Annotated in this window: 45 protein-coding genes, 1 pseudogene and 1 other annotated feature (1 of these 47 running past the window's edge); of the genes and pseudogenes, 25 read left to right on the plus strand and 21 right to left on the minus strand. The window is 70.6% G+C overall.

Translation table 11 applies throughout. The annotated features are described in order from the left end of the window. A partial coding sequence (locus CIK81_RS07835) for an antibiotic biosynthesis monooxygenase (RefSeq protein WP_199586324.1) occupies positions 1-166 on the minus strand: 166 nt, incomplete at its 3' end. A 23-nt stretch (positions 167-189) separates the two neighbouring features. Here CIK81_RS07835 and CIK81_RS07840 point away from each other — a divergent pair. Beyond that, positions 190-408, plus strand: a complete 219-nt coding sequence (locus CIK81_RS07840; protein ID WP_241964071.1) for an antibiotic biosynthesis monooxygenase — start codon at positions 190-192, stop codon at positions 406-408. A gap of 145 nt (positions 409-553) precedes the next feature. Here CIK81_RS07840 and CIK81_RS07845 read toward each other — a convergent pair. From CIK81_RS07845 to CIK81_RS07860, 4 genes and pseudogenes are all read right to left on the minus strand, one after another. Continuing rightward, positions 554-1,033, minus strand: a pseudogene (locus CIK81_RS07845) (ABC transporter ATP-binding protein); the annotation flags it as partial. Then, positions 1,030-1,245 carry an MbtH family protein gene (locus tag CIK81_RS07850; RefSeq protein ID WP_096166273.1) on the minus strand — a complete coding sequence of 72 codons (216 nt, stop codon included), beginning with the start codon at positions 1,243-1,245 and terminating at the stop codon, positions 1,030-1,032. The gene CIK81_RS07850 and the pseudogene CIK81_RS07845, both read right to left, overlap by 4 nt. Positions 1,246-1,301: 56 nt before the next feature. After that, entirely contained in the window at positions 1,302-11,762 is a 10,461-nt protein-coding gene (locus CIK81_RS07855) for a non-ribosomal peptide synthetase (protein WP_114355600.1), read from the minus strand. A gap of 57 nt (positions 11,763-11,819) precedes the next feature. Beyond that, positions 11,820-12,029, minus strand: a complete 210-nt coding sequence (locus tag CIK81_RS07860) for a hypothetical protein (RefSeq protein ID WP_114306441.1) — start codon at positions 12,027-12,029, stop codon at positions 11,820-11,822. Between the two features lie 345 nt (positions 12,030-12,374). Here CIK81_RS07860 and CIK81_RS07865 point away from each other — a divergent pair, with 345 nt between their 5' ends. Continuing rightward, on the plus strand, positions 12,375-13,697 hold the full coding sequence (locus CIK81_RS07865) for a CoA transferase (RefSeq protein WP_114306442.1): 1,323 nt from the start codon (positions 12,375-12,377) through the stop codon (positions 13,695-13,697). A 79-nt stretch (positions 13,698-13,776) separates the two neighbouring features. Here the strand turns inward: CIK81_RS07865 and CIK81_RS07870 are convergent, their stop codons facing one another. Beyond that, positions 13,777-17,151, minus strand: a complete 3,375-nt coding sequence (locus CIK81_RS07870) for a DEAD/DEAH box helicase (protein WP_114307707.1) — start codon at positions 17,149-17,151, stop codon at positions 13,777-13,779. A 147-nt stretch (positions 17,152-17,298) separates the two neighbouring features. Here CIK81_RS07870 and glmM point away from each other — a divergent pair, with 147 nt between their 5' ends. Then, positions 17,299-18,645 carry a phosphoglucosamine mutase gene (glmM, locus tag CIK81_RS07875; RefSeq protein WP_114355601.1) on the plus strand — a complete coding sequence of 449 codons (1,347 nt, stop codon included), beginning with the start codon at positions 17,299-17,301 and terminating at the stop codon, positions 18,643-18,645. Between the two features lie 550 nt (positions 18,646-19,195). Here glmM and coaA read toward each other — a convergent pair. Beyond that, the gene (gene coaA, locus CIK81_RS07880) at positions 19,196-20,152 is read right to left on the minus strand and encodes a type I pantothenate kinase (RefSeq protein WP_096166267.1); all 957 of its coding nucleotides are present in this window, start codon (positions 20,150-20,152) and stop codon (positions 19,196-19,198) included. A gap of 119 nt (positions 20,153-20,271) precedes the next feature. On the opposite strand from coaA, the gene CIK81_RS18340 reads away from it, so the two are divergent. From CIK81_RS18340 to CIK81_RS07920, 8 genes are all read left to right on the plus strand, one after another. Further along, entirely contained in the window at positions 20,272-20,565 is a 294-nt protein-coding gene (locus CIK81_RS18340; RefSeq protein ID WP_176485655.1) for a hypothetical protein, read from the plus strand. Between the two features lie 124 nt (positions 20,566-20,689). Beyond that, a complete protein-coding gene (glmS, locus tag CIK81_RS07890) occupies positions 20,690-22,567 on the plus strand; it encodes a glutamine--fructose-6-phosphate transaminase (isomerizing) (RefSeq protein WP_096166266.1) in 1,878 nt (625 codons plus the stop codon). A gap of 218 nt (positions 22,568-22,785) precedes the next feature. Continuing rightward, the gene (locus tag CIK81_RS07895; RefSeq protein WP_096166265.1) at positions 22,786-23,391 is read left to right on the plus strand and encodes a holo-ACP synthase; all 606 of its coding nucleotides are present in this window, start codon (positions 22,786-22,788) and stop codon (positions 23,389-23,391) included. Further along, a complete protein-coding gene (locus CIK81_RS07900) occupies positions 23,388-24,872 on the plus strand; it encodes a bifunctional ADP-dependent NAD(P)H-hydrate dehydratase/NAD(P)H-hydrate epimerase (protein WP_241964072.1) in 1,485 nt (494 codons plus the stop codon). Before CIK81_RS07895 ends, CIK81_RS07900 begins: the two co-directional genes overlap by 4 nt. A 13-nt stretch (positions 24,873-24,885) precedes the next feature. Continuing rightward, a complete protein-coding gene (gene alr / locus CIK81_RS07905; protein ID WP_096166263.1) occupies positions 24,886-26,058 on the plus strand; it encodes an alanine racemase in 1,173 nt (390 codons plus the stop codon). Beyond that, positions 26,055-26,621: a tRNA (adenosine(37)-N6)-threonylcarbamoyltransferase complex ATPase subunit type 1 TsaE gene (gene tsaE, locus CIK81_RS07910; protein WP_096197717.1), complete on the plus strand. Its 567-nt coding sequence runs from the start codon at positions 26,055-26,057 to the stop codon at positions 26,619-26,621. The genes alr and tsaE overlap by 4 nt, the downstream gene beginning before the upstream one ends. Next, positions 26,621-27,313: a tRNA (adenosine(37)-N6)-threonylcarbamoyltransferase complex dimerization subunit type 1 TsaB gene (tsaB, locus tag CIK81_RS07915; protein WP_096197718.1), complete on the plus strand. Its 693-nt coding sequence runs from the start codon at positions 26,621-26,623 to the stop codon at positions 27,311-27,313. The genes tsaE and tsaB overlap by 1 nt, the downstream gene beginning before the upstream one ends. A 1-nt stretch (position 27,314) precedes the next feature. Beyond that, on the plus strand, positions 27,315-27,866 hold the full coding sequence (locus CIK81_RS07920) for a GNAT family N-acetyltransferase (RefSeq protein ID WP_096197719.1): 552 nt from the start codon (positions 27,315-27,317) through the stop codon (positions 27,864-27,866). A gap of 205 nt (positions 27,867-28,071) precedes the next feature. Here the strand turns inward: CIK81_RS07920 and CIK81_RS07925 are convergent, their stop codons facing one another. Continuing rightward, entirely contained in the window at positions 28,072-29,784 is a 1,713-nt protein-coding gene (locus CIK81_RS07925; protein ID WP_096197720.1) for a hypothetical protein, read from the minus strand. Next, positions 29,769-30,665 carry an ABC transporter ATP-binding protein gene (locus CIK81_RS07930; RefSeq protein WP_096197721.1) on the minus strand — a complete coding sequence of 299 codons (897 nt, stop codon included), beginning with the start codon at positions 30,663-30,665 and terminating at the stop codon, positions 29,769-29,771. The genes CIK81_RS07925 and CIK81_RS07930 overlap by 16 nt, the downstream gene beginning before the upstream one ends. Before the next feature lie 146 nt (positions 30,666-30,811). Here CIK81_RS07930 and CIK81_RS07935 point away from each other — a divergent pair, with 146 nt between their 5' ends. After that, complete coding sequence (locus CIK81_RS07935) at positions 30,812-32,344, plus strand: AI-2E family transporter (protein ID WP_114355602.1); 1,533 nt, start codon at positions 30,812-30,814, stop codon at positions 32,342-32,344. Between the two features lie 228 nt (positions 32,345-32,572). Here the strand turns inward: CIK81_RS07935 and greA are convergent, their stop codons facing one another. Then, positions 32,573-33,061 carry a transcription elongation factor GreA gene (gene greA / locus CIK81_RS07940; protein WP_096166256.1) on the minus strand — a complete coding sequence of 163 codons (489 nt, stop codon included), beginning with the start codon at positions 33,059-33,061 and terminating at the stop codon, positions 32,573-32,575. 330 nt (positions 33,062-33,391) lie between these two features. After that, the gene (locus CIK81_RS07945; protein WP_096166255.1) at positions 33,392-33,784 is read right to left on the minus strand and encodes a DUF4307 domain-containing protein; all 393 of its coding nucleotides are present in this window, start codon (positions 33,782-33,784) and stop codon (positions 33,392-33,394) included. Positions 33,785-33,990: 206 nt separating this feature from the next. On the opposite strand from CIK81_RS07945, the gene mca reads away from it, so the two are divergent. Together mca and CIK81_RS07955 are read left to right on the plus strand one after the other, a co-directional pair. Next, the gene (gene mca, locus CIK81_RS07950; RefSeq protein WP_096166254.1) at positions 33,991-34,902 is read left to right on the plus strand and encodes a mycothiol conjugate amidase Mca; all 912 of its coding nucleotides are present in this window, start codon (positions 33,991-33,993) and stop codon (positions 34,900-34,902) included. Further along, positions 34,899-35,441, plus strand: a complete 543-nt coding sequence (locus tag CIK81_RS07955; RefSeq protein ID WP_096166253.1) for a hypothetical protein — start codon at positions 34,899-34,901, stop codon at positions 35,439-35,441. Before mca ends, CIK81_RS07955 begins: the two co-directional genes overlap by 4 nt. A gap of 210 nt (positions 35,442-35,651) precedes the next feature. Here CIK81_RS07955 and CIK81_RS07960 read toward each other — a convergent pair whose 3' ends face one another. Further along, positions 35,652-36,650: a hemolysin III family protein gene (locus tag CIK81_RS07960; RefSeq protein WP_338022885.1), complete on the minus strand. Its 999-nt coding sequence runs from the start codon at positions 36,648-36,650 to the stop codon at positions 35,652-35,654. Between the two features lie 216 nt (positions 36,651-36,866). On the opposite strand from CIK81_RS07960, the gene CIK81_RS07965 reads away from it, so the two are divergent. From CIK81_RS07965 to CIK81_RS07975, 3 genes are all read left to right on the plus strand, one after another. Continuing rightward, positions 36,867-37,625, plus strand: coding sequence for an isoprenyl transferase (locus CIK81_RS07965; protein WP_096166252.1), 759 nt, complete (start codon positions 36,867-36,869; stop codon positions 37,623-37,625). A gap of 231 nt (positions 37,626-37,856) precedes the next feature. Beyond that, the gene (locus CIK81_RS07970; RefSeq protein WP_158541967.1) at positions 37,857-39,332 is read left to right on the plus strand and encodes a PhoH family protein; all 1,476 of its coding nucleotides are present in this window, start codon (positions 37,857-37,859) and stop codon (positions 39,330-39,332) included. Positions 39,333-39,888: 556 nt separating this feature from the next. Next, on the plus strand, positions 39,889-40,809 hold the full coding sequence (locus tag CIK81_RS07975) for an endonuclease domain-containing protein (RefSeq protein WP_241964073.1): 921 nt from the start codon (positions 39,889-39,891) through the stop codon (positions 40,807-40,809). 523 nt (positions 40,810-41,332) lie between these two features. On the opposite strand, the gene CIK81_RS07980 is transcribed toward CIK81_RS07975, so the two are convergent. Next, positions 41,333-42,745: an aspartate ammonia-lyase gene (locus tag CIK81_RS07980; protein ID WP_096166251.1), complete on the minus strand. Its 1,413-nt coding sequence runs from the start codon at positions 42,743-42,745 to the stop codon at positions 41,333-41,335. Positions 42,746-42,857: 112 nt separating this feature from the next. Further along, positions 42,858-43,763, minus strand: coding sequence for a carbohydrate kinase (locus CIK81_RS07985; RefSeq protein WP_338065794.1), 906 nt, complete (start codon positions 43,761-43,763; stop codon positions 42,858-42,860). A gap of 156 nt (positions 43,764-43,919) precedes the next feature. Here CIK81_RS07985 and CIK81_RS07990 point away from each other — a divergent pair, with 156 nt between their 5' ends. After that, on the plus strand, positions 43,920-44,666 hold the full coding sequence (locus CIK81_RS07990; RefSeq protein ID WP_114312395.1) for a DUF4245 family protein: 747 nt from the start codon (positions 43,920-43,922) through the stop codon (positions 44,664-44,666). Between the two features lie 114 nt (positions 44,667-44,780). Here the strand turns inward: CIK81_RS07990 and CIK81_RS07995 are convergent, their stop codons facing one another. Together CIK81_RS07995 and xseA are read right to left on the minus strand one after the other, a co-directional pair. Then, positions 44,781-45,110: an exodeoxyribonuclease VII small subunit gene (locus CIK81_RS07995; protein WP_338065795.1), complete on the minus strand. Its 330-nt coding sequence runs from the start codon at positions 45,108-45,110 to the stop codon at positions 44,781-44,783. Between the two features lie 164 nt (positions 45,111-45,274). Further along, a complete protein-coding gene (gene xseA / locus CIK81_RS08000) occupies positions 45,275-46,576 on the minus strand; it encodes an exodeoxyribonuclease VII large subunit (RefSeq protein ID WP_096197727.1) in 1,302 nt (433 codons plus the stop codon). Positions 46,577-46,869: 293 nt separating this feature from the next. On the opposite strand from xseA, the gene CIK81_RS08005 reads away from it, so the two are divergent. Further along, on the plus strand, positions 46,870-47,874 hold the full coding sequence (locus CIK81_RS08005) for a 4-hydroxy-3-methylbut-2-enyl diphosphate reductase (RefSeq protein WP_158541968.1): 1,005 nt from the start codon (positions 46,870-46,872) through the stop codon (positions 47,872-47,874). A gap of 4 nt (positions 47,875-47,878) precedes the next feature. Here CIK81_RS08005 and CIK81_RS08010 read toward each other — a convergent pair whose 3' ends face one another. Both CIK81_RS08010 and CIK81_RS08015 read right to left on the minus strand, forming a co-directional pair. Further along, positions 47,879-49,093 carry a DNA recombination protein RmuC gene (locus CIK81_RS08010; RefSeq protein ID WP_241964074.1) on the minus strand — a complete coding sequence of 405 codons (1,215 nt, stop codon included), beginning with the start codon at positions 49,091-49,093 and terminating at the stop codon, positions 47,879-47,881. Between the two features lie 250 nt (positions 49,094-49,343). Continuing rightward, entirely contained in the window at positions 49,344-49,706 is a 363-nt protein-coding gene (locus CIK81_RS08015; protein WP_096166797.1) for a helix-turn-helix domain-containing protein, read from the minus strand. 279 nt (positions 49,707-49,985) lie between these two features. On the opposite strand from CIK81_RS08015, the gene CIK81_RS08020 reads away from it, so the two are divergent. From CIK81_RS08020 to CIK81_RS08035, 4 genes are all read left to right on the plus strand, one after another. Beyond that, a complete protein-coding gene (locus CIK81_RS08020; RefSeq protein ID WP_096166798.1) occupies positions 49,986-50,636 on the plus strand; it encodes an NAD(P)-dependent oxidoreductase in 651 nt (216 codons plus the stop codon). A 132-nt stretch (positions 50,637-50,768) separates the two neighbouring features. After that, on the plus strand, positions 50,769-51,854 hold the full coding sequence (gene ychF, locus CIK81_RS08025; RefSeq protein ID WP_114307716.1) for a redox-regulated ATPase YchF: 1,086 nt from the start codon (positions 50,769-50,771) through the stop codon (positions 51,852-51,854). 182 nt (positions 51,855-52,036) lie between these two features. Then, on the plus strand, positions 52,037-52,348 hold the full coding sequence (locus CIK81_RS08030) for a HigA family addiction module antitoxin (RefSeq protein ID WP_096197738.1): 312 nt from the start codon (positions 52,037-52,039) through the stop codon (positions 52,346-52,348). Continuing rightward, positions 52,345-52,932 carry a GNAT family N-acetyltransferase gene (locus tag CIK81_RS08035; RefSeq protein WP_241964075.1) on the plus strand — a complete coding sequence of 196 codons (588 nt, stop codon included), beginning with the start codon at positions 52,345-52,347 and terminating at the stop codon, positions 52,930-52,932. The genes CIK81_RS08030 and CIK81_RS08035 overlap by 4 nt, the downstream gene beginning before the upstream one ends. Before the next feature lie 192 nt (positions 52,933-53,124). On the opposite strand, the gene CIK81_RS08040 is transcribed toward CIK81_RS08035, so the two are convergent. Next, a complete protein-coding gene (locus CIK81_RS08040; protein ID WP_096197739.1) occupies positions 53,125-53,979 on the minus strand; it encodes an NAD(P)H-binding protein in 855 nt (284 codons plus the stop codon). A gap of 165 nt (positions 53,980-54,144) precedes the next feature. Here CIK81_RS08040 and CIK81_RS08045 point away from each other — a divergent pair, with 165 nt between their 5' ends. Then, positions 54,145-54,738 (plus strand): TetR/AcrR family transcriptional regulator, encoded by a 594-nt coding sequence (locus CIK81_RS08045; RefSeq protein ID WP_096166868.1) that lies wholly within the window; start codon positions 54,145-54,147, stop codon positions 54,736-54,738. 366 nt (positions 54,739-55,104) lie between these two features. Here CIK81_RS08045 and CIK81_RS08050 read toward each other — a convergent pair whose 3' ends face one another. Both CIK81_RS08050 and CIK81_RS08055 read right to left on the minus strand, forming a co-directional pair. After that, positions 55,105-56,073 (minus strand): DMT family transporter, encoded by a 969-nt coding sequence (locus tag CIK81_RS08050; protein WP_114355603.1) that lies wholly within the window; start codon positions 56,071-56,073, stop codon positions 55,105-55,107. After that, complete coding sequence (locus tag CIK81_RS08055) at positions 56,070-56,384, minus strand: hypothetical protein (RefSeq protein WP_147272349.1); 315 nt, start codon at positions 56,382-56,384, stop codon at positions 56,070-56,072. The genes CIK81_RS08050 and CIK81_RS08055 overlap by 4 nt, the downstream gene beginning before the upstream one ends. Positions 56,385-56,524: 140 nt before the next feature. Between CIK81_RS08055 and CIK81_RS08060 the strand changes: the two genes are divergently transcribed. Next, positions 56,525-57,671 (plus strand): IS3 family transposase gene (locus CIK81_RS08060; RefSeq protein ID WP_241963872.1). Its coding sequence is split into 2 segments (ribosomal slippage): positions 56,525-56,810 and positions 56,810-57,671, totalling 1,248 coding nucleotides; it runs 100 nt beyond the window's last position; the frame shifts between segments, so codons are not numbered across the junction. Beyond that, positions 56,803-56,931: a sequence feature (AL1L pseudoknot), on the plus strand. Its footprint overlaps the gene before it by 129 nt.

Here is a 57,671-nt window from a genome sequence, read left to right on the forward strand (position 1 = left end):
CGGTCTTCTTCGCGTACTCAGCCGCCTCCGGGTCGGACTGGGTCGCCTTGACATCATCGGCAGACTCCCACTGGGCCACGTTGAGCACGCGCGTCTTGTCGGCGCTGGCGAGCAGGGTGACAGAGATGAAACCGGGCCGGGCGATGTCAAGGCGTCGAAGCAACATGGGGCTCGCCGGCGAGCCCCATGTTGCTTCGACGCCTTGACATCGCCCGGCCCGGTTTCATCTCTGTCACCCTGCTCGCCAGCGCCGACAAGACGCGCGTGCTCAACGTGGCCCAGTGGGAGTCTGCCGATGATGTCAAGGCGACCCAGTCCGACCCGGAGGCGGCTGAGTACGCGAAGAAGACCGCGGGCATCGCGAAGGCGAGCCCTGGTCTTTACCAGGTTGTGGGTGAGTACAAGTAACCCAGCCACCGTCGAACCCGGGGTGTGAGCGACACATCGCTCACACCCCGGGCTTCGCACAGCTCAACTGTCTTCGTCATGCCGCCAGCTTGAAGTCGGTACACTGGAGATACGAAGTACGATACGTATCACCCTTGAGCATGTTCGGCTCGTCGAGGATCACGACCGGGGGCCGGGCGATGATGGCGCCCGCGAGGTCGAGGCGTCGGCGCATCCCGCCGGAGTACTGACCTGCCAGGAGCGTGGCCGGCACGTCCTCGAGGCGGAAGTCGCGCAGCAGCTCGCGGGCTCGGGCTGCGGCGGTCCGCCGCGGCATGCCGTACAGCCGGGCGACCATGCGGAGGTTCTCGAAGCCGGTCAGCTTCTCATCGACGGCCGCGTACTGGCCGGACACCCCGATGCTGCGACGCACGCCGTCAGGATCCGTCCGCACGGAGCGGCCCGCGACCAGGGCGTCCCCGGCATCCGGCTCGAGGAGCGTGGTGAGCACCCGCACGATCGTCGTCTTGCCGGCGCCGTTGGGACCCAGCAGGCCCTGCACGGTGCCCGCGGGCACCTCGAGGTCGATCCCGGCCAGGGCTGTGCGGTCGCCGTAGTGCTTGACGACGCCGCGCAGGGAGATCACGAAGCGGCCCGTGCTCCGTCGTCCAGACGACGGGGAGTGATGTCGGACCACGAGGCGTCGACGTAGCGGAGGCAAGCGGCGTGGTCATCGGGTCCGAAGACGACGACCCACCCGCGCGGCAGGTCCGCGGAGTCCGGCCACAGAGAGTGCTGTCCGCGCTCGTTCACGAGGACGCGGAAGGTGGCGTCGGTGTCGTCGAAGGGGTTCATCATGGTGCGTTCCCGTTTCCGTCGTGGATGCGTTGCTGCCAGTGGTTCGGAACGGACGGTCATTCGGTTTGGTCGGATCTGCGCAGGATCGCAGAGGAGTCCAGCTCGGCGGCGACGGTTCCTGCCGCCGGCTCGTCGAGCAGGTCCGCATGACGGGCGTCGACCCGGTGGACGGTGAGCTCGCCGGTGAGATGCGGGATCCACGCCGCCGGATCCGGACGGTCCGTCGGAGCATCCCTGGTGGCCTCCATAACGATGAGGTCGCCCTCGACGACGGGGGTCTGTGCGGCGTCCAGGAGTGTGCCGAGATGGGCGAAGCGCGAGGCCATGCGCTCGGCGGTCGTCGCAGGGAGCTGGCCGAGCGAATTCCCGGCGGTGCGCAGGGCGGAGACCACCGTCGCGGCGTCGAGGGGGCCAGCGGGCACCGGGATGTCCTGGGCCTCCAGCAGGGACCGCCACCGGGAGCCGTCGTCCTCGGCTCCCTGCAGCGACCCGCTGAGGCGCGGGTAGGAGTCGAGCACGGCGAGGAAGGCGACCACCTCGCCCGCGGCCTGCAGGCGCGCAGCGAGATGGTGAGCGATCCTGCCGCCGAGCGAGTAGCCGAGCAGGTGGTACGGGCCGTGCGGCTGGACGGTGCGCATCGCCTCCAGGTACTGGTCCAGCATCTCGTCGAGCGTCTGCTCCGGGGCGCGGGACGATTCGGAGGTGGAGAGTGTGGAGAGCCCCGGCATCTGCAGGCCGATCAGGGGTCGTCGACTGCGCAGATGGGGGAGCAGGCTCGAGAAGCCCCAGGCGAGGCCGCTCGCGGGGTGAACGGCGAACAGGGGCTCGCCGTGCCCCTCGGGGCGCAGGGGCAGGACGGGGGCGAGAGATTCCTCGAGGTCCCCGTCCGCGGAGCGACTGCCTGCACCTCCGCTCGGTGCTGCACCGGAGGGTCCACGGTCGATCACCGCGGCCAGACCCGCCACCGTCGGCGTTCGGAACAGGAGGTGGATCGGCACCTCCCGGCCGAGGAGCTCGCCGATCTCCGCGACGACGGGGCGGGCCACGAAGGAGTGCCCGCCGAGGGCGAAGAAGGAGTCGTCCGCCCGGACCTCCTCGATGTCGAGCACTGTCGAGAACGCCGCCGCGACGATCGCCTCGGTCCCGTCCCGGGGCGCGCGGCCGGACCCGCCGACGAAGGCGGGGTCGGGCAGCGCTCGGGTGTCGACCTTCCCGTGGGAGGTCAGCGGGATGTCGTCGACGAGGGTGAACGCGGCTGGTCGCATGTACTCCGGCAGGCGGGCAGCAGTCGTCCGCTCGAGCAGCTCCGGGAGCGCCGCGGCGTCGACGCCCTCGGCGGGCACCACCCAGGCGGCGAGGACCATGCCCCGCGGGCTGTCGATCGCACGGACCACGGACCGCGCGACCTCGTCGCGCTCCTCGAGCACCGCCGAGACCTCGCCGGGCTCGATGCGGTGCCCGCGGATCTTCACCTGCTCGTCGCCGCGGCCGAGCGCGACGACGGGCGGCCGGTGGCCGGCGGGCGCATCGCGCACCGCGACGAGGTCGCCGGTGCGATACATCCGTGAGCCATCCCCTGCGAAGGGGTCGGCGACGAACCGGGACGCCGTCGCAGCCGCGTCACCGAGGTAGCCGTCGGCCAGCTGCGGCCCGGCGAGCCAGAGCTCGCCGATGCTGCCCACGGGAACCGGTCGCAGGTTCGCGTCCAGCACGCGTGCGACGGTGGAGCTGGTCGGGGAGCCGAGCACGGGAGACGGGTTCGCGAGAACCGGAGCGACCAGGGTGTCGACGCCGGCCTCGGTCGGGCCGTAGAGGTTCCACCCCCTCACGGCGGGACGCTCATGCATCCACGCCCACAGGGCAGGATCGACGGGCTCCCCGCCGAGCAGGAGCACGAAGGGATCCTCGGGGTCCCGTGCATCGAGGAGGTCGGCGAGCCCTGTCTGCCCGCGCAGCGCGTCGACGTACCCGGGGGTGGTCTCCCAGACGTCGATATCGCGTCGGGCGAGCAGGTCGACCAGGGCCTCCGGGTCGCGGCGCACGTCGTCGCCGACCACATGCACCTCGTGACCTGCCGCCAGCCACAGCACCGGGTCCAGGGAGGCGTCGAAGCCGACGCCCGTGGTGTGGGCCAGACGCCGTCTCCGCAGGCCGGGCTCGGGAAGGAGAGTCGAGCGATGGCTCCTCAGGAGCTGGGTCAGCGCGCGGTGGGGGACCTGGACGCCCTTCGGCGTCCCGGTGGTGCCGGAGGTGAAGAGGATGTAGGCCGCCTCGTCCGGACCCGGCAGCAGCTCGGGTGCGGAGCCCTCCGGGAGGTCCTCGAGGCACCGGACGGACTCGGAGGGGATGCCCGCCTCGAGCGCGGCTCGTACCGCGTCCTCCTCGGAGACGTGCCCGGTGCGGAGCACGAGGCGGGGTGCGGCGGCGTGCAGCATCGCCGTGATCCGCTGAGCAGGAAGAGTGATGTCCACCGGGACGGCGACTGCTCCGGCCCGCCAGATCGCGAGCAGTCCCGCGACGGTTCCCGTGCCTCGACGCACGGCCAGGGCGATGCGATCCCCGGCAACGGCGCCTGCGGCGCACAGACCTCCTGCGATGGTGTCGACCCGTTCGGCGAGCTCTCCGGTGGTGAGGGAGGTGTCATCCCCGACGAGGGCGGGCAGGGCCGATCGGGCCGCGGCGGAGGTCGCGAGGGCATCCAGCAGGCTCTGCGGCCCGGCCGTCGCGGGCCACGGCATCAGAGGTGTCGAGGACGGGCCGGCGGGGATCTCCTGCAGCCTCCGACCCGGATCTGCGGCGATCCCCGCCAGGAAGCCGAGCCAGCGCTCGACCAGCCCTTGAGCGGCGTCCTCGCTGAACAGGTTCGCGTCGTGCTCGAGCACACCGTCCACTCCGCCGTCGGAGCGGGGACGGAGGGTGAAGGAGAGATCCACCTTCGCCGCGCCGGTCGAGCGCGGCTCCACCCGGGACACCTCGACCCCGGGCAGCTCGAGCGCCGGATCGCCGAGCTCCTCCACGGAGAGCATGGTCTGGAACAGCGGATGGCGACCGAACTGCCGATCGGGTGCCACGGCCTCGACGATGCGCTCGAACGGCACGTCGTCGTGCTCCATGGCGTGCAGGACGGACCGACGGGCCCGCCCCACCGCATCGCGGAAGGGGCGGGAGCCGTCGACCTGCAGCCGCACCGGGAGTGTGGTCACGAAGAAGCCGATGAGGTCGGCGAGGTCGGGGTCGCCGCGACCGGCGGACGGGGTGCCGATGACGAGGTCGTCCCCGGCGCCGACCCGCTGCAGATAGGCCGCGAGCGCGGCGAACCAGGTGTGGAAGCTGCTGGCTCCGCTCGTCGCTGCGGAGGCCAGGAGCGGTGTGCTGACCTCTTCGGGGACGGTGAAGGCCAGGGTGCGTGCGGGACGGGTGGTCTCCTCGCTGCGGCGTCCGTCGGCGGGGAGGGCCAGCTCCTCGGGCGCGCCGCGCAGCTGCTCCGTCCAGGCGGCGAGGTGCGGATACTCCTCCTGGGGCCGGTCGTGCCCGACCTGCTGGAACCGTGCGTGGTCGGCGAACTGGACCGCGAGGGGGCGGCGGGCGGACCGGGTCCCCCCGGTGCGGGCGCCGTATGCGGAGGCGAGGTCGCGCACCATCGGCGCGAGCGAGGCGCCATCGGTCGCGATGTGGTGCACGGCCAGTGTGAAGCGCCAGCGCTGGGCGCCGGTCCTCACCAGGCCCGCCCGCAGCGGGATCCGGGAGGAGAGATCGAAGCCGGCGGCGGTGTCGACCGCTTCGTGGCGCAGGATGCCGGAAGGCGGGTCCTGGATGCGCTGCACGGGACGTCCCTCGATCTCGGGGAAGGTGGTCCGCAGGACCTCGTGGCGAGCCACGAGGTCGTCGACCGCGCCGGCGAGCGCGGTGGTGTCGAGGTCGCCCTCGAGATCGGCCTCGAGGACCACCGTGTACTCCGCCGAGCCCGGCGCCAGACGGTGGAGGAACCACAGCCGCGCCTGGTCAGGGGAGAGGGGGAGCTCCTCGTGCGGAGAGCGAGGGTTCTGCACGACCCAGTCGCGCAGGCGCATCGGGGCGGGGTGCCCGAGCTCCCCGGGAGCGCTGTGATCGGCCACCGCACCGACGGGGTCCTCGGCGCGCAGGGCGGCGACGAGCAGTGCGGGGGTGGGACGGTCGAAGACGGTGCGGACCGGCACGGCCACGCCGAACTCGTCCCGGATGCGGCCGACGAGCTCCACCGCGAGCAGGGAATGCCCGCCGAGGGCGAAGAAGTCCTCGTCGGGGCCCGGGACGTTGATCGCGAGGATCTCTCCGACCAGGCTGCACATGCGCTCCTCGGCGTCGTCGACCGGGGAGCGCTCGGCGGACGAGCCGTGCTGCGGATCGGGCAGCGCCGACACATCGACCTTGCCGTTCGAGGTCAGCGGGAATTCCGCGATCACGGCGATCGCGCTGGGGACCATGTACGCCGGCAGCTCCCGGCGCGCCGTGTCCCGCACCGAGGCCTCGTCGGCTTCCCCGGACACCCACGCGAGGACGCGCTCGGTGCCTTCTCCACCGGGGGCCACGATCCGGGCGAGGGCGGTGCGCACGCCCGGTGCGCGCTCCAGGGCGCTCTCGATGTCACCGATCTCGATGCGATACCCCCGGAGCTTGACCTGGTCGTCGGCGCGCCGCAGGAAGTGCAGGTCACCCTCGGCCGTCCGGCGCACGACGTCGCCGGTGCGGTACATCCGCGCACCGTCCGCGGCGGGGTCGGCCACGAAGCGCGCTGCGGTCTCGGCGGCACGTCCGCGATAGCCGTCGGCGAGGGTGGCGCCGGAGAGGTACAGCTCGCCCTCGACGCCGGGCGGAACCGGTCGCAGGAAGCGGTCGAGCACGCGTGCCCGGACCCCGAGCACGGGGTCACCGAGGACGACGGGCCCGTGGGTGATGGGGGCGACGAGGGCGTCGACGGTGGCTTCGCTCGGGCCGTACAGATTCCATCCGTCCAGGGCGTCCGAGGCGGCGATGCGGTCCCACAGCGCCTGGGGCACCGCCTCCCCGCCCAGGGCCAGCAGGAGCCTGCCGGGCCCTGTGCGGACGGCGTCCTCGAGGCCGACGGCCTCCAGCTGCGAGGCGTAGGAAGGCGTGGTCTCGACGACGTCGATGCGCTGCTCCTGGACAAGGCGCACGACGGCCTCGGCATCGGCCTGCACGGTCTCGTCGGCGATCAGGAGCGTGCTGCCCGAGGCGAGCCACAGGATCGGGTCCCATGCGGCGTCGAAGGCGAGGCCGGAGAGGTGAAGCATCCGCGGTGGACGCTCCAGTTGCTCGCGCAGGGGGCCGATCAGCGTGCGCTCGTGCTGGGCGAGCACGGTGCCGAGGGCCGCGTGGGAGACCTGGACGCCCTTGGGGGCTCCGGTCGTGCCCGAGGTGTGCACGAGATATGCGGTGTCCTCGGGTCCCGGAGCAGCCGGGGCCGGGCCGCCCGTGGGGAGGTCGTCCGGAGCGAGGACCTCGGTGCGGGATGCATCCCGCGGCGTCGGCAGGAGGGGACGGAAACGGGCGGGATCGGTGGTGACCACCACGCGGGGCCCGGCGGATGCGAGCACCCGCTCGAGCCGCGCGTCGGGATGGGTGGAGTCCACGGGGACCGCGATGGCACCGGCGCGCAGTGCGCCGAGCACGACCGTGACCGCATCGGCGGTGCGGGGCAGGGCGATGACCACCCGATCCCCGCGCCGGACCCCGACCTTTGCGAGGCCCGCAGCGAGTGTGCGGACGCGGGCGAGGAGCTCGGCCGCGGTGAGCTCGCCCTGGGCATCGACGAGTGCGAGGGCTCCCGGATGCTCACGCGCCGTGCGCTCGAGCCGATCCAGCATCGTCCGGGGCGCAGGCGCCTCGGGCCCTCGGGCCCGGTCCTCGAGCTCGCGCAGTGCGTCGGGAGCTGCGGTGGGCAGATCCCCCAGCCGCGCCCCGGGATCAGCGACGACCTGCTCGAGCACGCGATCCAGGGAGTCGCGCAGACGGGCCGCGGTGGCGCCGTCGAACAGGGCACGGTCGTAGCCCAGCACGATGCGGAGACCGCCGTCGTCGCCGTCCTCGGGGGTGACGTCGATCAGCAGATCCGCCTTGACCCCCGAGCTCGCGACGGGAGCGGGGACATGCACCCGCACGCCGGGGAGATCGAGCCGAGCGGGCGGGGCGTTCTGCAGGCTCAGCATCACCTGGATAACCGGTGGCCGGTCCACATGCCGCGGGGGACGCACCGCCTCGACGACGAGGTCGAAGGGGAGATCCTGGTGCGCGTAGGCCTCGGTGTTCGCGAGGCGCACCCGCTCGAGGAGGTCCGCGAGGGTCGGGTCGCGGCTCAGCGACGTGCGCAGGGCGACGGTGTTGACGAAGAAGCCGACGAGGTCGTCCAGCCGCGGATCGGGGCGACCGGCGACCGGGGTGCCGATCACCACGTCGTCGCCGGTCCCGTGCTGGTGCAGGGCGGCGGCGAGCGCTGTGTGCAGCACGATGAACAGGCTGGTGCGGTGCGCGGACGCGACGGAGCGCAGGGCGGCGTGCCCCTGCGGGTCGAGATCGAGCCGGAGCTCGCCGACCCCGTGCTGATCGGCGTCGTCAAGGTCAGCCGTGCCGCGTGGGCGATCACGGGGCAGGGAGATCTCGGCGGGGGCGTCCGCGAGGGTGCGTCGCCAGAACGCGCTCTGGCGCGACAGCTCGCTCTCGGGGTCGTCCGCGGAGCCGAGCAGATCTCGCTGCCACGTCGCCGCGTCCGCGAAGTCCACGGGCAGCGGTGCGGGCTGCGGCGCACGACCGGCGGCACGGGCCGTGTAGGCCTCGCCCAGGTCGCGGGCCAGCGGTGCGAGCGACCAGCCGTCGGTCGCGACATGATGCATGGTGATCACGAGCACGGCGCGCTGCGCACCGGTGCGCAGCAGCACGGCGCGCAGAGGGATCTCCCGGGTGATGTCGAGGGGCCGATGCACCTCCGCGGCGATCACGGCCTCGAGGCGCTCGGCGGGCACGTCGACGGCCAGGAGCGGGGAGGGGACCTCCGCGGCGGGCACGATGTGCTGGACCGGCTCGCCGTCCACCGCGGGAAGGATGGTGCGCAGCGGCTCGTGACGGGCCAGGACGTCGTCGAGCGCGGAACGCAGCGCGGCGGGGTCGAGATCGCCCTCGAGCTCGAGGATCACCGGGACCGCATAGGCGGCGGAATCCGGCTCGAGGCGGTGGAGGAACCACAGGCGGCGCTGGTTCAGCGAGGCGGGGACGGGATCAGGGCGCTCGCCGCGCTCGGGTCGCGCCGAGGCGCTGTCGGCGGGGGCGTCGTCGAGGACGGCGGCCAGGGCGGCGACGCTCGGGTGCTCGAACACGTCGCGCACGGCGACGGCACGTCCGAGGCGGTCCGTCAGCCGCGCGGCGAGGCGGGTGGCCAGCAGCGAGTGGCCGCCCGCTGCGAAGAAGTCCTCGTCGGCCCCGATGCCGTCGCGGTCGAGCACTGCGACGAAGGCGCCCGCCACCGCGCGCTCCATGTCGGTCTCCGGCTGCCGGGCGGTGGCGTCCGCGGCCGTGGTCGCCGGATCGGGCAGCGCGGCGCGATCGAGCTTCCCGTTGGCGGTCGCCGGGAGCCGCTCGAGCGCGACGATCGCCGACGGCACCATGTACTCGGGCAGGTCATCGCGCAGTCCGTCGCGGACAGCGGCGGGGACGTCACCCGCGTCCGTGGCCCCGCTCGCCGTGGCGACGTAGCCGACGAGACGAGCCGTCGCTCCCTCGCCGCGCACGACCACGGCAGCTGAGACGACCCCGTCGAGACGACGCATGGCGGCCTCGACCTCGTCGGTCTCGATGCGGTATCCCCGGATCTTCACCTGATCGTCCAGTCGCCCGAGGAACCTCAGCGTGCCGTCGGGACGCCGGCGCACCCGGTCACCCGAGCGGTACATGCGCGAACCGTCGGCCGCGAAGGGGTCGGCGACGAAGCGCTGCGCGTTCAGACCCGGCTGGCCGATGTACCCGCGGGCCACCCCGTATCCCGCGAGGTACAGCTCTCCGATCCCGCGGTCCGGGACCGGTGCGAGCCCGGCATCGAGCACGTAGTGACGGCTGCCGAGCACGGAGGCACCGAGATGCGGTCGGCGGTCCTCGCGGATGGGGGCGACCAGACTGTCCACGGTCGTCTCGGTCGGCCCGTAGAGGTTCACGGCATGGACCCCCTCCCGCGCGGCGAGCGCGGCCCAGAGGTCGTCGCCCACGGCCTCCCCGCCGAGGGCGATCTCGGTGGGATGGTGCGGGCCGGTCAGGAGTCCCGCCGTGAGCAGGACCTCGGCGAAGGACGGCGTGGTCTCGAGGGCGTCGATGCGCTGCTCGGCGAGATGGGCGACGAGGCGTTCGGGGTCGCGTCGCACCTCGTCGGAGACGATGTGGATCTCGTGCCCCGAGACGAGCCACAGCAGCGGATCCCACGAGGCGTCGAAGGACAGGCCGGCCGTATGGGCGGCGCGCAGCGGGCGCCCGAGCCGGGTCGCGGCGGGGTCATGGAGCGTCCTGCGGTGCTGCTCGAGAAGGGCATGGAGCGAGCCGTGCTCGACAGCGACGCCCTTGGGTCGGCCGGTGCTCCCGGAGGTGAAGATGACGTAGGCGAGGTCGTCGGGACCCACCCGGGGCAGGTGGACCGGAACGCTCTCGGGACGGCGCCAGGCAGCGGTCTCGGTGTCGACCAGCAGGGTCGGCAGGGTCCAGACGGCGCCGTCCTCCCGGTCGGCCTCCTGCTGCTCGACGGTCGTCAGCAGCGCGGCGGGCCCCGCATCCTCCAGCATCTGCGCGACGCGGCCGACGGGGTAGGCAGGGTCCAGCGGCACGTAGGCGGCGCCGGCCCGAAGGATCCCGAGGACCAGTGCAGGGAGGTGGACCGTGCGGCCCACGCGGACGGCGACGCGGTCGCCGGGTCCCACGCCCCCGCGCACGAGGGACTGGGCGAGGCGGGTCGACTCGGCGTCGAGCTCCTCGAAGCTGCGTTCGCCATCGGGCGCGACGACGGCCCGGGCGCTCCCGCGCCGTTCCACGGACGCTGCGACGGCCTCGAGGACGGTCCCCGGAACGTCGTCCGACGGGGCGCCGCGGCCGGTGGCGAGCAGCGCCTCCTGCTCGGCCCTGTGCATCAGCGGAGGCGAGACCGCGCTCGTGCCGGCCGTGGAGTCGAGCAGCGAGTCGAGAAGTCGGAGCAGCCGCTCGCCGTGCTCCTGCAGCGACTGCTCGGAGTGCAGTGCGGCATCGCCCTCGAGCCGCAGCACGGGGTCGACGGCGTGGCTGCGGAGGTCGCCGAGGACGATCGAGAGGTCGCGCACGGGACCCGTGGACAGGATGTGCACCGTCCCCCGGGCAGCACCCAGGCGCAGGTCATCGATGACCGGGAGCAGGTTGACCGAGGGGCCGGGGTGGGAGGAGGCGCCCTCGAGCTCCTCGACGCGGAACCGCTGATGCCCGACAGCGGCGCGGACGGCGTCCCCGGTCCTGCCGATCACGTCGGCGAACGAGTCGGTGGGACCGACCTTCACCCGCAGCGGGAGGACGCTGGAGAGCATGGACGGTGTCGTTTTCGCGACCCGGCCACGGCGGGCGGTGACCGGCAGGCCGATGGGCACGACGTCGGTGCCCGTCATACGGGCCATGTAGACGGCGACCGCTGCGATGAGGGTCTTGGGCAGGTCGCGCTCGAGGGCGGCGAGCCGGGCGGTGCGCTGGGCGCCGAGAGGGACCCGGGCACGGATCACCCGGCTCGCGATGCCGTGGGATCGGCCCTCGAGGCCCTCGGAGGAGACCTCGCCGGCCAGGGCCCGTTGCCAGTGCGCAGCGTCCGCGGCGTGCTGCGGGGAGCTCTCGTAGGCCTCCAGGTCGTGCTGGAGGGCGGTGAGCGAGGGGAGGGGCGAGGGCAGCCGTGCCAGCACATGGGCGACGCCGGGTGCGAGGCGCCGGGGCAGCCGTGAGCCCGGGAGGACGCGGGCCAGGCGGGAGTACGTCTCGGCGATGTAGCGCAGGGCGATGACGGCTGAGTAGCCGTCGATCTGGATGTGGTGGACGCGCAGGAAGAACAGCGAGCGATCCTCACCGACGAGGTAGAGCGTCGCTCCGAGGAGGTCGTCCCCGTGCATGTCCCGCGGCGTGGACATCTCCTGATCCATGTCGAGGTGCGCGGCGTCCTCGGCCGCGTCGGGTCCCAGGTGGCGCAGGTCGCGCACCCGCACCAGATCCGCCGTGGGCCGCGGGCGGTGAATCTCCGCGTAGGGCCCGGCGGCGTCCTCGCCGATGCGCAGGCTCAGCGCGTCCAGATCTGTGGCGGCCTTGGTCAGGGCCAGGTTCAGCAGAGCGGGGTCGATCGGGCCCCGCAGATCCAGGAACTGCCCGATCTGATAGGTCGGGTTGTCCGGATCCAGGTGCTGCGCGTACCAGATGCCGCGTTGAGCCGCGGTCAGCGGGAGGTGGCCGGTGGGTGCTGACGTGGCCGAGGGCATGCGCATCCTCATGAAGGGGAGGTCTCCTCTATGCGGTGGTGACGGGGAACGACGATCCGTGCGCCTCGGTCACTGCTGGAACTGGCCGAGCTGCAGCGTCCCGAGCAGTCCGTCGGCGTCGACGAGCGGACCGTCCACGAGCGGTCCCTGGATGAGCGTGCTGTCCGAGCCGATGTTCGTGGAGGTGTCGCCGGCAGCGCTCGCCGGGGCGACGAGGGCGATGCCCGCGACTCCGAGCACAGCGGTGGTGATGGTGATACGGCGGATGCGATGGGACATGATCGACGACTCCTCGGTCGGTGGAACGGCTGTCGGCGCCCGGGCGGCGGAAGCCGCGCCGGACTGAGGAGGTTCGACGCCGACGCCGCATCGGATTGGTCCGCGGTCGGCATCTGCTCGATCCGTCACACACCGGGCCCCGTCCGAGCCCGCCGACGGGGCCCGGCACCCCTCCCGGAGAGAGGACCGGGAGACGGACCCGGCAGACGGGAGAGCGCGGCGCAGGGCGTCCGGGTGCCCCGGTGTCCGGGCGTCCGGGTGCCCCGGCGTCCGGGTGTCCGGGTGTCCGGCCGTGCGGGCGCGTGGAGGCTTCCGCCGGGGAGGCGGGGTGTCTACGCTCCGGGGATGGACGAACTCACTCCCCGGCGGTGGTGGACCGGGCCCTTCGACGTCGAGCGGCTCGCCGGGGAGGCGGTGGAGGGACTGCGCGAGGCGGCCGACGAACTCGCCACCTCGCGCGGGTTCGAGGTGGCTCTCGGAACCACTCCGGAGCTGATCGCCGCCTCCTTCGCCGCGTACGAGAATCTGCGACGGGACGGCCGTGCCCCCGCCGCATGGGCGGAGCTGTCAGGATTCGTCGCCGCCCGGGACGGCTGGGTGCGCCTGCATGGCAACTATCCGCACCATGCTGCCGTGATCCGTGAGGTGCTCGGTGTCGACGGGCGGCGAGGGCTCGAGCGCGCCGCCTCGCGCTGGGACGCATCGGACTTGGAGGAGGCCATCACCGCGGCCGGCGGCGTCGCTGTGGCGGTTCGCACCCGTACGCAATGGGAGGCGCATCCTCAGGCGCGGGCGGCGTCCGATGCGCCGTGGTCCGAGGTGAGCGATCGCGGAGACCGCCCCGGATCGGGCGGACCTGCGGACCGACGCGCTGGACGCGGAGCGGGGCACGGGGGCTTCGAGGCGGCCGACGGACACGAGCGCGGGGGAAGAAACCTGCTCGAGGGTGTGCGAGTGCTCGACCTGACTCGGGTCATCGCAGGGCCCACCTGTTCGCAGGTGCTCGCCTGCCTGGGGGCGGACGTGCTGCGCATCGATCCGCCGCAGCGACCGGAGATCCTCGAGCAGCACCTCTCCACCAGCATGGGGAAGCGCTCCGCAGAGGTCGATCTGCGCCGTGACGCTGATCGGGTGCGGACTCTCGCTGCAGACGCCGACGTCATCCTGACCGGGTACCGTCCCGGTGCTCTGGAGCGATTCGGCCTGGGGACGGAGGCGCTCGAGGCGATCGCCCCGCAGGCCGTCATCGTCTCGCTCTCCGCCTGGGGCGAGGGCGGGCCCTGGGGGAGACGCATCGGTTTCGACTCCATCGTGCAGGCGGCCACCGGCATCGCCGTCGACTGCGGCACGGCGGACCGTCCCGGCGCGCTGCCGGTGCAAGCGCTGGACCATGCGAGCGGTCATCTCATGGCCGCACGGGTCCTCGAAGCCCTGGCCCGTTCCCGTGCGTGCACGATCCGGATCAGCCTGCTCGGTGCTGCTCACCAGCTGCTTTCCGGGCCTCCTCCGCCCGAGGTGGAACCGGCAGCCCTCGGGATCCCGCGTGTGCGGCTCGACTCCGCCGTCGGGACGCTCGACCTCGTGCCGCCTCCCCTCCTGATCGACGGTCGCACGATCGAACGACCCGTCGGGGACTACGGCGCCGCGGACGCGTCCTGGCGAGGATGATCGCCCGACGATCCCGGGAGAGCAGCCGTCGAGCCCGGCCGAGCATCGAACGGAGAGGGCCGTCCGGCCCGGCGCAGGCTCAGCCGAGCAGCTCGCGGATGTCGTCGGCCGTCATCGCGGAGCGGAAGGCGTCCCCACCGTCGGTGAAGGCGTCGAACAGCTCGGCCTTGCGGCGCTGCAGCGCGAGCACCTTCTCCTCGATCGTGTCCTCGGCGACCATCCGATAGACCATGACCTGGCGCTCCTGACCGATGCGGTGGGCACGGTCCACGGCCTGGTTCTCAGCCGCCGGGTTCCACCACGGGTCCAGCAGGAACACGTAGTCCGCCTCGGTGAGGGTGAGGCCGAAGCCGCCCGCCTTCAGCGAGATGAGGAACACCGGGGCGTCGCCCTCGCGGAAGCCGGCCACGGCGCCGTCGCGGTCCCGGGTGGAGCCGTCGAGGTGCGCATAGCCGATGCCGCGTGCGGAGAGCTCGTCGGCCACGCGGTCCAGGTACGAGGTGAACTGGCTGAACAGCAGCACCCGGTGACCCCCGCCGATGACCTCCTCGAGCCGGTCGAACAGAGCCTCCAGCTTGGAGCTGGGCACATCGGCGTAGGCCTCGGCATCGACCAGGCCGGGATCGATCGCCATCATCCGCAGCAGGGTGAGGGAGCGGAACACGATGAACCGCTGCCGGTCCAGGTCGGTGTCCAGGATGCCTAGCACCTTCTTGCGCTCGCGCTGCAGCACCGAGTCGTACACCGCCCGGTGCTCCTCGCCGAGGGTCACGGTGAGCACCTCCTCGTGCTTCGGAGGCAGCTCGGTGGCCACCAGCTCCTTGGTGCGGCGCAGCAGGAACGGACGCACCCGTCGGCGCAGGAGCTCCATCCGGTCGGGATGCTCGCCGGTCTCGATCGGCAGCGTGTAGCGCTGGCGGAAGCCGTTCGCGCCGCCGAGCAGACCGGGGGTGACCAGGTCGAGGATCGACCAGAGGTCGTCCAGCGAGTTCTCCATCGGGGTGCCGGTGATCGCGAGCCGGAAATCGGCGCGCACGCCCTTGGCGGCACGGTGCGTGCGGGAGCGACGGTTCTTCACGAACTGCGCCTCGTCGAGCACGAAGCCCTGGAACGGGCGGGCGGCGAAGTCCTCCTCATCGATGCGCAGCACGGCGTAGCTGGTGACCACCACGTCGGCGCCGGCGATCTCGGAGGCCAGGTCCGCGCCACGAGCGGCGCGGGTGCGGTCCAGGACGCGCACGTCCAGACCCGGAGTGAAGCGCTCCGCCTCGCGCCGCCAGACGGGCAGCACGGAGGAGGGCGCCACGACGAGGAACGGGGGAGCGGAGGCGGCGCCCGCAGCACCCGCAGCACCCGCAGCGTCTGCTGCGCCCGCGGCACCCGAAGCGCCTGCCCGTTCCCGGGCGTGGGCGATGAGGGCGAGGGTCTGGACGGTCTTGCCCAGGCCCATGTCGTCGGCCAGCACGCCGCCCAGGCCGTGGGCGAACAGGAAGGCCAGCCAGGAGTAGCCCTCGAGTTGGTAGGGGCGCAGCTCGGCATGCAGTGCGTCGGGCAGAGCCGGCGCGGAGGTCTCCGCGAGCTCCTTTGCGCGGCCGACGGTGCGATCCCACTCGGCGCTGGCATCCGTCTCGTCGGCCATCTCCTCGAGGTCGTTCCACATCTCGACCTGGAAGCGGCTGAGGCTCTGGCGCTCGGGCTCCCACTCCGCGAGCGCCTCGCCCTCACGGATCAGCTCGCGCAGCGTGTCGAAGGCCGGATGGTCCAGCGAGAAGTAGGTCTTGTCCGGGAGCAGGAGCTTGCTGCGGCCGCGGGCGAGCGCGACGAACAGCGAGGGGAAGGGGATCGAACGCCCCTCGATCGTGATCTCGAAGCCGAGGTCGAACCAGTCGTGCTTGCCGGGGGACGCCTGCTGGGTGACCCGCACCTTTGGCGCGCCGTCGAGCTCGCGGTAGCTGTGGCGGGTGCCGACGACTTCCGTCTCGACATGGTCCATCGCGTCGAGCGCGTCGAGCACGTGCTCGGAGAACAGGGCGGTGTCGGGACCGCTGAGCAGCTCGGGCGTCTCCGAGCCCGCCTGGGGCCACAGCGTCATCGCCTCGGCGACCACCGCCTCCTCATGGGCGATGTCCCGGTGCGCCCCCTGGCGCTGGTCGATCGGCAGCACCCGGTCGGGGTCGTGATAGTGCCACGACCACCGCAGCGTGAGCCGGTCGCCGGAGGCATAGGACGCCGTCAGACGCAGGCTGGGGCGCCGCGCCGCCGGGAGCGGGACGCTGCCGTCCACGCTGGTCACCGAGGTGAGGGAGCGCAGCTTCGGGTACGCGACCTCGAGGAACGACTCGCGATCGGCCGCGGGGACCCGCAGCGGCCGACGGCGCTGCAGCAGCGGCCGCAGGGTGCGCGGAACCGGTGAGGGCAGGGGAGCGATCCGGGCGGCGAGGGCGTCCTCGCCGTGCGGTGCGACGTCGAGCACCCCGGCGGCGCCCATCAGCCGGGCATGCGGTGCGCGCTCGCCCTCGAGGTCCACGCGCGGCGTCACGTCGAGGTCGCCGGACTCGTCGACGACCTGCAGGTCGAGACCCGCATCGGCACTGCTCAGCAGGGTGATCGAGGTCAGACCGCTGCCGGGGAGGAACTCCACGCCGGCGTCGCGAGCATGGACCAGGGACTGCCACAGCAGGGGCGAGGTGATCGTGTTCAGCCACAGATGATCGATCGCCCCGCTGGAATAGGAGCGCTCGGCGGAGGCGGAGGCGAACACGCGGGTGAGGGCCTCGGACTGCACGGCGTCGTACTCGCGGCCGCCCAGGCGGCCCTCGAAGGTCCGCCAGGACAGCTCCCCCTTGATCCAGGTGCCCTTGCGGCCGCGGGTCAGGGGACGCACTCCCAGCCAGAGGTCGGCGTCGGAGTCGAGATCCGCCGCCGTGGCGGGCTCGCGGTTCTGACGGGACGCTCCGGCGCCGCCGGTGCCGGCCTCGAGATCGAAACGGATCGCCAGCGGACGCGGAGCGGTCGCCGGAGCGCCGGTGCGTGAGCTGGTGCCGGCCAGCAGGGGGCGCAGCACGCTGCGCCATTCGGCCGGCGGCGCGGACTTCTCGGCCCGGTCCCCGAGGTCGTTGAGCCGGTACAGGAGCGCGGCGACGTGCTCGCAGCTCCCCTCCGACGGGCAGCTGCACTGGGAGCCGCGCGGGCGCCAGAGCCCTCCGGGGGCCGACGGCAGGAACCGCCGGGAGACGGAGTCGTCGGCATATTCCTCGAGCAGGACCCGGGCGTGCTGGACGGTTCCGCCGTCATCGGTGACGTCCGCGGTGACCGTCGAGGACTCGCCGTCCCAGACGAGATCCTCGACACGCCCGCCGCGGGCTCGCGCGAGTCCTCGGCCCGCGGAGCGGTCGCCCACGTGGTGGCTGATCGCCGACGGCAGCAGACGGGGGAGGAGGACTGGATCAGGCATAGCTACCAAAGTAACTGCGCCGCGGCCTTCATGCCGGGACGGCGGCGTCTCAGCGGGTAGTCTCACAGCGAACTCCTGGCCCGGGCCGTGCTCCACGGCGGGCCCCGCCGGGACGATGACATCCCCGTCCTCGTGAGGAGAACACCTGTGGCACGACTGTTCGGAACCGATGGAGTGCGCGGCCGCGCGAACGTCGACATCACCGCTGAGCTCGCGGTCGAGCTGTCCGTGGGCGCCGCTCACGTGCTGGGCACCCTGGGAGCCTTCGGCGGCACGCGCCCCCGGGCGATCGTCGCGCGCGATCCGCGCCCGTCGGGGGACTTCCTCTCCGCGGCGGTCTGCGCCGGACTCGCCGCCGCCGGGGTCGACGTGCTCGACGCCGAGGTGCTGCCCACCCCGGGCCTGGCCTACCTGGTCCAGTCCACCGGGGCGGACCTGGGCGTGATGATCTCCGCATCGCACAACCCTGCGCCGGACAACGGCATCAAGTTCTTCGCGCGCGGCGGCGTCAAGCTGCCCGACGAGGTCGAGGACGCCATCGAGGCCCGCCTCGGCGAGGAGTGGGACCGTCCGCAGGGCACCGAGGTCGGCTCGATCTCCCGCTACGAGGGTGCCGTCGAGGCGTACGTCGAGCATCTCGTCTCCACCCTGGACCGCTCCCTCGAGGGCCTCACGGTCGTGGCGGACTGCGCGAACGGCGCCGCGAGCGTCACCGGACCGCTGGCCCTGCGCGCGGCCGGCGCGACCGTGCACGTGATCGGCGATCGCAGCGACGACGGACTGATCAACGACGGCGTCGGCTCCACCCACCTCGAGCCCCTCCAGGCGGCGGTGCGCGAATACGGTGCGGACATCGGCGTCGCGTTCGACGGCGACGCGGACCGCTGCCTCGCGGTCGACGCCGACGGCGCGGTCATCGACGGCGACCAGATCATGGGGATCCTCGCCCTGGACCTCAAGGAGCGGGGCAAGCTCCACGACAGCACCCTCGTGGTGACGGTCATGAGCAACCTCGGCCTGAAGCTCGCCATGCGTGAGCACGGCATCATCCTGGGTCAGACGGGTGTGGGCGACCGCTACGTGCTGGAGGAGATGAACCTCGGCGGCTTCTCCATCGGCGGCGAGCAGTCCGGCCACGTCATCATCGCCGAGCACGCCACCACCGGGGACGGCGAGCTGACCGCTCTGCACCTGCTGCAGCGCATGGCCGAGACCGGCCGCACCTCCCGCGAGCTGGCCGACGTCATGACCCGCCTCCCGCAGGCGCTCCTCAACGTCAAGAACGTCGACAAGGCGCGCGCCACGATCGACCGCGGCGTGCTCGACGCCGTCGCCGCCGCCGAGACGGAGCTGGGCGAGACCGGTCGCGTGCTGCTGCGCCCGTCCGGCACCGAGCCCGTCGTGCGGGTGATGGTCGAAGCACCGTCCGACGAGGTCGCCACCGAGATGGCCGGGCGCCTGGCCACGATCGTCCGCGACCGCGTCGGCCTCTGACTGCGCTGGCGCCTGACTGCGCTGGCGTCTGACTGCGCTGGCGTCTGATCGCGCTGGCGTCTGCGTCCGCCCCTGATCGTGCCGACCTCTGACCGCGCTGGCCTCTGGCACTGCGGCCCACATCCGGCCGCTGACTCCCCGCGCCCCGGCTCCTGCAGGCGGCCCGGCACCCCACGTCGCCCCGACACTGCACGGCGCCGGGGCCTCGCGGCGTTCCGGCCCTTGCAAGCCGCCCGGGTCCAGCCCACGGCCGGAACCTCACGGCGTTCCGGCTCGCCGAGGTGCCCAGGGCGGGCCGTGGCGCCTCTGCCACCGAGTTATGTACCGCTACGACCGATGCTCGGCCCGGCATCGGTCGTAGCGGTACATTTCTCGCCGCTTGCCGCTTGCCGCTTGCCGCTCGCCGATTGCCACTTGCCACTCGCCGCTCGTCGCTCGTCGCTCGCCGATTGCCACTTGCCACTCGCTCCTCGCCGCTCGCTCGTTGCGGGTGGATGCAGGTCGCGCGCGGTGCGGCGCACCCTGCAGGGTGCGAAGGGAGCAGGCGGGCTCAGACCTTGCGCATGAGGACCGAGTGCACGTGGTGGCTGCCGTCCTTGCGCAGCACGAGGTCCGCGCGGCCGCGGGTGGGGAGCACGTTCTCGGTGAGGTTCGGGCCGTTGATGGTGCGCCAGATCCGCTGCGCCGTCTGCACGGCCTGCTCATCGGAGAGGTCGGCGTAGCGCCGGAAGTAGGAGCGGGGGTCGGAGAACGCGGTGCGTCGCAGCTGGAGGAAGCGGTCGACGTACCAGCGCTGGACGTCCTCGACCCGAGCGTCGACGTAGACGGAGAAGTCGAAGAAGTCCGAGACCGCCATGCCCAGGCGTCCGTCGCGACGGGGGCGGGCCGGCTGCAGCACGTTCAGGCCTTCGAGGATCAGCACGTCGGGCTGCTCGACCACCACGCGCTCGTCCTCGAGGATGTCGTAGGTCAGGTGGGAGTACACCGGAGCCTCCACGCGGTCATGACCGGACTTCACGTCGGCCACGAAGCGCAGCAGGCCGCGGCGGTCATAGCTCTCCGGGAAGCCCTTGCGGTCCATGATCCCGCGTGCTTCGAGCTCGGCGTTGGGCAGCAGGAACCCGTCGGTCGTCACCAGCTGCACCTGCGGGGTCTCGGGCCAGCGGGCCATCAGCTCGCGCAGGAGGCGGGCGGTGGTCGACTTGCCGACGGCCACGGAACCGGCGACGCCGATGATGTACGGGGTGCGCTGCTGGGGCTGGGCGAGGAAGTCCTCGCGTGCGCGCCGCAGGGTCTGCGCCGCGGCGACCTGGATGTTCAGCAGGCGCGAGATCGGTCGGTAGACGGCATCGACCTCCTGGAGGTCGATGCGCTCGCCGAGACCGCGCAGACGGGTGACGTCCGCTTCGACCAGCGGCAGGGGGGTCTGTCGGGACAGCCGTGCCCAGTCCTCCCGCGGGATCTCCTCGAACGGGGTGACGGTGCTCGACGCTGAACCGGCCTTCATGTCGGCAATTCTCCCAGCATCGGGGACCGTTTCTCGCCATCTGGCTGTGAGAAGCGACCCGGAAGCGCAGGAAAAGTGCGCCGACAGCGTGCCGAGCCCGCGCCGAAGGAGCGTCGGCGGTGCGCCCAGGGCACCGTCGCGAGTGCGCCGAGTGCGCCGAGTGCGCCGAGGACGCCGTCGCGGGCGCGCTGGGGTCGCCCTCGTCGGCCGATACCGACCCTGATGCCTATGCCGAGCCCAATCCCGATCCCGATCCCGATCCTGAGCCCGATCCCAATCCCGATCCCGAGCCCAATCCCGACCCCGATCCTGATGCCGACCCCGAGCCCGAGCCCGATGCCGACCCCGATCCCGGACCGGCGAGGCGGGAGGGCGCGTCGACAAGTCAGTGCATGGACGAGGCCCGTGCATGAACGTGACCGACCGTGCTCACGTTCGACCATCCCCGGGCAGGGGACCCGGCAGAGGTGAGGAAGGCCTCGCGGCAGAACGGCCCTGGGCCCGAGAATCGGGGCGCTGATCATTAGCGTGAGCAGCATGTGTGGAATCGTCGGATACGCAGGCCCGAAGGCCTCAGCCCCCTCCTCCCGTCCCGTGGACGTCGCCCTCCAGGGCCTCGCCCGCCTCGAGTACCGCGGATACGACTCCGCCGGTGTCGCCGTGATCGATGACGACGCCGTGCGCGTCACCAAGCGCGCCGGCAAGCTCGCCAACCTCCGCGAGGCGCTCGCCAAGAGCTCCGGCAGCACCGAGACCACCGGGCGCGTCGCGATCGCCCATACCCGCTGGGCGACCCACGGCGGCCCCACCGACACCAACGCCCATCCCCACCTCGGCGGCCACGACCACGAGCTCGCCGTCGTGCACAACGGGATCATCGAGAACTTCGCGACCCTGCGCGCCGACCTCGAGGCTGACGGCTTCCGCTTCGCCTCCGAGACCGACTCCGAAGCCGCCGCCCACCTGGTGGCGCGCGAGATGACGCAGACCGGCGACCTCACCGAGGCGATGCGCCGCGCCGCCGCCTCCCTCGAGGGCGCCTTCACCCTCCTGGCCGTGCACCGCGATGCCCCGGACACCGTGGTCGCCGCCCGCCGCAACTCCCCGCTGGTGGTCGGTCTCGGTGACGGCGAGAACTTCCTCGGCTCGGACGTCGCCGCCTTCGTCGACTCCACCAAGGAGGCGCTCGAGATCGGTCAGGACCAGGTCGTCACCGTCACCGCGGACGACGTGCGGATCATCGGCTTCGATGGCGCGGAGGTCACCGACGCCGCGCGCTACACGATCGAGTGGGACGCCGCGGCCGCCCAGAAGGGCGGCTACCCCTCCTTCATGGCCAAGGAGATCCACGAGCAGGCCGGCGCCGTGGCCGACACCTTGCTGGGACGCCTGGAGAACGGCTCCCTCAAGCTCGACGAGATGGACATCGACCCCTCCGTGCTGCGCAGCGTCGACAAGATCGTCGTCGTCGCCTGCGGCACCGCCGCCAATGCCGGTGCCGTCGCGAAGTACGCGATCGAGCATTGGTGCCGTATCCCCACCGAGGTGGAGCTCGCCCATGAGTTCCGCTATCGCGATCCCGTCGTCACCGAGAAGACCCTCGTGGTGGCCATCTCGCAGTCCGGCGAGACCATGGACACCCTGATGGCCGTGCGCCACGCCCGTGAGCAGGGCGCCAAGGTCATCGCCCTGTGCAACACCCGTGGCTCGACCATCCCGCGAGAATCCGACGCCGCGCTGTACCTGCACGTCGGCCCCGAGATCGCCGTCGCCTCGACGAAGGCCTATCTCGGCCAGATCGCTGCCTGCTACCTGCTGGGCCTGTTCCTGGCCCAGGTGCGCGGCAACCTCTACCCCGACGAGATCGCGGCGCTCATGAGCGATCTCGAGCAGATCCCCGACCAGATCCAGCAGGTGCTGGACAGCTCCTCCCAGGTCGAGCGGCTCGCCCAGGACATGAAGGACGCCACGAGCGTGCTGTTCCTGGGCCGCCACGTCGGCTACCCGACCGCCATGGAGGGCGCGCTCAAGCTCAAGGAGATCGCCTACATCCACGCCGAGGGCTTCGCCGCCGGCGAGCTCAAGCACGGTCCGATCGCACTGGTCGAGGAGGGGCAGCCGGTGTTCGTCATCGTGCCCTCCCCGAACGGTCGCCACTCGCTGCACTCCAAGGTGGTCTCGAACATTCAGGAGGTGCGCGCCCGCGGTGCCCGCACCCTGGTGATCGCCGAGGAGGGCGACGACGCGGTGGTGCCCTACGCCGACGAGGTGATCCGGGTGCCCGCCACCCGCACCCTGTTCGCCGCGCTGCTCACCGTGATCCCGCTGCAGATCTTCTCGTGCGAGCTCGCGACCGCGAAGGGCCTGGACGTGGACCAGCCGCGCAACCTCGCGAAGTCGGTCACCGTCGAGTGATCGATCGCGATCGACCCTGAGTGAGCGTCCGTGAGCGACTCCCAGGAGCAGCTCTCACGAACGCTCCCCGAACGACCCTCACGAGCGACCCTCACGAGCGACGCCCGCAAGCGACTGCCGCGAGTGATGCCCGGCGGCCAGAGATGCTCGCAGCGGCGGGCACGAGCCTGTGACCTGCGCTCTCACCGACTCCCTGGTCCGAGTGTGATACTGCGAGGATGAGCAGTTTCCCGACCGCGACGCCGATGCCCGGCCCCGATGACGACTTCGGGGGCCGGGCGTTCGCGCCCCGTGAGGACGGCACCGTGGTGGGCGTGGGCATCGACGTCGTGGAGATCCCGCGGCTGTCGGCGATGCTCGAGCGCACCCCGGCACTGCTGGCGCGCCTGTTCACCCCGCGCGAGCGTGACCTCTCCGACGCCTCCCGCGCCGCCCGCGTTGCCGCGAAGGAGGCCGTGGGCAAGGCGCTCGGTGCCCCCGGGGACTTCTCCTGGCAGGACGTCACCGTCGAGCGCACGACGGTCCGCCGACCTTTCCTGCGACTGCGCGGGGCGACCCTGCGCGCGGCCGAGGCAGCGGGCGTGGAGCATCTGCACCTGTCGCTCTCGCACGACGGGCACATCGCCACGGCGATCGTCGTCGCCGAGCGCGGTGCCGGCACCGCAGGGTCGTCGCCGACCGGGCTCGCCGGGCCCGGGCTGCTCGACGCGACGCGAGCAGCCCGACCTGACGCGACCGGTTCTGCGGACGGAGGATCCACCGATGAAGGATCCGCCGACGCAGGATCTGCGGACGAAGGACCTGCCGACGAGGGGGAGTCATGATCACCGGATACACCGCCCAGGCCATCCGCTCTGCCGAGGAGCCGCTGCTCGCGGCCGGTGAGGCTCTCATGCAGCGTGCGGCCCGTGCCCTCGCCGGGCGCATCGCGGAACGCCTGCGCACTCGGGAGGAGCCCCGTCTGCTCGTGCTCGCAGGGCGCGGAGCGAACGGCGGCGACGCTCTCCACGCCGCGGCGATCCTGCGTCGCGAGGGCACAGGGATCGACGTGATCGCCACCGGGGACGACCTGCATGTCGAGGGTGAGGATGCGCTCCGCGCTGCCGGTGGCACCGTCCATGCCCTCTCCGATCTCGGCCCCGAGGATCTGCATGAGCGCCTCGCCGACGCCGATCTGGTGCTCGACGCGATGGTCGGCCTCGGAGGGCGCCCCGAGATCCCCGCACGCCTCGCCCCGCTGCTCGAGACGGTGCGACGCAGCGGCGTCCCCGTGCTCGCCGTCGACCTGCCCAGTTTCGTGGATGCGACCACCGGCCGCGCCGCGTCCGGAGCGCTCCCGGCCGTGGAGACCGTGACCTTCGGGGCCGTGAAGGCAGGGCTGCTGCTGCCCGGCGGCGCCGAGCTCGCGGGCGACCTCCACCTGGTCGGCATCGGCGTGGAGGACCAGCTGCCGGTGCAGCCCGCCGTGCAGCGCCTGGAGAGCGCCGACGTCGCCGCGCTGTGGCCGCATCCCGGGCGCGAGGCCAGCAAGTACACGCGCGGGGTGGTCGCGATCGCCGCCGGCAGTCCGCGCTTTCCCGGTGCCGCCGTGCTCGCCGCCTCCGGGGCCGCACGCTCCGGCGCCGGGATGGTGCGACTCATCGCCCCTCAGGAGGTCCTCGACCTCGTGCTGCATACCCGCCCCGAAGTGATCGGGCATCCGAGCACGCATATCGATCTCGAGGAGATCGGGCGCACGCAGGCCCTCGTCGTCGGCCCCGGACTGTCGGGTGAGGATCCTCGCACCCGGGACGGCGTCGACATCCTGGCGGTGGGCGGCGACCTCGAGCGCGGAGTGATCGACGCCGGAGGCCTCGACGCCCTCACGGCGGATCATCGTTTCGGGCAGCACGTCGTCCTCACCCCGCACCGCGGCGAGGCCGAGCGGATCGCCGCCCGGCTCGACGTGGACCCCGGTCTGCCCGGGGCCGACCTCGCCCCCGCTCTCGCGGCCGTGACCGGCGCGACCGTGCTGCTCAAGGGGGCGATCACGCTCATCGCCCCGGGCGACGCGCGACCGCTGCGGCGCGAGGCGCACGACGCCACCTGCAGCTCGCCACCGCCGGCACGGGGGACGTCCTCGCGAGGCGCTCGGGACCCTGCTCGCGCGGCCTGGACGGTCCCGATGCGGCGGCGCGCGCGATCCTCCACGGCCGCGCGCGGCCTCCTCCGGTCCTCCGGGGGCCGCCTGCCCCTGGTCGCCCTGGACGTCGCCGACCGCCTCCCGGCCGCGCTCGGGGCTATCCTGACGGACGCCCTGTCGTGATCCAAGGAGCCCGATGACCATTCCGATCCCCGCCGAGGACCCTCGGCACGTGCCCAACCGGGCCGTGATCGACCCGTCCGCGATCACGCAGAACACGCGTGCGCTGACGGGGCTGCTCGAGGAGCACACCGCCCTGATGGCCGTGGTGAAGGCCGACGGCTACGGCCACGGCATGCTCACCGCGGCCCGCGCCGCCCTCGAGGGCGGCGCCACCTGGCTGGGCGTCGCCCATCCCGCCAGCGCCCTGGCACTGTCCCGCGCCGGTCTCGACGTGAACATCCTGACCTGGCTGTACGAGCCGCACACGGCCGAGACGGTGCTCCCCGAGGTGATCAGCTCGGGGATCAATGTGTCCGTCGGCTCCTCCGCGATGCTCGAGCTGGTCTCCGCCGCCGCCCGCCAGGCGGATCGCCGTGCCCGTGTGCACCTGAAGATCGACACCGGCATGGGACGCAACGGCGTGCTCCCGGAGCAGGTCCGCGAGATCGGTGCGGCCATGCGCGAGGACGACTTCATCGAGATCGCCGCCGCCTGGACCCATCTCACCGATGCGGATGATCCGTCGGACCCCTCCACCGATCAGGAGGTCGCGCGCTTCGACTCCGCCTGCGAGGCGCTCGAAGAGGAGGTGGGGCCGATCCCGCTGCAGCACCTCGCGAACTCCGCAGCCCTGCTCACCCGGCCCGATCTGCACCGCGACCTCGTGCGTCCCGGGATCGCCCTGTACGGCTACCCTCCGGTGCCGACCGACGTGCCGCTGCGCCCGGCGATGACTCTCACCAGCCGGCTCGCGCTGGTCAAGGAGGTCCCGGAGGGGACGACCATCGGCTACGGGCGGATCCGGACCACGGACCGCCGCACTCGACTGGGCCTGGTTCCCATCGGCTACGCCGACGGCCTGCACCGCGTGGCCAGCGACCGCTGCGAGGTGCTCGTGCGCACCGCCTCGGCGGACAGCCGTGCCCTGCAGGTGGGCCGCATCAGCATGGATCAGATCGTCATCGACCTCGGCCCGGACTCCGATGCCTGTGCCGGTGACGAGGTGTTCCTCTTCGGCGACGCCGAGGGAGCGCCTACGGGGCCCGCGGCGACCACGGCCGATGACTGGGCTCGCGCCGCCGGGACCATCCCCTACGAGATCCTCACCTCCGTCGCCGGTCGGGTCTCGCGGGAGGTCCGCGCATGACCGGGAGCGGGAACGGCACCCTCGAGATCCGCACGGTCGACGCCGACGGCACGCGCGCTGTCGCGGTCGCCCTGGCCGCGGTGCTCCGCGCCGGTGACCTGCTCGTCATGGACGGTCCGCTGGGCGCCGGGAAGACCACCTTCACCCAGGGCCTCGGGGACGGCCTGGGCGTGCGCGGCCCCGTCGCCTCCCCGACCTTCGTCATCGAGCGCGTGCACCCCAGCCTCGCCGGCGGCCCCGCCCTCGTGCACGTGGACGCCTACCGCCTCGGTGGGGGAGGGGACATCGACGATCTCGACCTCGACGCCGACCTCGACCAGGCGGTGACCGTCGTCGAATGGGGCCGCGATCGCGTCGAGCACCTCGTGGACTCGTACCTGCTGCTCGAGCTGGAGCGCCCCGACCAGGTCGACGACCCCGACGATCCCGACGAGCCCCGCACCCTGCGGATCACCCCGAGCGGACAGCGCTGGGACGAGGTCGCCCGTGACCAGCTGGCCGCCGCGCTGACACCCGTGGGAGCGCGTCTCACGGAGAGCCCGACCCCTGAGGAGAACCGCTGATGCTGCTGGGAATCGACACCTCCGGCGCGGTGAGCGTCGCCGTCGCCTCGGGCTCCCTCGACGGCGAGCCGACGATCCGTGCTGTGCGCGGGGACGAACGCTCCCGCCATCACGACGAGGTGCTGCTGGCCCTGATCGACGAGGCGATGGCCGCTGCCGGCGCGCAGCGCAGCGACCTCACCGGCATCGTGGTGGGCCGCGGGCCGGGCCCCTTCACCGGACTGCGGGTGGGGCTCGTCGTCGCGCGGAGCATCGCGAGCGTCCTGGACGTGCCGCTGCACGGGCTCAGCTCGCTGGACGCCCTGGCCCATCAGGCGCTCGCCGGAGCCGGCACCGAGAGTGCGAGCGTCGGCGTGGCGCTCGATGCGCGTCGGCGCGAGGTGTACTTCGCGCGATACCGCCGCGACGCCGACGGGCGCGTGACCCGCGAGGCGGAGCCCGCTGTCGCCGCCCCCGCATCGATCGCGGACGAGCTCGCGGCCTGCGACCTGCTGGTCGGCTCCGGCGCCGCGCTCTACCCGGAGCTCCTCCCGGCGACCGCCGAGCTGGTGCATGCGGACGCCGGGCATCTGATCCTCGCCGCCGCGCAGCTGACCGTCCAGGGCACCGACCTCTCCAGCACGGAACCGATGTACCTGCGCGAGCCCGACGCCGCGAAGCCCACAGCCCGCAAGAGCGCGCTGGGCCGCTGAGATGGCGATCCGACCGCAGCAGCCCGGCCGCCGAGCCGACGACCCGGACTCCTCGGGCCCCGGGGAGGCGCCCACGGGCGGACCGATCTCGGGGGAGTGGTCCCTGCGGTCGGCGACGCTCGCCGACGTCGAGGAGATCGCCGTCGCCGAGCTCGACCTGTTCCCCGACGAAGCCTGGAACGTGTTCCAGCTGGCGGAGGAGATCGCGCATCCCGACCGGCGCTACGTGGTCGCCGCCCAGGGGGCCGACGCGACGGGCGAGCTGCTCGGCTACGCCGGGATCATGCTCACCGGCGACCTGGCGGATCTGCACACCATCGGCACCCGCCGCGAGGGAGCAGGAATCGGCCGCGCCCTCCTCGCCTGGTGCGAGGAGCAGGCACGGCGCGGTGGGGCGGAGCGAATGCTGCTCGAGGTGCGGGAGGACAACGACCGCGCGCGAGCCTTCTATGCACGGGCCGGCTACCAGGAGATCGATCGTCGCCGCGGCTACTACCGGATCCGGGGCCGGCGCATCGATGCCCTGGTCATGCAGCGTTCACTGACTGCCTGACTGCCTGACTGCCTGACTGCCTGACTGTGTGACCGGGTGAATGCGTGGCTGCCGACTTCCTGCCGCCTGCCTGGCTGGCTGAGAGCCTGAGCGATCGCGTGCCAGGCGGTTCACCCGTCGGCCGGACCATCGGGGATCCTGATCGGTCGGCCGCTCCATCGCAAGCCCGGCCACCTGTCGAATGCGCAAGCGGCCGGGCACGGCCTCACAGGTAGTCGCGGACCTTCTGGAACAGGTCGGGGTAGTGCGCCTGGAGCCGCACCACGCTGAGCCGGAGGCCGACGAGGAAGGCGACCACACCGACGACGACCGAGACCAGACCGGCCACCAGCAGCAGCATTTCGCTGCCCACGACGAGTCCCCAGATCGCCAGGATGATCGTCGGGATCTGCGGCACGAACACCGCGGCCATCGCGATGGCCATGGTGAGCATCGCATTCGCGCTCGAGGCGGACTTGTCCTTCATCGGGTTGGTGCCGGGGGAGGAGGCCGGATAGGGCAGGATCGCGGCGACCGCGACCGCGGCACCCCATCCGGTGATCATCGTGCCCAGGGATGCCAGCACCACCAGCGGGACCAGGTGCCCCATGCCGTACAGCAGCGGCATCGCCACGGTGACCACGACCACCGCGGGCACCATGATCACGGCGATGGCCGCGACGCGCCCCAGCATGTTCGCGCGCGCCGGCAGGTTCGCGGTGATGTTCACCCAGCCTGACGGGCCGTCGAAGCCGATCTCGTTGCACAGGGAGATGCCGCTGAGACCGCACATGAACACGGTCATCGCGAGCATCATCGGGCGGGACTCGGGGAGCATCAGGCCCATCGCCACGAAGAACACGATGATCAGCGGATAGATGCCGACGGCGGCGAGATAGCGGGTGTCGCGCCGCCAGTAGCGCAGCGACTTCCCCAGCACTGCGCCGAAAGCGGAGGGCTTCACGAACCGCGGCACCAGGGAGGAGACCTTGGTGGTGCCGGAGGAGGCATCACCGGTCAAGGCCGAGGTGAGCGAGGCATCCAGCGAGCGACGCCACCACTGCCACATCAGCGCGAACGTGGCGATGCCGATCACCGCGCGCAGCAGAGCCCGCAGCGCGTGCCCCTCGGCGAGATCCATCGGCACCGCGAAGAAGGCGCCGAAGGGTGTCCAGGCCAGCACGTCCACCACCCCGGGCAGCCAGCGCTGCACGAAGTCGACGTCGATCTCCGCGACCTTCTGCATGCTCAGCGAGAAGCCGTAGATCGCGGCGAACATGACCAGCATGCCGATGATGCCGCCGATCTCGCGGCCGCTGCGGGAGGAGGCGCGGCTCGCCGAATGGGCGAACCAGGCGCGCGGCAGCAGCAGGCACAGGGCGATGCCGGCGAGGTTGGCGGGGATCAGCAGCACCACGGCGGCGACGATCCAACCCGCACCCTGGCCGAACACGACCAGCCACAGCACCTCGAAGGCCGTGGCGATCGCGACGGCGAGCACCGTGAAGATGCTCGGCAGGCTCAGCGCGGCCGCGGCGAACATGCCCGGCTGGAGCTCCTTGGCGGAGCGCGGATACAGGGCGAAACGACGGGGGTCCAGGGTGTCGTCGAGACCGAAGGCCAGCACCGGGAGCAGGAACCACACCAGCACCGTCAGCGCCCCGAGACCGCGGATGATCATCGGGAACAGGTCGCCCTCGCCGCTCCACAGCGTGGCACCGAGGAAGGCGAAGACGAGGCCCACCATGCCTCCAAGGCCGTACAGCACCCCGATCAGGGTGCCGATGAGCTTGCCGACGTTCTTGCGGTAGGAGCGCTTCCACAGCGTCCACTTGAGCGTCAGCAGCAGGCGGACCAGGGACTTCTGGGAGATCGCGCCGTGGCGGACGTCCGTCGCCGAGGCGGTCGCGACGTGCTCGCTGCTCAGGACTCCAGCCATGACAGGCTCCCCTCCGCGACGTCGCCGCCGCCGACGAGATCGATGAACGTCTGGACGAGGCTGCCGCCCTGGCGGACCTCGTCGAGCGTGCCGTCCGCCAGCAGCTGGCCGTCGGCGATGATCGCGACGTGGCTGCACAGCCCCTCGACCAGCTCCATCACGTGGCTGGAGAGCACCACGGTGCCGCCGCCGTCCACATAGGCGGTGAGGATCTTCCGGATCACCTGTGCGGAGACCGGGTCCACCGCCTCCAGGGGCTCATCGAGCACGAGCAGCCGGGGCGCGTGCAGCAGCGCGCAGGCCAGCAGGATCTTCTTCGTCATGCCGGCCGAGTAGTCGACCACGAGCTTGCCGTCCTCGCCGGCGAGGTCCAGCGCCGTCAGCAGGGACAGGCTGCGCTCCTCGACGACATCGGCCTCCATCCCGCGGATCAGACCCACATAGGTGAGCAGCTCGCGTCCGGTGAGGCGGTCGAAGGTCTGCAGACCGTCCGCGAGCACGCCGATCTGGGCCTTCGCCGTGGTGGGATCCGCCCACATGTCCGTGCCGAGGATGTGGGCGGTGCCGCCGTTGGGTCGCAGCAGACCGGTCGCCATGGAGAGCGTGGTGGTCTTGCCGGCGCCGTTGGGGCCGACCATCCCGTAGAACGAGCCGCGGGGCACGTCCAGGGAGATCCCGTGGACCACCTCGGTCGAGCCGAAGGATTTGCGCAGCCCGCGGATCGACAGGGCCGACTGCGCGGAGACCGCGGCGTCGGCCGAGACCGGGGCGGCGACGCCGGTGACCGCTGCCGGATCGGCGGCAGGCCGCTCACCCGACTGCGGCGTGCTGGGATCGGGGTATCCGGGGGAGGCCGAGGAGGAGGGGTCGACGGTGTGCATGGGAACACGCTACCGAGACGAGCACCTCACGCTCTCCATCGGTCGGTCACGGGGCCCCCGACCTTCGTCGAATGGGTGACCTGCACGCCAGGGGGCGGAGCCGATTAGGATGCGCAGAGCCGCACTGGCCCGATGGAAGGAATCCCATGTCGAAGCTGAGCCCCACCTCGCGGGCACCGAGCCTCGCACCGGAGGTCGAGGAGATCCCGCTCGGGGTCCGACGGCTCGCGTCCTGGTCATGGCGGATCATCGTGATCGTCGCCGCGGCCGCACTGCTCCTGTGGGGTCTGCTGCAGGTCACGACGATCGTGATCCCGGTGCTCCTGGCCGTCCTGCTGGCCTGCCTGCTGACTCCGGTGGTCAAGCTGCTGACCCGCTACACGTTCCTGGGTCGCACAGCGGCCAGCGGCATCGCGCTGTTGGGGCTGCTCCTGGTCATCTCGGGCATGTTCACCCTCGCGGGGCGGCAGCTGATCACCCAGTTGGCCGACATCCAGGACAAGGCCGTCACCGGTTTCCAGTCCGTCATGACCTGGGCGACGACGACGTTCCAGATCGATGCGCCGATGATCGACTCGGCGATCGACGAGGGCCTCGCCAAGCTGCAGGACAACGCGGACACGGTGCTGAACTCGGCCGTCAGCACCGCAGCGGTCCTCGGCAACCTCGCCACCGGCGTCGTGGTGCTGCTGTTCACCCTGTTCTTCCTGCTCTCCAGCGGTTCGTCGATCTGGAGCTGGACGGTGGGTCTGCTGCCCCCGGCGGCTCGCGTCCCCACCCATGAGGCGTTCCGTCGCGGCTGGAAGGCGCTGTCGGCCTACGTCCGCACCCAGATCCTGGTCGCTGCGGTCGATGCGACGGGAATCGCGATAGGCATGGTCTTCCTCGGTCTCGGCTCCTATGCCGTGCCGATCTGGCTGCTCGTCTTCCTGTTCTCCTTCGTCCCGCTGGTGGGTGCGATCGCCTCGGGGGCGATCGCCATCCTCATCGTCCTGGTGCTGCAGAACTGGATCTTCGCTCTGATCATGCTCGGCATCGTGCTGGTGGTTCAGCAGCTCGAGAGCAACATCCTGCAGCCGATCCTGATGGGCAAGGCCGTCGAGCTGCATCCGCTCGCGGTGTTCCTCGGCGTCGCCGGCGGCGCGATGATCGCCGGCATCCCCGGCGCTCTGTTCGCGATCCCGCTGATCGCGTTCGTCAACGCGACCCTGCTGTACCTCGTCGGCCGCGACTCGAGCCCGGAGCTGGGCGTGGACACGATCGCCGCAGACCACTTCGCCTCGCTCGGAGGCAATCGCCCCGCCCACGTCACCGCGGGTGCCGACGCCTCGGACGACGGCGACGCGTCGGAGGGCACAGCCGCGTCGGACGCTCCTGGTGCGTCGGAGGGCGCAGCCGCGTCGGACGATGCCGGCGCGTCGGACGATGCGTCCACCTCGCAGGGTGTGCAGACCGCACCGGCGCCGCTTCCTGCCGGGGCTCGTGAGGGCCTCGCGGCCGAGGGCGCCACCGCGCCGCTCCAGGGTCGGCGCCGTTCCGACGGGGCCGACGGCACCGGCCGCGAGGATGGAGCTGACGGCGCGGACCGTCCGGCCGGAACCGGCGACGGCCAGGCCCCCGCGCAGGACCGCCAGAGCCCGTCGTCCCCCTCCGATCAGGACTCAGCGGACGGGAGATGAGCCAGGATCCGTCGGCCTCGTCCGGTCGGGACTGAGCGGACGGAGATACTGAGCGGACGGAGATACTGAGCGGACGGAGACGCCTTCGGGCGGCCCGCACGGACCACATGAGAGAGGCCCCCGATCCGGCTGATGCCGGGTTCGGGGGCCTCTCTCATGCGCTGCGGGGCGGCGCTGCGCTCGCTCGGGCGTCGGAACGCTCAGGCGCTGATGCTCAAGCGCCGATGCTCACGGGGTGTACGGCTTGGCCTTGACGATCGAGATCGGGAAGGACTTCCCGTTCGGCGCGGTGTAATCCACCGTGTCGCCGACCTTCGAGCCGTGGATCGCGCTGCCCAGCGGCGACTGCGTGGAATAGACCTCGAGATCGTCGTTGTCCGCGATCTCGCGGTTGCCCAGGAGGAACGTGCGCTCCTTGCCGGCCATCTCGATCACGACGACCATGCCGGGCTCGACGACGCCGTCGTCCTTCGGCGCTTCGCCCACCACGGCGTTCTTCAGGAGCCGCTGGAGATCGGCGATGCGCGCCTCCATCTTCCCCTGCTCCTCGCGGGCGGCATGGTATCCGCCGTTCTCCTTGAGGTCGCCCTCATCGCGTGCAAGAGCAACGGTCTCTGCGATCTCGGAACGTCCGGGGCCTTCGAGCTCCTCGAGCTCCTTGGCCAGGCGGTCGTACGCGTCCTGGGTGAGCCAGGCGCCATTCGGCTGGCTGCTCATGGGTTCACTCCTGTCGTCTTCGGTCGGCGCGCATCGGGACGTCGAAAGGGCCCCTATACGCGAATCACGGGGCACATGTCCTCATGCGCCCCGTGCTGCGGGTGATGAACACCGGCTCAATGCCGGTTTCGGAGTACCTTACACCGGACGATTCATGATTCCGGGGAACCCGAGAAGGATTTCGCGGTGCGAGGAACCCGCTGGTCCCGGATGCGCAGACCGATCGATGAAGGGGCCTGCCGTGCGAGCTGGCAGCTCCCGCGGCAGGCCCGCGTTGCGTCTCCGGGTGGGATCGCGCGGGCCGGTCTCACGCGGGATCGCGCGGGCCGGTCACGCGGGATCGCAGCCCAGGACTTCGGCGGAGACCGCGGCGCCCTGGGTGGAGATCTCGACCCGCTGCACGCTGTGGCGGGAGCTCTGCGCCGGAACGTGGGTCTCGACGAAGCCGACCTGTGCCCGACCGGAGTTCAGGGCCTGGATCCGGCAGGTGGCCTCAGTGCCCGGTTTCATCGTGAGCTGGTAGTCCACGGCGATGACGTCGTCGGCGACGTGGTCGTAGCCGACCATCTCGGCGCGGATCGGGGCGCTCACCGACCAGTAGCCCACCAGGGCGACCACGGCGACGAACACCGCCGCGGCCACCGCGATCAGCACACGCGCCGTGCGCTTCGAGATGCGCGGAGCGCCGTACCGTTCCGCCGAGCGCTGCTGGGTGCCGTTCATGGTCTCAGTGTCCCAGACCCGGGCCGACAGGTCTCCCAGGTCGGCAGGCGCGAGGAGTGACCTGTCACGCCTGTGTTCGCGGGCCGTACCACCCCGTGAACCCGCAGGCGCAGTGGCGTACGATCGGACGCTGGTGCGAACCTTTCGCGAGCTCGCACCGGTTCTCGGGGAACCTCGTCCCCGTCCAGCTGATTGCGAGGAGAACCGTGACCGTCGAGATGCCCACCCCCGATGAGACGCTGCGGATGGTGGCCGTCCACGCACACCCGGATGATGAGTCCTCCAAGGGTGCGGGATCGACCGCGCGCTATGCCCGCGAGGGAGCTCAGGTCACCGTGATCACCTGCACCGGGGGTGAGCGCGGGGACGTGCTGAACCCGCGCCTTCGCGATGACCCCAGCCTGACGCGCGACGTCCTGCCGTCGGTGCGCCGTCAGGAGATGGCCAACGCCCAGGAGATCCTGGGGGTGGACCACGAGTGGCTCGGCTTCGTCGACTCCGGCCTGCCCGAGGGCGACCCGCTGCCGCCGCTGCCGGAGGGCTGCTTCGCGGCGCTGCCCATCGAGGAGGCAGCCCGACCGCTGGTCGAGGCCGTGCGCCGCCTGCGCCCGCACGTGATGACCACGTACGACGAGAACGGCGGGTACCCGCATCCGGACCACATCCAGGTCAACCGGATCAGCGTGGCGGCCTTCGACCTCGCCGCCGATCCCGAGTTCGCCCCGGAGCTCGGCGCGCCCTGGGCGATCGCCAAGCTCTACTACATCAACGGTTTCCATCGTCAGCGGTTCTCCGCCGTCGCCCGTCACCTGCGTGCCTCCGGGGCTCCTAACGAGGAGCTCGAGCAGATGATGGCCCGCTTCGACGAATCCACCGACCGCCTGCTGACGACGCGCATCGATGTGCGCGACTACCTCGGCGTGCGCGACGATGCGCTGCGTGCGCACGCCACCCAGGTGGACCCCGACGGCCCGTTCTTCCGGATCACGCACGACGCCGAGATCTCCGCGTGGGGCACCGAGGACTACGAGCTGCACATCTCGCGTATCGGGGTGAAGCTCCCGGAGAACGATCTGTTCGCCGGCCTGCGCCATGAGCGGATCGAGGCTCGCGCATGAGCGGCGCCGAGCTCGCCGAGGCAGTGGGGAGCCGGGGCGTCGTGCTGGCGGATCCGTTCCCCTCGGACGACGGCGGCTTCACCTCCGCGACCGTCACGCCAGGACTGCCCGGCTTCGTCGCGATGTTCATCCTGGCGGTGGTCGTGGTCCTGCTGGTGCTCGACATGACCCGCCGCACCCGTCGCGTGTCCGCGCGCGCCGCGGCTCGTGAGCGCGTCGATGCCGAAGAGGCCGAGAAGGCCGAGAAGGCCGAAGAGGCCGACAGGGCTGCGAAGTCGGAGTTGGAGACGGACGTGGACGACGAGGAGGAGGCCGAGCACGCGGAGGAGGCCGCGAGGGCGACCGAGGGAGCGGCATCGGCGGATGACGCGTCGACCGACGGGACGGCATCGGCCCGTGGCGAGGCCTCTCCTGACCGCGCGGATGAGCGCAGCAGCCTCGAGGACCCGGATCCCGCGGAGGGCATCGCCCCGCACGGCGGGGTGTCCGGCGAGCACGGGACCACGCTGGAGGACGACCCGGACGACGACCGTCGGTGAGCGCAGCGGGCTCGGACACCCCGCTGCCCAGCGTCCGTCGCCCGTCATCGGTGGCACGTCCCGCGTCGCTCAGGGCCCGGGGCTCGGTGCAAAGTGCTCGTAGCTCGTAGCTCGTAGCTCGTAGCTCGTAGCTCGTGCTCCGTCGCCCGTCGAGCCCGTCGGCTGTCGGCCGTCGGCCGCTGCCGGGCGTCCGGTTCGTCGGGCCCCGCGTCAGATGACGGCGGTCGCGACCGCGGCGAAGTGGCAGCCGAAGCCGATCAGCGTCCCCGCATGGAAGATCTCGTGGAAGCCGAACCACGCCGGTGACGGGTTCGGCTTCTTGAGGGCGTAGACGACCGCGCCGACCGTGTAGGCCAGGCCGCCGATCGAGAGCAGCCAGACCACGATCCAGCCGCCTCCCGCCTGGAGCGCGGGCATGTAGAACACCGCCACCCAGCCGAGCGCGACATAGGCCGGCACGTAGAGCCAGCGCGGGGCCCCGGTCCAGAACAGCCGGAAGCACACGCCGATCAGGGCACCGCCCCAGGCGATCGCGAGCAGGGTGGCCGCCTGGCGCGGCTCGAGCATGGCGACCGCGATCGGGGTATAGGTGCCCGCGATGATGAGGAAGATGTTCGCGTGGTCGAATCGGCGCAGCATGATCGCCCGCTGGGGCGTCCAGGTACCGCGGTGATAGACCGCGCTGACCCCGAACAGCAGCCCGGCGGTGAGCACGAAGACCGCGCAGGCGAGGCGGATCGCGAAGGTCTCTCCGAAAGCCACCAGCAGCAGCCCTGCCACGAGCGAGGTCGGGAAGGCGATGAGGTGCAGCACGCCGCGCAGGCGCGGCTTGGGCAGCTGGATGCCGAGCGACTTGGCGCGCGCCGCCATGGCGCGGGTGAGGGTCCGCGGAGCGAAGGGGTGGGTCTGCGCGGTGGGGATGTCCCCGTCGGCCATCGCGGGGGACGCTCCGGACTCGGATGCTGCCGGGGAGGCGCCGGTTCCCGAGCCTGTCGGGGCCGCTCCGGCTCCGGACGCTGCTGGGGGAGCGCCGGATTCGGAGACCGCCGTGACGGCCTCGTGCAGAGCGGGGTCCCGAGCCTCTGCGGGGGACAGGAGGTCTGCCGGGTCGGTCAGGGGTGCAGTCGTCGTATCGGGGCCGTGGGCGGATGGATCGGACGTGGGCTCCGAGATGCCCTGGGGATCCTCACGGCGAGAGCCGGTCATCATCCTGAAATCGTAACCTACGGTGACGTAACCTCGGGTGGCCGGCACTGTGACGATCCGGTGAGGATTGCCCCGAAGCGTCGGACCCCGGGCGCGGGATCGTCGATAATGGGACGGTGCGACCTGGCGGATTCGGTCGCGCGATGCGGGACGCCAGCCGGGAACCGGCTCGATCGGCGCCTCGCACACATCGTTCAGACCCGAGGAGCGGAGGCTGCAATGGACGACGACGGCCTTCTCTACCGTGTCTACGAACGTCGGCTCACCCGTGAGCTCGAAGCGTTCTCCCTCCCGCAGCATCTCGGCGTCATCGTCGACGGCAACCGTCGCTGGGCGAAGGAGGCGGGGGAGACCACCGAGCACGGCCACCGCGCCGGCGCGGCGAAGATCGTCGAATTCCTCTCCTGGTGCGAGGACCTGAAGATCCCCCTGGTGACCGTGTGGATGCTGTCCACCGACAACTTCAGTCGCCCGCCGGAGGAGCTGGTCGCGCTCTACGAGATCATCGCCTCCACCGTCGGCCAGATCGCCGAGGCGGGCTACTGCGTGCGCTTGACCGGTACCACCGATGCGCTGCCGGAGTCCGTTCGGGAGAACATCGCCCGGATCAAGGAGCAGGCGGCCCCCGAGTCGGAGCTGACGGTCAATGTGGCGATCGGCTACGGCGGTCGCGAGGAGATCGTCGACGCAGTGCAGGAGCTGGTGCGTGATCTCGGCTCCCAGGGGCGCACCCCGGAGGAGATCGCCGATGCGATCAGCATCGACTCCATCGCCGAGCACCTCTACACCCGAGGCCAGCCCGATCCGGATCTGATCATCCGCACCTCCGGCGAGCAGCGGTTGTCCGGATTCCTGCTCTGGCAGTCCGTGCACTCCGAATACTGGTTCTGCGAGACGTTCTGGCCCGGGTTCCGACGGGTCGATCTGCTGCGTGCGCTGCGCGAATTCTGCCGTCGCGAACGCCGCTACGGCGCCTGAGCGAACTCGCCCCGACCAAGACGCTGTCGAGGCGCTCGGGGCACGCCGACATCGTTCTCGAGTCCTCCCGCGCCGCTGGTGTGAGCGGTGGCACACTGACGTCATCGGCGGTTCGTCAGAACTTCCGGTGACGATCGGGTGAACGTCGCACCCGCCGACGGCGGGACTCGCCCGACACCGTGTGCCAGCAGGGCTAAGGTCCAGGCATCCACGCGAATTCGGGAGGCTCCGATGGACGACACCACCATTGCCCGCGAGACGATGTCCGCCGGCTCAGGGACGGAGACGGGGAGCCAGGGGGTGGGCGCCGCGAATCCGGATGGTTCGGGGGTGGGCGCCGCGAATCCGGATGGTTCGCCCGTCGTCCCCTCGTTGCGGCCCGGAGCCGCCCAGCAGTTCCTCCCCGACCTCGAGACCGGAGTGCTCACCTACGTGCTGGACACGTCGGTGCTGCTGTCCGACCCGCTGTCGCTGCACCGCTTCGCCGAGCACGACATCGTGCTGCCGATCGTGGTGATCACCGAGCTCGAGGCCAAGCGGCACCATCCGGACCTCGGCTACTTCGCCCGACAGGCCCTGCGGATCCTCGACGACCTGCGCGAACAGCACGGGAACCTCTCGCTCCCGCTGCCCATCGGCAAGGACGGCGGCCACGTCCACGTCGAGCTGAACCACATGAGCACAGCGTCGCTGCCCGACGGCTTCCGGCTCGGCGACAACGACACCCGGATCCTCGCCGTCGCGAAGAACCTGCAGCTCGAGGGCAATAACGTCGTGCTCGTCTCGAAGGATCTGCCGATGCGCATCAAGGCGTCGGCCTCCGGGATCCACGCCGAGGAGTACCGGGCCGAGCTGGCCCGCGACCGCGGCTACACCGGCATGGTCACCGCCGAGGTCGACGAGCAGACGATGAGCGATCTCTACGACGGTCAGAACGTCACGATCCCCGCGGTCGCCCATCAGCCAGTCCACACAGGACTCACGATCACCAGCCCGCGGGGCTCGGCCCTGGGCCGCGTGCGCAAGGACGGCGACGTCCAGCTCGTCCAGGGCGACCAGACCGTCTTCGGGGTCTCCGGGCGCTCCGCGGAACAGAGGGTCGCGATCGACCTGCTGCAGGACGAGTCCATCGGCATCGTCTCCCTCGGCGGACGCGCCGGCACCGGCAAGAGCGCGCTGGCCCTGTGCGCAGGCCTCGAGGCCGTTCTCGAACGACGCACGCAGCGCAAGATCATGGTCTTCCGCCCGCTGTTCGCCGTGGGTGGCCAGGAGCTCGGCTACCTGCCCGGCGACCAGGGCGAGAAGATGGGTCCGTGGGGTCAGGCAGTGTTCGACACGCTCGGCTCGATGGTCTCCTCGAACGTCATCGACGAGGTGCTCTCGCGCGGCATGCTCGAAGTGCTCCCGCTCACCCACATCCGCGGACGCTCGTTGCACGACGCCTTCGTGATCGTCGACGAGGCGCAGTCCCTGGAGCGCAACGTGCTGCTCACGATGCTCTCCCGGATCGGCCAGAACTCCCGCGTGGTCCTCACCCACGACGTGGCCCAGCGCGACAACCTGCGCATCGGTCGCTACGACGGCATCGCCTCGGTAGTCGAGGCGCTCAAGGAGAAGGACCTGTTCGCCCACGTCACGCTGCAGCGCTCCGAGCGGTCCAAGGTCGCCGAGCTGGTCACCCACGTGCTCGACGAACCTGTGCCGTGAGGGGGCGACGGGGACGGAATGGTGCCGTGAGCGGTGAGGGGGCGAGCCGGTGCTGTGAGGGGGACGAGGAGGTGCCGTGAGCGGTGAGGCGGCCGGCGATGGGCCATTAGACGTGACCGCGCGTCACCGACGGGCCGCTGGTGAGGTGGTCTGGCGATATCGCCAGTGCTCGTCACCCACGGCCCTTCGGTGACATCGGCCCGTCGTGCTCGTGCTCGTGCCCTGTGCCCTGTGTGCGAGACCGAGACCGAGATCCTTGCCGGGGTCCCCATGTTCCGTGCCGCGTGCCGCGTGCCGCGTGCCGCGTGCCGCGTGCCGAGTGCCGAGTGCCGGCGCGGGATGCCTAGCGCTGGACAGGGTTCCGGGTGCGGGACACGGGAAGTCTGGCGACGAGCGACAGGGCGGGCAGGAGCCCCGAGCAGGTCCGGGTTCAGAGCACGGCGGACCATCTTCGGGTGGGCTCAACTCGTCCGGGACGCGTCCTCCCCAATGCTGCGCCATCCACATCGACGATTCTCCCCTCCGGGAGGGTCTCCAGGTCTGGTCAGATCACCGTATGCAGATCCCCGGGGTCCTTCTCAAGACAGAGCTGTCGCGGATCAAGCCTGATCTGAGCCGCCGTCGAACGTGGCTGCGCGAGGGAGCGATCCGCTCGGCAGGCCAGTGGTATGTGACCCCGGAAGCGCCGGCAGATCTGGTGGCGCTGCTCGAGCAGGGTGTGCGGCCCACGTGTCTCGACGCGGCAGCGCTTCATGGCCTGTGGATTCCGCGGGGGAGCGGAGTCCATGTGTATCGGCCTCGCGTCATTGACGCTCCGGAGCCGGGGCCACATATGCTCCCTCTGCGGCGCTGGGTCGACCCCATGACGAACGAGCTCGTTCCGTTCCCTGAACCCGACAACGGGTGGCCGCGCAGCCGGCTTCAGCCTCTCGTGTTCCATGGTCCACGGATGCGCGCCTGGCCTGGAACGGACCCCGTTCCCGGCATCATGCAGACGCTGGACCATGCAGCCCGCTGTCTGCCCACGGTCAAGGCGGCCATCCTCATCGAGTCCGCTCTCAACAAGAGTGCTCTGCACAGGCCGGAGCTCGAGGCCCTCCTGGCCGGGCTTCCGGAACGGTTTCGGACCCCGCTGTCTCGTGTGCGTTCCGATGCGCAGTCCGGCACCGAGACCGCGGTGCGCTGGTGGCTGGAGGGGCTCCGCGTACGGGTCCGCAGTCAGGTGCAGCTGCTTCCCGACACCCGGGTCGACCTGCTGGTGGGGACCAATTGGGTGATCGAATGCGACAGCCGCCAGTTCCACGATGCGCCCGATCAGTATCGTGAGGACCGTCGTCGAGATCTGGCCCTGGCATCGCGCGGCTACCGCGTCACAAGGCTGACCTGGGAGCAGGTGTTCCTCGAGTGGGCCGTGACCGAGCAGACGCTGCTGACCATGCTTCATCGGCGGGAGCACCGCCGTGCTCTGCCCGCCTGACCTCGCCTGGCCCGTCTGGCCCGCCTGAACATGGCTGGCCCCGTCTGTCCCGCCTGAACACGTCTGGCCCGCCCGGCCCCAGCTGGCTGACCTGGCTGCGCCTGGCCCGCTTGACCCCGCCTACACGACTGCGTCGAGTGCGAGTGCGAGTGCGAGGGCACGTGAGGCGTGGGCTGACGATCGCCAGACGCGTGTCGGTGTTGGGCCTCGTGCGGGTGTGCCGTGGTGGGGGAATCCCCGGCCACGTGTCACGGACGGGCCGCTGGTGAGGTGGTCTGGCGATATCGCCAGTGCTCGTCACCAGCGGCCCGTCCAAGACATGGGCCATGGCGTGCTGCTCGAGCGACCGCTACACGGCGGGGCGGCTACCCGGAAGGGCTGCTACTCGGCGGGGCGGCTACCCGGAAGGGCTGCTACCCGGAGGGCAGCCCCACCGATGGGCGGCCCCTGCGAGGGTGGCCGCGCCGCACCTCCGAGCGGTGGCCGCGCGTACGGTCAGCCGATCGTGCGGCCAGCCGCCTGATCAGGCCTTCGGCGCGGTCATCGAGAGCACGTCCAGGGCGGAATCGAGCTGCTCCTCGGTGAGCTCGCCGCGCTCGACGAAGCCCAGCGCGATGACGGCGTCGCGCACGGGGATGCGCTCTGCGACGGCGTGCTTGGCGATCTTGGCGGCGCTCTCGTAGCCGATGATCTTGTTCAGCGGGGTCACGATCGAGGGAGAGGCCTCGGCGTAGAAGCGAGCCTTCTCCTCGTTGGCGACCAGACCGTCGACGGTCTTGTCGGCCAGCACCGTGGAGGCGTTGGCGAGCAGACGGATCGACTCCAGCAGGCTCGTGCCCATCAGCGGGATCTGGACGTTGAGCTCGAAGGCGCCCTGCGCACCGCCCCAGGCGATGGCGGCGTCGTTGCCCACGATCTTCGCGCACACCATGAGCACGGCCTCCGGGACCACCGGGTTCACCTTGCCGGGCATGATCGAGGAGCCGGGCTGCAGGTCGGGGATCGCGATCTCGCCGAGACCGGTGTTGGGACCCGAGCCCATCCAGCGCAGGTCGTTGCAGATCTTCGTGACGGACACGGCGATCGTGCGCAGCGCGCCGGACATCTCGACCAGGCCGTCCCGCGCGGACTGCGCCTCGAAGTGGTTGCGGGCTTCGGTCAGCGGCAGGGAGGTCTGCTCGGCGAGGTTCGCGATGACCTTCTGCGGGAAGCCCACCGGGGTATTGATGCCGGTACCCACGGCGGTGCCGCCCTGGGGGACCTCGGCCGTGCGGGGCAGAGCGGCCTCGACGCGCTCGATGCCGTAGCGGATCGCGGCCGCGTAGCCGCCGAACTCCTGGCCGAGGGTCACCGGGGTGGCGTCCATGAGGTGGGTGCGGCCGGACTTCACGACAGACTTCCATGCCTCGGCCTTGGCCTCGAGCGACTCGGCGAGGTGGGCGAGCGCCGGCAGCAGCTTCTCGACGACGCCGCCGGTGACGGCGACGTGCACGGAGGTGGGGAAGACGTCGTTGGAGGACTGTGAGCAGTTCACATGGTCGTTGGGGTGGACCTCGAGATCGCTGCTGGAGGCAAGGGTCGCGAGGACCTCGTTCATGTTCATGTTCGAGCTGGTGCCGGAACCGGTCTGATAGGTGTCGACCGGGAACTGATGGTCGTGCTCACCGGAGATGACGGCGTCGGCGGCGGTGACGATCGCGTCGGCGATGGCGCCGTCCAGCACACCGAGATCCTTGTTGGCCCGGGCGGCGGCCTTCTTCACCTCGGCGAGAGCGTGGATGTGTGCGGGCTCCAGGCCCTGGCCGGAGATCGGGAAGTTCTCGACCGCGCGCTGGGTCTGCGCTCGGTACAGCGCTGAGGCGGGGACGCGCACCTCGCCCATGGTGTCGTGCTCGATGCGGTAGCCGTCCTGCGAGGGCGTGGTCTGCTCTGACATTGATGCCTCCTGAGGAATTGTCGTGCGGTGATGAGGGCTGGGAACGTGCAGGGGGAACCGGGCCGCGTGGGCGAGGAGCCGGGCTGAGCGTCGCGGTTCAGCGAGCCGCTGCTCAGTCGAGCTCGTGGCTCCACGGGGGGTTGGCGCCGGCTCGGGAGACGGTGATCGCCGCCAGTGCGGAGGCCCGCCGCAGCACGGAGGCGACTTCGTTCGACGGGATCGCCTCCAGCTCGAGACGGTGCTCCGCACCGAGCAGGCTCTTGTCGGCGAGCGCGTCGAGGACACCGGCGGAGAAGGTATCGCCGGCACCGACGGAATCGACTGCGTCGACGACGACGGGGGAGACCTGCACCCGGCCGGAGCGGGCGAAGGCGACCGCTCCCTCGCTGCCGCGCGTGAGGATGGTCAGCAGCGGTCCGTGGTCGAGCCACGAGGCGACGGCGTCCTCGACGTCATCGGTGCCGTACAGCCAGGCCACGTCCTCGTCCGACGCCTTCACGACGTCGCTGAGAGCAATGTTCGCCTCGATCAGCCCGCGCACGGAGGCTGGGTCGCCCATCAGGGTGGGGCGGGCGTTGGGGTCGTAGCTGATCGTGGAGCGGTCGCGGTAGCGGCGCAGCACGTCCTCGACGGTCGAGGCACCGGGGGCCTGGACAGCTGCGATCGACGAGGTGTGCACGGCGTCGACCTGCTCAGGCAGACCCGAGGCGTCAGGGTCCCAGACCAGGTCGAAGGTGTACGTCGCCGCGCCTTGGGCGTCCAGCGTCGCCTCCGCGGTGGAGGTGGGCTGATCCAACGAGCTGCCGGGCGTCAGGACGACCCCGGACTCGGCCAGGTGGGCACGGATCTCGTCGCCTCGGGCATCCGAGCCGATACGGGTGAGCAGGTGGGCATCGTGCCCGAGGCGGCTGAGCGCCACGGCCACGTTCAGGGGGGATCCGCCTGGATGCTCACGACGAGTGCCATCGGCTTCGATGACGATATCGGTGAGGGCTTCTCCGGCAATCAGGATTCTCACGGTCACCTCCCGATCATCGCAGGTTTGGCGGATCGGAGCGAATGGAGCGCACGCCACGCGAACACGACGGGCGGCACCGGGTGCGGACAGCGAGGCGGGTGTGCCCTCGCCGACACCCTGGGAGCGCGCCGACGGGCCACCGGGGACAATAGCAGTATGCACGCCCCTGATGACCGCGCTCCCGACGCGCCCGCTGGTGACCGCAGCCCTGACGCGCTCGCTGGTGACCGCAGCCCTGACGCGCCCGCTGGTCGCGCCGCTGATGCGCCCGGTGCTGACCCCGCGCCCGCTACCTCCGCTGACGGTGCCGCCGACGGGCCCGCGCTCGCCCCCCAGCAGCCCAAGTCGGCGTATGAGCTCCCGTCGAGGAAGAACACCGTGCTGCGCAACATGGTGTGGGCGCTCGCGCTGACGATGGCGGTGGTCGTGGTCATCGGGATCGCGTTCTTCGGCGTGGGCAGCACGGATGAGCGCCAGACGCTCGAGAACTCCGAGGTCGACGTCGCCGGCAGCGCTGAGCGCGCGCAGGCCGTGGCGGACTTCCCGGTGGCGGTGCCGACGATGGAGGACGGATGGGCCGAGCGCTCGGCGCGCTTCACCGATGGAGACAGCCCGCGGTGGAAGGCGGAGTACACCTCGCCCGACAGCTCGTTGGTCACGCTCATCGAGGAATCCGACGTGAGCGCCCCGATGCTGTCCGCAGCGCTGCCGGGAACGCTCGTCGAGGAGGAGCTGACCCTCCAGGGCGTGCCGTGCCAGGCTCTGCGCAGTGGAGAGGACGGCTCGGAGAAGACGGGCATCTCCTGCGAAGGTGAGGACTTCGGTCTGCTGGTGTACGGGGCGGTCTCCTCGGAGGAGATCAGGTCGCTGACCGAGGCCGCACTCGCCGACATCCAGGCGTGACGCAGGGATGATCCGGTTCTGGTCGTGACCCCCGCAGGAGTGACGTGCGTGCGGCCAGGGGCCGGGCGGGAGCGGGACGCGCAGCCATCCTGACGCCGGGCGGGAGCGGGAGGCTCAGCCGTCCTGACGCCGGGCGCCGACGGCCTCGTCCAGGCGTTCGCGCGCACCGTCGAGCCACTGCTGGCAGCGACGGGCCAGCATCTCGCCGCGCTCCCACAGTCCGATCGAGTCCTCGAGCCCGCCCTGCCCCGACTCCAGACGGCGCACCACCTCCACCAGCTGGTCGCGAGCGGCTTCATAGGACAGCTCGGCGATGTCGGGCGGCAGCTGCACGTCCTCGGCCGGGGTCACCTCAGGGGTGGTCGATGCGCTGCCCGCAGCGTCGGCGGCTTCGACGGTGTCTGCGGGGTCGACGGGGGAGCTCTCGGCGGGGGACTGGGGCATGGGTGACTCCTCGTGGGTATGAACGATCAGGGGGACATGAACCCGATCAGGTTTGATCAGTGGTGAGCAGGGCGTTCAGGGCGTTCAGGGCGATCAGAGTGATCGGAGCGATCGGAGCGATCGGAACGACCAGGGCGAACGGGACGATCTGGCCCGCGGCGGGATCACGTGGTCGGTGGGGTGTACGGGTCGGAGTCGACGTGGACGACGCCGAAGCGGCCGCCCGCCACCCGGACGGACAGCTGATCCCCCTCGGCAGAGGACTCCGGGGTGCGGATGATGGTCCCGTCAGAGGCCTGGACCACGGCGTACCCCCTCTCGAGGGTCGCCAGCGGGCTGAGGGAGCGCACCTGGCGAGCCAGATGATCGGCCTCGTCGGCCGCCCGATCCAGACGCGCGCCGACCAGGGTGCGAGCCAGCGCGATCCGGGACCGGATCTCGTCGGCCCGACCGCTGAGGATGGTCGCGGGATTCTCCAGGACGGGGCGTGAGCGCATCGCATCCAATGCGGACTGCTCCCGCTCGAGCCGGGCGCGGATCGCCGAGCGCAGACGGGTTCGGCCCAGGTCCAGCTGGTCGAACTCGGCCCGGATGTCCGGCACGACGCGCTTGGCGGCGTCGGTGGGCGTCGAGGCGCGCACGTCCGCGGCGAGGTCGATGAGCGGTGTGTCGACCTCATGGCCGATCGCGGAGACGATCGGCGTGGTCGCTGCGGCTACCAGGCGGGTCAGCTGTTCGTCGGAGAACGGGAGCAGGTCCTCGAGTGATCCGCCGCCGCGGGAGATGATGATGACGTCCACCTCCTCGTGATCGTCGAGCTCTCGCAGGGCGGCGGAGACCTCGCGCACCGCCTTGGTGCCCTGCACGGCGACCTCGCGGATCTCGAACTGCACAGCGGGCCAGCGCCGCCGGGCGTTGACCACCACATCGCGCTCCGCGGCGGACTCCCGGCCGCAGATCAGCCCCACCACGCGCGGCATGAAGGGGAGTTCCTGCTTGCGGGAGGCGGCGAAGATCCCCTCGGCGGCCAGCACCCGCTTGAGCTGTTCGAGCTGGGCGAGCAGCTCGCCGAGGCCCACTGGCCGGATGTCATCGGCCTCGAGCTGAAGGCTGCCGCGCTTGGTCCAGAAGGTGGGTTTGGCATGGACCACCACGCGGGCCCCGGCGACCGGCTCGGTCGGCAGCCCGCGCAGCACGTGCTCACGGATCGGGACCGAGAACGACATGTCCACGTCGACGTCACGCAGGGTCATGAAGCTGAGACCGGCTCCGGGACGGCGGTTGAGCTGCACGATCTGTCCCTCGACCCAGAGCGGGGACATGCGTGCCACGTATTCGCCGACCTTCACCGACAGCTGCCGCAGCGGCCAGGGATTCTCCGCAGTGGTCTGGGCAGCAGTGGCGGCGGGCGCCGGACGCGGCTGCGCGGCCCCACCGGTGCCCTGTTCGGGAGTCGTCTCGGTCATGGGGCCACTCTGGCACGACGGTGGGACAGCTCGCTCGCAGTCGCCGACACGGGGGATGACGACCGAATGGGGAGGAGAGATCTCCTCGCAGCCTCTGCTCCCTCTGCAGCCCCTCCTCGTCTGTCCCTCTCCTGCGCTGCCGGCGGCGCCCTCCCCAGCACGATCGACCGGACGGCTCTCATCCCGGACGGCTCTCATCAGGTCGCTTGCGCTGGTGACCAGCCTGTGGAGGTGTGGTGAGTCTTGCGCCACGGGACTGCCGTGCCGGAGCGGGCGCCTCCTACGATGGTGGCGTGAGCAACGGAACCGTCCTTCTTGCCGAACCGCGCGGCTACTGCGCGGGTGTCGACCGGGCTGTGGTCGCCGTCGAACGCGCCCTCGAGCATTTCGACGAGACCGTGTACGTGCGCCACGAGATCGTGCACAACAAGTTCGTCGTCGACCGCTTGCGCGAGCAGGGCGCCGTCTTCGTCGACGAGGTCGACGAGGTCCCCGAGGGGGCACTCGTGATCTTCTCCGCCCATGGCATCTCCCCGAAGGTGCGCGAGATGGCCGAGCAGCGCAGCCTGCGCACCATCGACGCCACGTGCCCTCTGGTGACCAAGGTCCACAAGGAGGCGGTGCGCTTCGCCCGCGAGGACTACGACATCCTGCTGGTGGGCCACGAGGGCCATGAAGAGGTCGAGGGCACGGCGGGCGAAGCGCCCGAGCACATCCAGGTCGTCAACTCGCCCGACGACGCCGTCAACGTGACCGTGCGCGATCCCGACAAGGTCGTGTGGCTCTCGCAGACCACGCTCAGCGTCGACGAGACCATGGAGACCGTGGATCGTCTGCGCGAGCGCTTCCCGACGCTGCAGGCGCCGCCCAGCGACGACATCTGCTACGCCACCCAGAATCGTCAGGTCGCGATCAAGAAGATCGCTCCGGACGCGGATCTGGTGCTGGTGGTGGGTTCGCCGAACTCCTCGAACTCCGTGCGTCTGATGGAGGTCGCGCTGGAGGCCGGAGCGAAGAGTTCCCATCGCATCGACTCCGTCGCCGAGCTGCGCGAGGAGTGGTTCGAGGGTGTGGGGACCGTCGGCGTCACCTCCGGCGCCTCCGTCCCGGACGTGCTCGTGCAGGACCTGCTGGTCGAACTCTCCGCACGCGGATTCGGCGATGTGAAGCCGGTCCGCACGGCCACCGAGGACCTCATGTTCTCCCTCCCGCGCGAGCTCCGCCAGGAGATGAAGGTCCGCGGCGAGGACGACCGCCGCACCAAGCCCTCCGGCGACCGGGCGACCGCCGAATCCTGACCGGTCAGCCGGCGCGACCCTCCTGCGACGGAATCGAGGTGCGGGCCGGGGACGGCGAGGCGAGATCCTCGATCTCGGCGGTGTCCAGCGTGCGTGCACGGCGCGTGAGCTGGTCGACCTCGTCCACCGCCGTGCCGGTCAGCCCGACATCCTCGAAGCGGCGCGCGGTGACCATGACCCGGGTCTGCAGCGAGCCGACGGCGTCGTTGAACGCCGCGACCGACGAATCCAGCGAACGACCCACCTTGCCCAGGTGCGAAGTGAAGGTGCCGAGGCGATGGTGCAGCTCTCGGCCGGTATCGAGCACCTCCCGGGCATCGCGGTTCAGGGCGTCTGTGCGCCAGGTGTGGGCGACCGTGCGCAGCAGCGCCATCAGGGTGGCAGGGGAGGCGACGACGACGTCCTTGCCGAAGGCGTCGTCCAGCAGCGTCGGATCCGTCTCGAGGGCAGCGGCGAGCACGCCGTCACTCGGCACGAACAGCACCGTGAACTCCGGGGTGTCCCCGAGCGCCTTCCAGTACGCCTTGGACGAGATGACGCCGACGTGGTGCCGCAGCGCCTTCGCGTGAGCCTTGCGCCGTGAGGCGGCGCGCACCGGATCGGTCTCCTCGGTGGCGTCGAGGTAGGCGTCCATCGGGGCCTTCGCATCGATCACCACGTGACGGTCCCCGGAGAGATGGACGACCAGGTCGGGGCGCTGCCCGGCATTGCCGTCGGCCCGCGTGCCGGACAGCTGCTCGGTGAAGTCCACGTGCTCGAGCATCCCGGCGGCCTCGACGATCCGACGCAGCTGTAATTCGCCCCAGCGCCCTCGCGCCGTCGGAGCCCGCAGCGCCGCAGTGAGCGCGCTGGTGCCCGTCTCGAGGGACTGTGCGCGCTGCGCCAGCTGGGCCAGGTGGGAACGCAGCGCTCCCTCGGCCTCCATCCGGGCGGCCTCGGAGCGCGCCAGCGAGCGCTCCAGGTGGGAGAGGGTCGCGGTGATCGGGGCCAGGGTGCGCTGCAGCTCGGCCTCGCGCTCCTCCTCCGCGGCGTCCCGGCGGGCGACGTCGCGCTCGTGGCGCTCGTCCGCCAGGCGCAGCAGGCTGCCTGCGGTGTCGGAGTCCGTTCGTCGGCGCTGCTCCAGATGCTGCGCGCGCTCGCGCACGACCAGCCAGGTCGCCGCGGCTCCGAGGGCCACGCCCAGCATCAGTCCCAGCAGAAGCATCTGTACACCGCTCATGGGATCAGCTCACCACGGGGGTGTGACAGGCGAGCGGAGGCACGCCTGGTTCGCCCGCGGAGCGTGCCGGCGCGCCGATGAGGACACAGACGTGATGCTCGACGCCCTCCCACTGCCGCCCTCACAGTGCTCGGCAAGTACCCGGCCTTGAGGCTGCTGACACGACTGCGGGGTGGTCGACGGAGTGCGGACCTCCGATCGCGGCCAGGGGCATCCCGTCACGACGCCGCGCGGCGATCACGGGGCCGGCTCATGCCACCGACGACCGGTCGCGGGACGACTGCACCTCACCCATGTGCTCTTTCGCCCAGGCCACGAGAACGTGCAACGGTCCCAGCAGCGAACGGCCCAGCTCGGTGAGCTCGTATTCGACATGCGGCGGGATCTCCGGATACGCCGTGCGCAGGACCAGCCCGTCGGCCTCGAGCGAGCGCAGGGTCTGGGTGAGCATCTTCTGCGAGATCCCGTCGACGCGACGGGCGATCTGGGAGAAGCGCTGCGGGCCGTCCTCCAGCATGCCGATCACCAGGACCGTCCAGCGGTCACCGATGCGGTCCAGGAGCCGACGCGAGGGACAGTCGCGCACATACGGGTCGAAGCTGAGCGTGGTCATGACAGATGCTCCTCGGGTCGGGTCGGGTCGGGTCGGGTCGGGTCGGGTCTGGGCGGGTCTGCCCTGCTCGGGGCAGGGCAGGGCAGGCCGGGCCGTGTGCGGGCGTCTCGGGAGGCGGACGACAGTCGCCCCGGGACGGTTACCGCAAAGTGCCTACTTCCCGTTGGAGACTAGGTTACCTACAGTGAGCAACGAGGTCCACAGCGCAGGCTGCGGGCAAGGGGCAACCCCGTCCCGCATCGATCGTGGCGCTCGAAGGAGCGCCCGGAAGGAGAGCTCATGGCTCGCATCACCGTTCTCGGCGGCACCGGATACGCCGGAGCCCACATCGTCAGGGAGGCCATCCAGCGCGGCCATGAGGTTGTCTCCGTCAGTCGCACCGCCTCGGACGCCCTGCCCGACGGTGTTGTTCATCGGGCGGGCGACGTGCGGGACGAGGCGCTGCTGCGTGAGATCGCCGCCGATGCGGACGCCGTGATCGCGGCGGCCTCACCGCGCGGAGACCTTGCCGTTCCCGGCGTTCTGCGCACTGCCTATGCGACTCTCGCGCGGCACGCTGCGGAGAACGACACCCGTCTCGGCGTGATCGGCGGTGCCGGTTCGCTGAGGATGGCCGAGGGCGGGCCGAAGCTCGTGGACGCCCCCGACTTCCCCGACGCCTTCGTCGACGAAGCCCGTGAGCTCGAGGCGGTGCTCGACGATCTTCAGGCGCGGGCCGACGGGCTCGACTGGTTCTACATCAGCCCGGCTGCCGGGTTCAACGCCCTCAACCCGGGCGAGGCGACGGGAACCTATCGAACGGGCGGCGACCTGCTGCTGGCCGACGAGTCCGGGAAGTCCGAGCTCTCGGGCGCCGATCTCGCGCTCGCCGTGCTCGACGAGGTCGAGAAGCCTGCCCACTCCCGCGAGCGCTTCGCCGTCGCCTACTGACATGCTCCGCGCAGGCTCGGCCGCCCTTCAGCCGCGGGTCAGCCGCGGGCGCGCGGTCGAGCCTGCACGTGAGACCAGCGGCTCACCGCACCGGAGCCCGGGATCCACGGCAGGCCCGTAGAATCTCCTGCTGTGGCTCTTACTATCGGAATCGTCGGTCTGCCCAATGTCGGCAAATCCACCCTCTTCAATGCTCTGACGCGCGCTGAGGTGCTCGCTGCGAACTACCCGTTCGCGACGATCGACCCCAACGTCGGGATGGTCCCGCTGCCCGACCCGCGCCTCGCGCAGCTCGCCGAGGTCTTCGGCAGCCAGAAGCTGCTGCCCGCGACGGTCTCCTTCGTGGACATCGCGGGCATCGTCAAGGGCGCCAGCGAGGGGGAGGGGCTCGGCAACAAGTTCCTCGCCAACATCCGCGAGGCCGACGCGATCTGCCAGGTCACCCGCGCCTTCGCCGACCCCGACGTGACCCGGGTGGACGGCTCCACCGACCCCTCCGGCGACATGGAGGTCATCACCACCGAACTCATCCTCGCCGACCTCCAGACCATCGAGAACTCGATGCAGCGCCTGGAGAAGGACACCAAGCGCGGCCTGGTCGATTCCGCTGTGCTCGAGAACGTCATCAAGTCCAAGGCGCTCCTGGAGACGGGCAAGACCCTCTACCAGGGCGGCGAAGCAGCCGGCATCGACCTGGACGCGGTGCGCGAGCTCCAGCTCATGACCGCCAAGCCCTTCATCTACGTGTTCAACACCGATGAGGAGGGGCTCGCCGACACCTCCTCGCAGCAGGCGCTGCGGAACCTCGTCGCCCCGGCCGAGGCGATCTTCCTGGATGCCAAGTTCGAATCCGAGCTCATCGAGCTCGACGCCGAAGAGGCCGCCGAGATGCTCGAGAGCACCGGCCAGGAGGAGTCCGGCCTGGACCAGCTGGCGCGCGTCGGCTACGAGACCCTGGGCCTGCAGTCCTACCTGACCGCTGGCCCCAAGGAATCCCGCGCTTGGACGATCCCCAAGGGTGCCACCGCACCGCAGGCCGCCGGCGTGATCCACACCGACTTCGAGCGCGGCTTCATCAAGGCCGAGATCGTCTCCTTCGATCAGCTCATGGAGGCCGGTTCGATGGCCGAGGCCAAGGCCAAGGGCTGGGTGCGCATCGAGGGCAAGGACTACGTCATGAAGGACGGCGACGTGGTGGAGTTCCGGTTTAACGTCTAGCGCTAGGCAACAACGGTTCCGACAGGCCGTGGTGGGGTACGCGCGTGCGCTCGGTTGAGCCTAAGATCTCGTGCTCGAGCTGCTGAAGAGCGATCGGGCCGGGCAGCACAGCAGTAGGTTTGAGGACCTGTGGCGGTCCTGCCTCAGGTGGACCGGTGCTGGCTCGGAGGAGGCGGAGATTGTTGACTGTCACTGACATCGAGGGCGAGCTCGCTCCGTTCCGTCCGGGTGAGTTCCTCATGGAAGACTTCATCGAAGGCTTCGACATCACGCCGAACACGGCCGCATTGTCGAACGGAGACCCATCACGTCGGATCTGCGAGTCCGTGCACGGTAAGCGTTCGATCGCGACCGACGCTCCGCTGCGTTTTGGCAAGCAATACGGGACGACCGCGCAGTTCTGGCTCGACCTGCAGACTCGCTACGATCCCGACCTCGCCGAGGATCGTGCGGCCGAGCAGGTCGCCGCAATCGAGCCGCTGAGGTCCGCGTGAGTGCCACCACCGAGGTGAGCCCGTTTCCACCGATGGAGTCGGAGCTGGTCACTGATCGGCTTCGGCTTCGCCCGTGGCTGCTGGCCGACAGTGGAGCCGTGAGGACGTTGTGGCTGGAGCGCGACCCGAGAGTGCCCGCGAGGCGTCGTATCGACGATGCCGGTCGCCCGACGGAGTCTGAGATCGGTGAGCTCATCGAGGCGCAGCTGGAAGAGTCGGCCGCGTCCGGGTTGTCGGTACTGGCGATCGAACGTCGGGTTGCGCCTGGTTTCATCGGGTACTGCGGTTTGAGCATCGGCGATTCGACGCTGAACGAGCCAGAGATCGTCTTCGAACTTGCACGATCAGTGCGCGGTCGCGGATACGCAACCGAAGCCGCGAGCGCCGTCCTCGATACTGCTTGGACGACTGGGCGCTCCCGCGTCTGGGCCTCAGTCCGGGAATGGAACGCCGCTTCCTTCAGGGTGCTGTCAAAGCTGGGCTTCACCGAAGCTGCTCGGCGGGACCCCGATCCGGATCACGGCGATACCGTATGGCTGACACTCGACGTCAGCGGTCAAGAGCGCGGCTCGAGACGTTCGTAAGTGCCGGAACACGGTGGCCTTGCAGTTCACTTGCAGTTCAACAGAATGGGGACCGTTGTCGTGACCCCGATGGCGATCGAGGCCAGCGATAACCGGTCATCACATTTGAGGGTGCAGGAGTAGGAACTGCCGCTCGATCAGGTCAAGATGTCACCTATCCATGTGGCAGTCCGGTCGGGGACGGTCCATGCGCTACCGGACAACTAGACCCTTCAGCTGATCGGTGATGCTGCGCGGTTCGCGCTCCAGGAGTCGCGAGAGCGAGGGGTCCGAACCCGAGAAGTGTCCGCTCCTGGTGGCCTGGAACATCGACAGAGTGAAGCGCGCGACCGCCTCGGGCGTACCGCTGGCCGTCGCATCGGACACCCATGTCTCGTCGTCGACGACGACGCGATCGATCTGGCGACCGGTGATCTCGGATGCGGAGGCGGCGAAGTCCGCGAGGGTGACAGGCTCGGGCAGCGTCAGATCTATCGGGCCTTCGTGTGGTTCCTCGGCTGTGATGATCGCCGCGGCCGCCTCAGCTGCATCGCGGCGGTCGATCCAGGAGAAAGGGCCGTCGGCGGGCATGGCGATCACGCCCGTTTCCTGCCACGCACCGAGCAGCTGGGTGGGGTCGCCGTAGAAACCGTTGCGCAATGCAGTCCAGGCGACTCCGGATGCTTCGAGATGCTGTTCGGTGGCGGCGTGGATCGCGAGCGGCGGGTAGGGCGTGTCGAAAGCTGTCCCCTGGGCGCTCGTGTACAAGATCCGCTGTGCTCCTGTGTCGACGGCTGCATCAATGGCCCTGTGGTGCTGCGCGACGACGTCAGCAGTGAGGTCGCTCGAGGAGACCAGGAGGACCTGCTCGGCGTCAGCGAAGGAGTGGCGCAGGGCCGCGGGGTTGTCATAGTTCGCTTGCCGTACCCGGACCCCTCGATCGGCCAGGTGTGCCGCACGCGCGGGGTCGCGAACGCTGACACCGATCTGGTGTGGCGGTATCCGCTTGAGGAGGTGGTCGACCGTAGCCCCATTGAGGGCGCCTGTAGCTCCGGTCACAACAATCATCTGAACGTCCTTTCGTGCAGCGGTGACCCGGCGTGCAGCTTTGCTCGAGCGCCGGGCGAGCGGCGAACTTGAAGTTGACTCTCGTGGTCAACTTCCTGCGGTCCATCCTGCACTAACTTGACTGCTAGGATCAAGTTAGTCGTCGATCCGGGAGGAGTATGCGTCATGGCCGACTCTCGAAGTGCGCCAGCTCTGCGGGCGGATGCCCGCCGAAACGTCGATCGGATCCGGCATGCGGCGGTGCAGGTTTTCCGGGAGCAGGGGTTCTCTGCACCGCTCGAGGAGGTCGCCGCGGTCGCCAATGTGAGCAAGGCGACCATCTTCAATCGGCTCGGCGGGAGGGTCGGGCTGATCGATGCTGTCCTCGACGACGTCGTCGCGGGGGAGCTGCGGACTGTCATCGAGGATGCGCGGTCCGTCGTCGAGGTCCGAGAGCGGATCTGCTCCTACATCGGTGCACTCCGGGACCTGCAGTATCGACTCCCCGCGGTCAATGACGTCCTGCTGCAGGAGTACCGAGACTCCGAGCCTCTGCTCGCTCTGTGTCATGCCGGGACGGCTTTCCACGACAGCCTCGTCGCTCAAGGGCATGCCGCAGGCGTCCTGGTTCACGATTTCACGGCTGCTGATTTCCAGGCGCTCGCCCGAGACAATGCCCTGGCACTCAAGTACGGCGGCCGGCCGCCTCGCGCTGACTACGATCGCCGAACCGCGTTCGTCGTCGGCGGGATCTGCATATCGACGGGTGCGTTGGCCTGACCTCGCGGATTCAAGCAGATAGCCCTACGTGCGCGAAAGCGGTGGAGTTCCATTTCAAGGTGTAGCGGAGTTCCGCTTTGACCTCTGGACGCCACGTTCACTGCCTGCTTGAGCGCAACGTGTAGAAGTTGCACTACGGGTTCATGGCTTCCGTGAACCTGTCCGAGTCCCGTAACTGTGAGCCTGTCCGAGCCCCGTAACCCTCCCGGGCCGAACGGCGAAGTCGACCTGCGAGGTCGCGCGTGGTGACCGTCGAACGGTCGGTCCGTGCCGGTGCTCGGTGCAGTCCGAGATTTCGCTCTGACGTCTGCGGAGGGTCACTTGGCCCGTTGTGGCCACGACGCGTCGCTCGCGAGGACTCTGTGCTCATCGCTCACGGGAACTCTGTGCGGCCAGTTCCACGGTGTCGCTGCATCGTGGAAGGGGGTGATTCTGGATCTTGTCCGCGCGTGTCGCGGGGGCGAAGGACAGCACGAGCAGCGAGGTGCAGATCCCCGCTATCCCCGCCCATGCGAGGAGGGGGAGGCGTTCTCCGACGATCACCACGGCGAGGACCGCGGCCACGGCGGGCTCCGCAAGGGTGAGCGTTGTTGCGGTGCTCGCGGCGAGGCGCGTGAGGCCGTAGCCGAAGAGTACGTAGCCGAGGAACATGGGGATCAGCGCCATGTAGGCACTGACCGTGAACGACTGGGCGTCGGCGAGGAGGGGCGCGCCGGAGATCAGGAGCACGGGCATCAAGGCCGCTCCGCCCAGGCCGAAGACTGCCCCCATCGCCGCCGCTCGGCCGATACCTCGGTTGATGAGGCGGTGGGCGCTCCATGAATACACGGCATAGGTGCCTCCAGCAACCAGGCCGAGCCCGACGCCCGCGATCGTGGGGAGCGCCTCACCAGGTGCGTCGTGCATCTTCGCCCCGCTCAGCACCGCGCTTCCCGCGATGCCCAGAATCGCGGCGAGCATCCACCAGCCGTTGAGTCTGCGACGTTCGACGACGCATTCCAGGACCCCTGACACGATCGGGGCGGAGCCGAGCGAGACCACCGTGCCGACGGCGACGCCGGCCAAGTGCATCGAGCTGTAGAACGCCAGCGGGTAGATGGCGACGCCGGCTGCGCCGGCCATCACCGTTCCACGCCGCGAGATGAGGGCGGAGCTCTCTCGGCGCAGGGACGGGACGGCGATGGCGGCTTGCAGGAGGCCGCCGACGCCGAGCGCGGCGGCGCCTATTGTCAGGGGGCCGACGTCCGGCGCGAACGTGGCGGCGGTCCCCGTGGTGCCCCAGAGGAACGCGGCGGTGAGGACTGCGAGGATCCCGGGGAGCGAGCCGCGGCTCACAGGTCATCCAGCATCTGCGCCGCGAAGTCGCGGGCCCGCTCCAGTCGCTCGGGTGTGCCCTCCAGGCCCGCACGGGTGACCGACCCTTCGACGAGATAGCTGAAATGCTCCGCCAGCTCGCGCGCTCGTGCGTTGTCCGTGAGGGCTGTCAGCCCCTGAGCGAGGAGTCGCTCCACCTGCTCTTTGTGAATGCGCACAGAATCACGGGCCGGGTCGCCGGCGGGGAACTCCGATGCTGCGTTCAGAAGACCGCATCCGCGGAACCCCTTGGCATAGGCGTCGTTCGCGTGGTCGATATAGGCGTCGAACACGGCCAGCACCCGGCCGCTGTCCGTAGAGGCGGTGGAAGCGCGGGCACGGTACAGACCGACCCACTCCTCATGGCGGGCATCGATGAAGTGAATCGCCCCGGGTCTGGTGGAGGCTCTGATTCCACGGGAGGATGAGGAGCATGGCAGCACCGAGGAAGTACCCGGACGAGCTTCGGGAGAGAGCCACGAGGATGGCTGTTCAGGCGCGACTGGATCCATCGACGAGGTCGGGCACGTTCCGTCGTGTGGGCGAGCAGCTCGGGATCAATCCCGAGACTCTGAGGAATTGGGTCGTGCAGGCCGAGGTTGACGAGGGGCACCGTCCCGGGACCACGACTAGCGAGTCCCAACGCCTGGTCGAGCTGGAGAAGGAAGTACGTGAGCTGCGCCGGGCGAACTCGATCCTGAGGTCGGCGTCGGCTTTTTTCGCGGCGGAGCTCGACCGCCCACAGCGTTGATCGTGGAGTACATAGACCAGCACAAGCATGAGTTCGGCGTCGAGCCGATCTGTCGGACGCTAACCGCAGCGGGCACGCAGATCGCGCCGAGCACGTACTACGCGTTCAAGACCCGCCCACCCTCGAGACGGGCAGTGCGCGACGAGGAACTGCTGGTCCAGATCCACCGCGTCCATGCGGCGAACTTCGGCGTCTACGGGGCGAAGAAGGTCCATGCGCAGTTGCGGCGGGAGGGCATCTCGGTGGCGCGCTGCACGGTCGAGCGACTCATGCGCGTCGCGGGGTTGCGAGGGATCAGCCGGGCCAAGGGCCCGCGCACCACGATCTCCGGTCGCGGTCCGGATTCTCGTCCTGACCTTGTCGAACGTGACTTCACGGCGACTGCTCCGAACCAGTTGTGGGTCGCGGACATCACCTACTGCCGAACCTTCGCCGGCTGGGTGTATGCCGCGTTCATCATCGACGTGTTCTCCCGCCGCGTGGTCGGCTGGCAGCTGTCGAAGTCGCTACGAACCGACCTTGCGCTGGACGCGTTGGAGATGGGCATCTGGGCCCGCGATCACGCAGGCCAGTCCGTCACCGGGCTCACGCATCACAGCGATAAGGGCGTTCAATACGTCGCCATCCGCTACACCGAGCGACTTGCCGAGGCCGGCGCGGTCGCCTCGGTCGGCTCCACCGGCGACTCGTATGACAATGCCCTGGCCGAGGCCTTCAACTCGCTGTTCAAGGCCGAACTGGTCCGCAACCGCGGGCCCTGGAAGAACATCGACGACCTCGAGATCGCGACCGCGGAATACATCGACTGGTTCAACCACCGGCGTCTGCA

The sequence above is a fragment of the Brachybacterium sp. JB7 genome, from assembly GCF_003335205.1.
GTDB lineage: Bacteria > Actinomycetota > Actinomycetes > Actinomycetales > Dermabacteraceae > Brachybacterium > Brachybacterium alimentarium.

What these genes read in the sequence shown, in the direction of transcription:
- CIK81_RS07855 (WP_114355600.1), bottom strand. Translation starts at nt 11,762, where the DNA reads ATGAGGATGCGCATGCCCTCGGCCACGTCAGCACCCACCGGCCACCTC.
- CIK81_RS08015 (WP_096166797.1), bottom strand. Translation starts at nt 49,706, where the DNA reads ATGACCACGCTCAGCTTCGACCCGTATGTGCGCGACTGTCCCTCGCGT.
- alr (WP_096166263.1), top strand. Translation starts at nt 24,886, where the DNA reads ATGACCATTCCGATCCCCGCCGAGGACCCTCGGCACGTGCCCAACCGG.
- CIK81_RS07995 (WP_338065795.1), bottom strand. Translation starts at nt 45,110, where the DNA reads ATGCCCCAGTCCCCCGCCGAGAGCTCCCCCGTCGACCCCGCAGACACC.
- CIK81_RS07900 (WP_241964072.1), top strand. Translation starts at nt 23,388, where the DNA reads ATGATCACCGGATACACCGCCCAGGCCATCCGCTCTGCCGAGGAGCCG.
- CIK81_RS08040 (WP_096197739.1), bottom strand. Translation starts at nt 53,979, where the DNA reads ATGATTGTTGTGACCGGAGCTACAGGCGCCCTCAATGGGGCTACGGTC.
- CIK81_RS07935 (WP_114355602.1), top strand. Translation starts at nt 30,812, where the DNA reads ATGTCGAAGCTGAGCCCCACCTCGCGGGCACCGAGCCTCGCACCGGAG.
- CIK81_RS07920 (WP_096197719.1), top strand. Translation starts at nt 27,315, where the DNA reads ATGGCGATCCGACCGCAGCAGCCCGGCCGCCGAGCCGACGACCCGGAC.
- CIK81_RS07990 (WP_114312395.1), top strand. Translation starts at nt 43,920, where the DNA reads ATGCACGCCCCTGATGACCGCGCTCCCGACGCGCCCGCTGGTGACCGC.
- CIK81_RS07860 (WP_114306441.1), bottom strand. Translation starts at nt 12,029, where the DNA reads ATGTCCCATCGCATCCGCCGTATCACCATCACCACCGCTGTGCTCGGA.
- CIK81_RS08020 (WP_096166798.1), top strand. Translation starts at nt 49,986, where the DNA reads ATGGCTCGCATCACCGTTCTCGGCGGCACCGGATACGCCGGAGCCCAC.
- CIK81_RS07945 (WP_096166255.1), bottom strand. Translation starts at nt 33,784, where the DNA reads ATGAACGGCACCCAGCAGCGCTCGGCGGAACGGTACGGCGCTCCGCGC.
- CIK81_RS07960 (WP_338022885.1), bottom strand. Translation starts at nt 36,650, where the DNA reads ATGATGACCGGCTCTCGCCGTGAGGATCCCCAGGGCATCTCGGAGCCC.
- coaA (WP_096166267.1), bottom strand. Translation starts at nt 20,152, where the DNA reads ATGAAGGCCGGTTCAGCGTCGAGCACCGTCACCCCGTTCGAGGAGATC.
- CIK81_RS07980 (WP_096166251.1), bottom strand. Translation starts at nt 42,745, where the DNA reads ATGTCAGAGCAGACCACGCCCTCGCAGGACGGCTACCGCATCGAGCAC.
- CIK81_RS07930 (WP_096197721.1), bottom strand. Translation starts at nt 30,665, where the DNA reads ATGCACACCGTCGACCCCTCCTCCTCGGCCTCCCCCGGATACCCCGAT.
- CIK81_RS07970 (WP_158541967.1), top strand. Translation starts at nt 37,857, where the DNA reads ATGGACGACACCACCATTGCCCGCGAGACGATGTCCGCCGGCTCAGGG.
- CIK81_RS07850 (WP_096166273.1), bottom strand. Translation starts at nt 1,245, where the DNA reads ATGATGAACCCCTTCGACGACACCGACGCCACCTTCCGCGTCCTCGTG.
- CIK81_RS07965 (WP_096166252.1), top strand. Translation starts at nt 36,867, where the DNA reads ATGGACGACGACGGCCTTCTCTACCGTGTCTACGAACGTCGGCTCACC.
- tsaE (WP_096197717.1), top strand. Translation starts at nt 26,055, where the DNA reads ATGACCGGGAGCGGGAACGGCACCCTCGAGATCCGCACGGTCGACGCC.
- CIK81_RS07955 (WP_096166253.1), top strand. Translation starts at nt 34,899, where the DNA reads ATGAGCGGCGCCGAGCTCGCCGAGGCAGTGGGGAGCCGGGGCGTCGTG.
- greA (WP_096166256.1), bottom strand. Translation starts at nt 33,061, where the DNA reads ATGAGCAGCCAGCCGAATGGCGCCTGGCTCACCCAGGACGCGTACGAC.
- CIK81_RS08045 (WP_096166868.1), top strand. Translation starts at nt 54,145, where the DNA reads ATGGCCGACTCTCGAAGTGCGCCAGCTCTGCGGGCGGATGCCCGCCGA.
- glmS (WP_096166266.1), top strand. Translation starts at nt 20,690, where the DNA reads ATGTGTGGAATCGTCGGATACGCAGGCCCGAAGGCCTCAGCCCCCTCC.
- CIK81_RS07975 (WP_241964073.1), top strand. Translation starts at nt 39,889, where the DNA reads ATGCAGATCCCCGGGGTCCTTCTCAAGACAGAGCTGTCGCGGATCAAG.
- xseA (WP_096197727.1), bottom strand. Translation starts at nt 46,576, where the DNA reads ATGACCGAGACGACTCCCGAACAGGGCACCGGTGGGGCCGCGCAGCCG.
- tsaB (WP_096197718.1), top strand. Translation starts at nt 26,621, where the DNA reads ATGCTGCTGGGAATCGACACCTCCGGCGCGGTGAGCGTCGCCGTCGCC.
- CIK81_RS07925 (WP_096197720.1), bottom strand. Translation starts at nt 29,784, where the DNA reads ATGGCTGGAGTCCTGAGCAGCGAGCACGTCGCGACCGCCTCGGCGACG.
- CIK81_RS08010 (WP_241964074.1), bottom strand. Translation starts at nt 49,093, where the DNA reads ATGAGCGGTGTACAGATGCTTCTGCTGGGACTGATGCTGGGCGTGGCC.
- CIK81_RS07870 (WP_114307707.1), bottom strand. Translation starts at nt 17,151, where the DNA reads ATGCCTGATCCAGTCCTCCTCCCCCGTCTGCTGCCGTCGGCGATCAGC.
- CIK81_RS07865 (WP_114306442.1), top strand. Translation starts at nt 12,375, where the DNA reads ATGGACGAACTCACTCCCCGGCGGTGGTGGACCGGGCCCTTCGACGTC.
- CIK81_RS07895 (WP_096166265.1), top strand. Translation starts at nt 22,786, where the DNA reads ATGAGCAGTTTCCCGACCGCGACGCCGATGCCCGGCCCCGATGACGAC.